Here is a 41,692-nt window from a genome sequence, read left to right on the forward strand (position 1 = left end):
ACTTGCAGGCCACGGCCCTGGACTGGAAAAGGCTGAACTCCTTCCCGCACTTGGGGCAGAGGTACCTGCGCGCGGCCACCTTGAGCTTGCTGTCGATGCCCGCCTGCTGCTCCTCTGGAGTGGTCCATATGTACCCCGTGGGGGAGAGGGGAGTGTTGTATGACGGTCCGCCGTTGTAGTCTGCCATATCAGATGCCCTTCGCAGCATGCACCACGGAAGTGAGGAGGTCTTCGTCGCTGCACTGCTCGACGAACGTCCCCGTCACGATGGCGTCTGCGCCTGCTTCCCTGGCCGCTCTCGCGGCCTCAGGGGTCCTGATGCCCCCGCCTATGATCAGGGGGACGTTCACGGCCTCCTTGACCGCCCTGATCATCTCGGGCGGCACCGGCATGTCGGCCCCGCTTCCTGCCTCGAGGTAGATGAGCTGATGTCCCAGATACTGGGCGGCCAGAGCGTAGCCGACCGCTTTCGCGATGTCATCGCGGGGTATGCAGTCGGTATCGGTGACCTCGGCCACCTTCATTCCGGCTTGATGATGATGTACGCCATGGGTATGGACTCGATGTGCATCTTCGCCACATAGGGGGCCACCAGGGCGTGCCCGTGGGAGATGAACTCGGGGTTCCTGCTGTTGAGGATGCTCATGAAGAACATCCCGTCGACCTCAGGCGAGATGGCCCGGGGATCCGACGGGAAGTAGATGGTGGGGAGCCCGGTCGCTTCCCTGACGGCCTTGGCCGTGGCACCGAGGTTCTCGCTGGTGACGCCGGTGGACCCGCCCAGCATGAACGCGTCCGTCCCGGCCTCCTTCAGGTTCTTGGCGATCTCCGCGGCGTGTTCAGGGGTCATCTTAACGGGATCGGGGTCGAGAAGGGTCATGTGAATGGTCCCCTCGGCCATCTTACGGAACAGGTAATCTTTGAGACCGGTCATCACAGCACTCCCAATATGAAGGCGATAAGCGCGGCGAGCATGGCGATTTTCGCCATTTTCTCAGCCTTGTGTGCGTCTTTGAACACAGAGTATGCGCAGTAGATAAAGATTGCATCGGGGATGATAACGAAAAGATACCCGATGCCGAACGTGTCAGAGGCGAGGGGTATGAAGCTGAGGGCGGGGCCGATGATGAAGAACGCCGCGGCGATGACCGCCGCCTTCCTGTTCCCGATGATCATCGGCAGGGTCCTTCTGCTCCCGGCGTCCGATGCCTCGTCCTCGATGTCCTTGGCGATCTCCCTGCCGACGGAGACGGTGAATGCAAGGATCGCAAGGATCCAGACATTGGAATAATCGTCGGCGACGGCACCTCCGAATATGAAGATCATGCCGGTGAGGACAGCGATGCAGAGGTTGCCTACGAACCCCCTCTGCTTGAGCAGGGTCTCGTATGCGTACATCAGGACCGCGCATACCGCTACGGTGATCACTGCCCCGAGGTTCAGGGCGAAGGATATGATGACGGAGAGCACCAGCCCGCCGATCCCGCAGATATGCGCAGTCCGCGGGGATATCTCTCCTTTGGGCACCGGGCGGTCCGGATGGGCGGTTCTGTCTATCTCCCAATCGATGCTGTCGTTTAGGGAGTTCCCGCCGGCGACGAAGACGATCACCAGGATGCAGGCGACGGCCACATCGAGCGCTTCGTCCGCGATGTCGGAGCCCATCGCGATGAAGCATGCGATCAGGGTCCCGAGCGCGCCCATCAGGCCGTTCCCGAACCTGAACAGGCGGAGATACTTGTTCACGCTCGTTGAATGTCCGCCTCCCTATTATAACTGGCGCACGTAGATGTGATAGAACCTGGACAGCGAGCCGTGCACATACTGCTCGTAGACCTTCTGCAGCTTCATGTACGGGTTATCGTACACATGGGGGAGCACCACTCCCGCCCTGCCCTCCTGGGTCAGTACTTTCGGGAACGCTTCGAGCGCTCTCGCGTAGATGTGGTCCACGTTCTCTCCGCCGGTCTTCGTGGACCTCCCGTACGGGGGGTCGCAGGCGATCGCATCGATCTCGCTGAACCTCTCTGGTATGTCGCCGATGTCGATGGTCTCGAGTCGTGGAGCGGGAGATGGTAGTACTCGAGGTTCTCCCTGGTGCCTGCCACCATCTCCGGGTCGAAGTCGGAGGCGATGGCCTTCATCCCCATTTCCGCGGCCTCGATGACGATGCCGCCGGTCCCGCAGAACGGGTCGAGGACGGTCCCCCCTCTCTTGACCCCGGTCAGGTTGATCAGGGCCCTGGCATATTTCGGATGCAGGGATATCGGCGAGAAGAAGGGCCTCTCGCTGACCTTGCGCTCCCTCAGCAGGTCGGCGTCGAAGACCCTATCGCGTATGAACAGGTGGAGCCGGTCGGTCATGAGCATCCCGACGGTGATGTCGGGGTGCTTCAGGTTCACATCGTTCTTCCGGGACAGCACTGCGCCGGCCTCGCGGACCATCTTCTGCGAGTCGACGTCAGGCATGAACCCTTTGAAGCGCAGGTGGCGGACGGCGAACGTCCCTTCCGGCATGTCCGCGTCCGCCAGGGGGCCGAAATCCCCCGGATCGACCGAGCACAGGTACCTTCCGGCCGAATGAGCCAGCGCCAGCCTGGAGCATATGTCGGGGAATCTCTCCTCCGGGAACTCCGAAACAACATAGCCGGGGCCGGCGGAGACCGTCAGGCAGTCTCCGTCGGTCTCGGTGCGGATGGTCTGAAGAACCTCGTCGCGGGGCATGTCGCCCAGCTCTCCGAGGAGCTCGAAGAGGAATCTCCTTTTCACGTAAGGCCAACTGGGTCAGTCGGTAATACCGTTTTCGGTGACCATGAAGACGGCCTCGCCCTCCGGCATGTTGGGCGAATCGACGAGCCTGGCTATCCTCTTCCCGGCCTTCCCCTTCCTCAGGTAGATACGGAACGTCGCGGTGTGCCCGACGACGTTGCCTCCGATGGGCCTGGTGGGGTCGCCGAAGAACGCATCGGGCTTGGATGCGACCTGGTTGGTCACGGCGATGACGGCATTGTTCACGGTGGCGAAGTTCAGCAGGTCGTGCATGTGGCGGTTGAGGATCTGCTGCCTCTCCGCGAGGGCGCCCCTGCCGAGGTACTCGGACCTGAAGTGCGAGGTGAGGGAGTCGACGATCAGCAGCCTGACCTTGACCTCTTTGGCCAGCTCCATGGCCTTGTCCACGAGCAGGACCTGGTGCTGGGAGTTGAACGCCCTGGCCACATGGATCCTCTTGAGGGTCTCCTCGGGGTCCACACCCAGGAAATTGCACATCTGGACAATCCTCTCGGGCCTGAAGGTGTTCTCGGAGTCGATGATGATGACATCGCTGTCCAGCCCTCCCCTCTCCTCGGGCAGAGTGGCGTTGACGGCGAGCTGGAAGCAGACCTGGGTCTTGCAGCTTCCGAACTCCCCGTAGAACTCGGTGATGGCCTGGCTCTCAAGGCCCCCTCCGAGCAGGTCGTCGAACGCCTTCGATCCGGTGGTCAGCTTGGTCACCGCCGACCTCCTCTGCTGGATGACATCTCCGGTCTCGAAGCCGCCGATGTCCGCGACCAGCTTCGCGCCCTCGATGATGTCCATCGCCTTCTTGTCGCCGATCTCGCATGCTTCCGCGAGGTCCTTGGGCGCCGCGACCGCCACGGTCATGACGTCGTTGTATCCAGACTCGCGAAGCTTGTCTGCGATCGCGGGGCCTACTCCGGGAATGTCCTCAAGGGTCTTCTCAGCCATTCGAATCACTTCGGAATCTCATTACACGGATTTGGTATTTAAGCGGAATCGGGGGATATCCGATTCTGACCGAAACTGATATCTGGGTCACTTTATTATTAAATGAATATCATATAATAAGTAATTAATTTTGTTTATATATCGGAAGCATCCAACCGGTTTGAATTACTTGAAAATAGTAATGAAACGAATAATCCTCAGAATCGGGGCCGGCCGATTCTGACCGATTCTGAGGCTGCGTAACGATTGCTATAAATTTATAAGCAAAGGAAGGATGGAGGGCGCAATGGCAAAGAAGAGGCATCTAGTCAAGGAACAGCAGGAGGAGGAGTACAGCTTCACCCCCAGCGACTTCGACGAGAAGGAGTTCATCCTCAAGTCCATCTATACTTCCAAGGTCCTCTTGATCACCATCGTCTTCGCCGTCATCATCGGAGTGATCGCGTCGTTCATCTGCAAGGCGCTCGACGACATTGTGGCGACCGTGATCTGCACGGTCATCGTCTTCGCGTTCGTGGCCGTCATGAAGAAGCTCTACCGTGCGATGGGCATAAGGGTCGACCTCATGGACGGGAAGAGCCTGGCAGTAGACTATCTGATCTTCCTGATCCTGGCCCTCGGTGTCTGCATCGTCTTCATCAACGCCCCGTTCGACTGAGGCGCATGACCGGGGCCGGGTATCCGGCCCCTTTATCTTCTTTATCAGCAGTGTTTTTCTCAGGATTCGGGTCAGGCCCGGGTTTCCGCCGGGCCTATAGAACCTATAATTTTCCCCGGATCCCGTTCGGAAGGCCGTCACTCGGCCTTCCAGGGGAGCATGGGGTCCATGAGCTCGGTCAGGAGGGCCCTGTCGCCTTCCTCGATGGACTCCGCGTGGCCCCTGATCTTCATGGTATCGGGGTCCATCTCCCTCCCGATGCCCGCGAGGGATGCCTCCTCCTGGAGCATCTCGACCGCCGAGAAGTACATCCTCTCCGCGATCACGCACCACGAGCCATCCTCGATGAACGGCGCCCCGTACTCGCTGTTCTTCCATTTCTGGAGGAAGCCGTCGGCGGCCTTGACCCAGACCGGGGGGGCCTATGTGCTTGTAGGTCTTCGAGAGCACATCGCGGTCGAGCTCGAACGCGATCGTCATCGTGTCGTTCTCCAGGCCGTGGACGGCCCTCAGGACGTTGAAGTCGAAATCGTCGAGCTTCTTGGCCAGGGCGTACTGGGTCTTCCAGAGCTGGGACCAGAGGTTCTCCTCTATGACGTCCGGCCTGCGGAAGGTGACGGTCAGTATCCTGGAGCCGTGCACGGATGCGATCTCGTCGAGCATCTCCGCGCTCAGGGGCTTCCTCTCGACCGGGAAGAAGAACTTCTCGGACGGCTTCGCCAGGTAGTCTTTGGCAGCTGTTATGAACAGGGCGAGGGTGTCTAGGTGGACGGCGGAGGCGACGTTGCGCTTCTTGTCCACGGGGTCGTAGACGATGAGGGGGCCGATCATGGGGGGCCCGCGCTCCCTGATCTCGATGGACGTCCCCTCCTTCCAATCGGAGGCCGCAGCCTGCAGCACGCCGTCGAAGGTGCCGTACTTGATGACGAGCAGCTCGCACAGGTACCCGGAGAACCCGCGGGTGTTGGGCTCCGCGCCGTAGGCCCCGATGCCCTTCATGAACTTCTTGAGGAGCCTGACCTCGTCCCTCTGGCCGAGGCTCATGTTGTCGAGGACGAACTGGGTATGGAACGGGGTGCGGTCGACGGCCGACTGTATGCGGTCCAGCCCGTCCAGGTGGTAGCAGGGGACGAGGTCGACGTCGACGCCCTCGTACTTCCCGGTTGTGTAGGGGTGCTCAGCGAACATCCTCTCGCCGTGGAGCACGTCCTCGCCCATCTTGAGGCCTATGCGGACGAGGTCCTCCCTGGGGAGCGACGGCGGGAACATGACGAACAGGTCGATGTCCGGGTCCGCGAGATAAGTGTCCTTGGAGTACGATCCGGCGAACCTGATCTCCGCATCGATGCTCTCCTTGTCGATGTACGCCTGCACGGCGTCATGGAGGTCGTCCGCAGCCTTCTTGATGCGGGCGCGGTCCTCCTCGGTCGGCCTTATCTTCCTGAGCACGTCCTGCTCGACGTTCATGCGCTGTGCATCAATCGGCTTGGTTTAATATTATCCCCGGAGGCCGGGCCGTTCAGACGAGGCGTTTCCTTGTCGGGGCCCAGGACGGGATGTAGGGGCCGCCGTACGCCTGCCTCTCTCCGATGGAGATGCTCCCGCCCACGTCCAGGGTCATGAGGTCCCTGCCGGCCACCGTGCGGACGCCGGACCTCTCCTGGCAGATCGCGGCCTCCTTCTCCGGGCCCTCCTCTATCATGACGATGCCCAAGTGGATGAAAACCGCGAGCTCCGGCCTTACGAGGGCGCATATCTCCGCCGCAGTGTCGGTGCACATGTGCCAGGGGATCTTGTTGTCATGCGGGGTGGTCACCGGGAGGATGAGGACCCTGGAGCCGATGTACTGCCTGCCGATGTCCTCGTCGTACTCGGTGTCGCTGAGGTATGACACGATCCCGTTCTCCGTGTGGAACCTGAAGCCCACGTTCGTGGGGTCGCTGTGCCTCGCCCTGCAGATGTCGACCTTCATGCCGTCCACGTCGAGGGTGTCGCCGGGGACGAAGGACGAATATCCTTCGGCAAGGCCCAGGTGGTATTTCGAGACGATCGGCCCCAGCCCGGACGCTCCGGAGATCACCGATGGGCTCCCGTAGATGTGCCCGCGCTTCACCCAGCCGCCGTGTGTCATGCCCTCTATCACGCTCGGGCTGTCGGAGTAATGGTCCGGGTGGGCGTGGGATATGATGACCGAATCGGTGGTGCCGAGGTCGTAGCGGATGCGGGCCATCTGGGTCAGGCGCCGGGGCCCGGGTCCACATGGAGCCGTTTCGCCGGGTCGCCGTGCTCTATGAGCATACCTCCTGTGCAGCGCGTCTGGTACATCGTCGTGTGCCTGCCGCCCCCGGTCCCCAGGAAAGTGATGCGGAACATTGTCGCCGGATGTTAATGCACCGCCCTATTTCCGAGTATCGAATGCCTGTTCGGGCGGATGTGCCAGAGGACAGCATGCACATTATCGCACACGTTATAAACCAGCCCCGCGATTAACGGGCATGCTCACAGTCTTCAGGGATGCCTGGATCGTCACCCAGAACGCGGCCAGGGAGGTCGTGCGCGGCGATGTCGCGGTGGAGGGCGAGAGGATCGTCCAGGTCGGAGGGAAGTACAACGGGACCGGCGATGAGGAGATCGACTGCTCGGGCGATATCATCATCCCGGGCCTGGTGAACACCCACACGCACATCGCCATGTCCGTGATGAAAGGCGTCGTCGACGACCTGTCGTTCGATGATTTCCTGGCCAAGGTGTTCAAGATCGACGCCGACAGGACAGATGCCGACCTGGCCCTCGGAACCAAGATCGGTGCGGCCGAGATGATGCTGTCCGGGACGACGACCTTCATGGACCTCTATTATTCCGAGGACGTCATAGCGAAGGCAACGCAGGAGGCCGGCATCCGCGGGGTCCTCTGCTGGTGCTGCCTCGATGAGGACAAGACGACCCAGAACGGGAATCCTGTGAAGAACTGCGACCGCTTCATCCAGAGGTTCTCCGGCGAACGCAAGATCGTCCCCGGGGTCGGCCTCCAGGGAGTGTACGTCTGCGGCGAGGAGACCTGCGTGCAGGCGAAGGAGCTCTCCGACAGTACCGGGGCCCCTATGAACTTCCACCTGTCCGAGACCCGCGGCGAGGTCAACGCCCACAAGAGGCAGACCGGCAAGAGGCCTGCGGAATGGCTCTCCAGCATCGGCGTCCTCGGGCCCAGGGGAGTCGCGGCTCACAGCGCCTGGCTCACCATGAACGAGGTCCGCCTCATGGGCGAGGCGGGCATGTCCGTGTCGTCCTGCCCCTGCTCCAACATGAAGCTCGCCACCGGCGGCGTCGCCCCGGTCCCCGAGTTCGACAGGTACGGGGTCAACGTATCGCTCGGGACCGACGGCAGCACCACCAACAACTCTCTCGACATGATCGGGGAGATGAAGACGCTGGGCCTCCTGCAGAAGGCCAGCAGGTGGGACCCGACCGTGACCCCGGCCCAGGAGCTGCTCGACATCGTCACCGTCAACGGCGCCAAGGCCGTCGGCATGTCCGACAGGATCGGGAGCATCGAGTCCGGGAAGTACGCGGACCTGGTGGTCCTCGACGGGAAGGCGCCCAACCTCAGGCCGCTGGTTCCGGAGAACATCATAGCGAACCTCGCCTACTCCCTCAACCAGGCCAATGTGAAGACCGTCATGTGCCAGGGCGACATCGTGGTGCGCGACAGGAAGGTCACGACCATGGACGTCCCTGCCCTGGTCGGGGAGTCTGAGGAAGCATGGAGAAAGCTCTGCCTTCGCTGACCCCGTCGGCCGCCGCGAGGGGGCGCGTGCTGTTCTCGCCCCCCATGTACCGCGAGCTGGAGGAAGAGGGGTACATGTTCGCCGACATGCACTTCCACACCAACTGCTCGGATTCCTTCACCAAGATAGGGGACGCCGTCGCCCTGGCGAGGAAGAGGGGCACCGGGTTCGCGGTCACCGACCACAACCTGATTTCGAGCGCCATGCGCGCTACCGACAGGGAGGATGTTTTCGTGGTCCCGGGGATGGAGATCAGCACAACCGACGGGCCCCACGTCCTGACGTACTTCTACGAGGCGAAGGACCTGCAGGACTTCTGGAAGCGCCATATCCGCCCTAACCTGCAGACCTGCCCGTGGCTGGCCCTCAGGAAGTTCACCACGGAGGACCTCCTGAACATCGTCGAGGAGGAGGACTGGCACTGCGTGGTCTCCGCCGCGCACCCCATGGGGTACTTCGGCACCAATAAAGGCGTGGAGGTCTGCATCCGCAAAGGCTACCTGGACGAGGACATCGCCCGCCGCCTCGATGCCTACGAGGTCATATGCAGCGGGATGAGCCGCGAGAGCAACCTCGCCGCTTTGGACTCAGCGGCCCGCTACGGGATAGGGTTCACCGGAGGCACCGACGGGCATATGCTGAACGAGATCGGCAACGTCGTCACCGCAGTGAGGGCCTCCGACCGCGAGGAGTTCCTCGACGGCATAAAGAAAGGGAGAAGCCTGGTGATCGGCGAGGAGAAGATCGCCGCCAGGAAGGTGATGATGGGCTCGGAGTCCTTCGTCAGGTTCCTGGAGCACGCCCCGTCGGCCGCTTACGTCCAGACCAAGTCCGGGGTGCGCTCCCTGCACCGCTCGGTGAAGAAAGGGGCGAAGGCCCTGAAGGACCAGTTCGGCCGCTTCAGAAACCGAGCTCCTCTCCGACCAGGATCACCTGGATCCTGCCTTTCCTGGGGCAGAAGCTCATCTGCACGGTGAAGTTGCAGATCGAGTCCGTCACCAGGGTATCGTCGGTGACGTCCCTCTCGGTGTAGAGGGTGTCCTCGAGGCCGAACCTGGCGGCATTGGCCGCCGCGGCCGTGTCCTGGGCGCGAATGAGGGCACCCTCCCTGTCCCTGCAGACCTTGTTCATCCCGACCACGGCGATGACGTTCTTCGGGCCGTAGGTGATGGCGGCGACCCTGTTGCCGGTGCCGTCGATGTTGAAGACGGTCCCGTCCATCGAGACGCCGTTGAAGCTCGTGAGGTAGTAATCCACGGAGAACGCCCTGCGGACGAGCTCCTCCTTCTCCTCGGGGGTGGACGCCTCCGCCCTGTCGATGATCTTGTAGGGCCCCGACCTGACCCTGTCGAGAAGCCCGATCTCGTCGATGGTCATCGACCCTCCCCAGGAGACGGACGATTTGGGGGGCATCATGGCCAGCGCTTTCTCCACCGCTTCCTCTGCGGTGTCCACGTAGACGGCCCCGAACTGCCTCTCCCTCAGGTTCTCCACCAGGACGCGGGCCTGGGCCTCCCAGAGCTTCTTCTTCACTGCCTTGACATCGGCCTTCGCTGCCATGATTCATGAATCGCCCTGACGGGGATAAAAACATTGAGCATGGGCGGATCCGGCCTGTGTTCGGGCCTCAGAGCTGATCGTAGTTGAGCAGCGAGAGGAAGGTCCTGATCTTCTGGCCGCGGGTCCTCGACATGTACATCTCATGGGTGTACTCGGTGCTCTTGGACAGGTCCCTCATGAATTCGTCGGCCATCCTCATGCCCATCTCGGACGAGTACATGAGGACGTTGCATTCGAGGTTGATCTTGACGCTCCTCTCGTCGAAGTTCGCGGTGCCCACCGAGCAGTAGAATCTGTCGGCGACGATCGTCTTGGAGTGGAGGAACCCTCCGCGGTATTCGTACACCCTGCATCCGGCCTTGATGGCCATGTCCGCATAATGCCTGTTGGCCCAGTAGACGCACGGGTGATCGCCGATCTCCGGGATGATGATGCGCACATCGACACCGGACCTCGCCCTGAGCATCAGTTCCCTGAGGATCTCCCTCGGAGGGACGAAGTACGGGGTCTCGATGTAAATGCTGCTCCTGGCACATCCGATGAGGGTCAGGAACTCGATGCCCACCGGGTTCTCTTCGGGTATCACCGGGTCCCCGGGGATGATCTGCATCGCGACAGGGTTCTCCGCAGGGGCGGCGGCCGCGAAATCCGGCAGGCCCCTCAGATCCTCCTTCTCCGAGTACATCCACAGGTCGGCGAAGAGCCCCAGCATCTTCCCGGCCTGCGGGTCCGACGATCCTGACGGCAGCGTCCCTCCATTCTCCGAGGGGGCCGTCCCCCAGGTACTCGTTTCCGATGTTGTACCCGCCCTGGTAGGCTATGCGTCCGTCGATGACCACGGTCTTCCGATGGTCGCGGCAGTTCTTCTTGGGGCTGAACATCATGCGGTTCATGTTATGGAAGAACGATATCCTGCATCCCGATTTCTTCAGGCGGCTCACGAACAGCATGTCCCCTCCGTCGTAGCCGTAGTCGTCGAAGGAGATGTAGACCTTCACACCGGCGCGGGCGCGTTCCTCCAGGATATCCAGGAACTCCTTTCCGGTGCGGTCCCTGCGGATGACATAGCACTCGATGGCGATGAGGCTCTGCGCCCGCCTGAGGTCTCCGAAGAGTGAACCGAAGTACTGGGTCCCGCCGGGGGATATAGGCGGCGGAGCTGTCCGCGGAGAACCCCAGGGCCCCGGAGCGGGCGAGGGCGCGGGCGGCCGACAGGGGCTCGGCCATCGAGGTCCTGTCCATGATGGCCCTGTCGATGAGGTCGATCCCCTCGTTGCGGTACACTCTGAAACGGCGCCTGAAAACGGGTTTCCCGACCATTATGTACGCTCCGAACATCACGACCGGGTTGATCAGCATTATGATGAACCAGACGGCCTGCCTCCTGAAGGTCGAGCGGCGGGCGGCCAGCAGGGCCCCGATGACCAGGATGTCGATGGCAGCGAACACCGTGTAGATGAAATCCCAGGTGTGGCCTGCCAGAGCGTATGCCATGCTCTTTCCGATGGTCTTCCCTGTTTATTAATCTCCGCGCCTGCGGTCCGCGAAGTTCCCTGCCAGGACCTCTATCGCCCATATGCATTCGCCGGCGACGGTGTCCGCATCCTCATCCATCCCCCGGAGGATCCAATACGATATCGTCCCCTCGAAGACCCGCCCGCAGATAATCGCTAGCATCGGGTTCCTGTATCCGGGGCCGGTCTCGTAGGCGGCCGCGCGCCCGGCCCTCATGCCGATCTCCCTGAAGGCGCGGACAAGCTCCCAAGAGGCCGACGAGCGGGCGACGGCGGACACTACGTCCCTCTATTCGGAGGCGGCCCTGAACGCCCCGGCGATATCCTCCCTCCAATCTTGGCTGCCCTGCCCGATGCAGAGCCGGCGGACGATCCCGAACACGCTCCCGAAATGATAGTAGAAAGTCTGGCGGGAGAGGCCGCTGGCCTCGCTATCGCCGAGACTGTGACCTTATCGTAGGGAATCTCCGCCAGAAGCCTTCTGAACGCCAGGCAGATCGCTTCCTCGGCGGCGCTTCCGTTCATGGTCTCGGGCTCTCCGGAAACGCCGAACGCCCTTCGGCGGCCTCAGGCCGCCGTCAAAGCTTCCTGATCACCCTCGCAGGGCTTCCTGCCACCACTGTGCCGGGCTCCACATCCTTGGTGACCACCGCTCCGGCCCCGACCACGGCGCCTTCCCCGACGGTTATCCCCGGGAGGATTATCGCGCCCGCCCCGATCCATACGTTGTCGCAGATCCTGATGGGCTGGGCGTACGACATGAACGGGTTCTCCCTCCTGGTCTCGGCGTCCAGCGGATGCGATGCGGTCACGAGCTTCGCGCCCGGCCCTATCAGGACGTTGTCCCCGATGTCGATCTCGGCATCATCCAGCATGACCACGTCGTAGTTGATTATGTCGTCCTTCCCGAGGCGGATGTTGAACCCGAAGTCGAAATGGAACGGCGGCACGACCTTGGTCTCCCCCTTCACGGGCGCATGCAGGATCTTCTCTAGCAGCGCCTTCCTCTCGCTGCGGGTCAGGCCTGATGAATTGTATTCTGTGCGGAGCCTGTCCCCTTCGTCCAGGGCCTCGTCGAGCACCGCGATCTCCGGATCGCTGCGTCCGATCGGCTGTCCCTTCCTCATCCTGTCCAATATGGTCTCTCCCTTCATACGCTCACCTTTCCGTCCGGTCCGATGGTCACTATCTCGATCTCCGTGTCCTTCCCGCTTGCGCGGACGGCATCCTTCACGGCGCGGACGATGCCGCCGCAGCAGGGCACCGTCATCCTGGTCACGACGATCTTGCGGATGTCATGCCCGCCGATGATGTCGGCCAGCTTCTGCCAGCAGTCCGGAGGGTCGAGCTTGGGGCATCCGATCGCCATGGCCCGCCCCTTCTCGAACCTCTCCTGGAAGCCGGGCATCGCGTATGCGGTGCAGTCTGCGGCCACGAGGAGCTCCTTCCCGTCGAAGAACGGGGCGCCCGCCGGCACCAGCCTCAGCTGGACGGGCCACTGCGAAAGCGCGAGGCCCTCGACCCTGCGGGGGCCTCCGCCGCGGGTGCCGGCCACCATCGGGACGCCGAACGGCACCGCCTCGCGGGCCTCTATGCTTATGGCGCCCGCAGGGCATGCGGGAAGGCACGCTCCGAGGCCGTCGCAGCAGGATTCGTCGGCCACCACGGCCTTTCCGTCCACTATGCGTATCGCACCCTCTTCGCAGGCCTCGGCGCAGGCCCCGCATCCAGTGCATTTCTCCGGATCTATCCTGACGACATTCCTGAGCATCAGGCAATGAATCGCCGTGCGCGCTAATAAATCAGATGCTGGATGCGCGCTGCGCGTCGGGAACCCTTTTAACCCGCGGCAGGCATATTGAAGCTGTCGGCGGCCCGTTATCCGGTGCCGCGGAGGGATACATTGAGGTGCGCTGTCCTGGCTTGTGTGGCTTTCGAGACCGTCAAGGTGGTCCGCCCTGTAACCTTCTACGGCGCGGACGAGGTGCATCTGTTCCATTACAGCCGCAGCGGGGACGACATCTACGGGAAGTTCTACTCCGAGGTGGTCAGGCTCCTGAAGCTCGGGGTCCCCGGAATCCGCATCGTGGAGCATTCCAAGGACCCAGTGTACGACTTCCCGGCCATGCTCAGGGCCCTCTTGGACTGCATCAGCAAGGCCGAGGCCGACGGGTGCGACAGGGTGCTGGTGAACGCCTCCTCCGGGCCGGCCCAGTTCACGGCCGCGGCGGTGGTGGCGTCCTTCATGACCGGGGCCCGCGCGTTCACGGTGGGCACCAAGGAATACACCGTCCCGGAGGAGGACATCGAGAAGCTCTATTTCCGCGGCGGCCTGCCGGTGGGCCTGTCCGGGAAGATCTACGATCCCCGCCTCATAACGGATTTCCCCATCAAGATGCCGGACGAGGGCCTGGTCCGCGCCCTCAGGGTGTACCGCGACATGCGCGACGCCATGCTCCCGGTGAGTGCGCACAATGTGATCGATGCCCTCAAGGAGAACGGCCTCTGGAGCTACTCGGCCAACCGCGGCTCCAGCAGGACGTCGGACTTCCAGAAGGAAGCGATGTACTACCAGCGCCATTTCATCGACGAATGGAAGTCCAGGGGATGGATCTCGAAGAAGGGCCGCGGTTCCAAATACGACCTCACAGAGGACGGCCGGAACATCGCAGATACATTCTACAACAAATCCTGAGCGCCGTGCGATGCCTGCTGAGATGCGGTTTTAAATCGCAGTCTTCCCATATGAACGGCGGCATCGGTGGTATGATTGGCCGAAGGTCAGCATGAGGACGGGACGGAGGAGGAGAAATGGGAGACAAGGTACATGACGGTCTCCGGATTCCGCAACCTCGGCCCCCTCATCGACGGAAGGCAGCACCGGGTCCGCATAGACATCAACCGCGGCCTCGACCGCACCATGATCGGGGGCATCGTCACCCTGATAGGCGCCAACAACTGCGGTAAGTCGAACGTCCTCAAGGCGATAGAGACCTGGTACCGCGACATCATACAGCCGGAGGACTACACCGATTTCGTCGACGACCCGCGTGAGCCCGTGCTCCGCATGGTGGTGGCCGACGGGAGATACGATGCGATGGCGGAGCCGCTGACCATAGAGGGTTTCATCGAGGCCATCGAATCGAAGCGCGGGTTCGAGCTGTTCAGGCAATGGCTCGCGGTCATCGAGAAGGCCGATGAGACCAACCGCGCCTCCGAGTACATCACCGCGCTCGTCGAACCGAAGTACAACGACGTGGGCAATCCCATAAGGATAACATCGAAGACCATCACCAGGGAGCAGTTCTGCCAGTACATCGATGTGGGCATCCGTTTCCTGGAGATCTTCGACGAGGACATGCTGAACGCGGTCCGGGAAACGGGCCCGAGGCCGGAGCAGAGGTTCTTCGTCGACATGTGCGCCGCGGTCCTCTCCGAGGAACCGGAGATGGCGCTGAAGTACGGGCGCTCATGGATCAACCTCCTGCAGTTCCTCGAGAGGTACCCTGACGACCCGATGTTCGACGTGTTCGGGATATCGTACGAGTCCGTCTCCCGCAACTTCGGCGACCGCTACGGATACTACATCAGTCAGAGGGTGTTCCGCTATGAGTACACCAAGCTCCGCGATTCGGACCTCGTCTGCGATCCGAGGAATCCCAGCAAGACCATGCTGAGCCTTCTGGGGTCCGCCGGCTGCAGCCTCTCCATGCTCGCCGACGCTTACAAGAGCGGGAAAGATGCCAGGAGGACGCTGCAGAAGAACGTGAACTATCTCCTCACCGACATAGCGGACAATTTCAACAGCCTCCTCGGCCCGGTCACCGGGAAGTACTCCTTCAAGGTGGACATGGATTCCACGCAGATCTCGTTCGGGATATTCCGGGAGGACAGGCAGGTGGACATAGACCACCAGTCCGAGGGATTCCGCTGGCTCTTCGATTTCTTCGTGTTCCTGTTCGGGAGGAAGAACTACCTCCCCGGGGACATCATACTCATCGACGAATACGGCAACATGCTGAACTACTCGACCGTGGGGTACCTCACCGAGGTCATCCGCAACTTCGGCAAGAGCTCCGGCATCACCTTCGTCCTCGCCACCCAGAATCCCATGGCCATCGATGTCCGTCATCTGGACGAGATCCGCCTCGTCAGCCCCAGGCCGAACGGCAGCGCTGTCGTCTACAACAATTTCATGCAGGTGAGCCGCGAGGACCACGACATCCTGCGCCCGGTCCTGGAAAGCCTCACCGTGGGCAGGAACTACCTCCGTCCCGAGGGCAGGAAGATCATCTTCGTCATCGGGTTCACGGAGTACTTCATCCTCAACGGCTTCGCTTCGGAGCTCGAATCCCGCGGATCGGGAGCGCATATCGACTTCATCCCGGTGAACGGCCTCGGCGGGTCCAACGTCGGCATGGCCGAGACCCTGGAGGAGATCAGGAGGATCGAGGAGAGGGCGGTGGTCCTGGTGAACGGCGACGAGGAGGGAGACGTCTTCTCCGTATACTCCAGAGGATCTCCCGGGATATCGGTCATCAAGATGCCGGACACCGTCGGCGATCCTGCGGTCAGGACGGTCTCGGATATGTTCTCCCCGGCCGAGCGGAAGAAGTACGGCATCGACAGCGGCAGCTTCGACCGTCTGGCATGTTTCTCCCAGAGCATCGGGACGTTCTTCGACGAGATCAATCCGATGACGAGGCTGCGTTTCCTGCGGCTGATGAAGAACCTGTCGCGCTGCCGCTGACGGCATCCTCAGAGATATCCCAGATGCTCCAGGGGGACGGAGATGCCTATCAGAATGAGGATGATCCCGCCGATGAGCTCCGCGGCCGGGCCGAGGCGGCCGCTGACCCTGCACCCTATGTAGGTCCCGATGAAGGACAGGGCAAAGGTGACGGCCCCGATGACCGCGGCGGGGGCCCATATCGAGCTCTCCACCATGGCAAGCGAGATCCCCGTGGCAAGGGCATCTATGCTGGTCGCTATCGCGAAGAAGAGCATGGCGGAGAACTCCATCCCGGCCCCTACGTCCTCGGACTCTCCCGAGCGGGACTCGCGGATCATGTTGGCCCCGATGACAGCGAGAAGGGCGAAGGCGACCCAGTGGTCATAATCCTCTATCGCCCCGCTGAACGCATCGCCGATGTAGTATCCGATCACCGGCATCAGGAATTGGAAGAACCCGAACCATGCGCCGACTACGATCCCGGCACGGGCAGAGGACCTGCCTATGGCCAGCCCTTTGCAGACGGATACCGCGAAAGCATCCATGGCCAGACCGACGGCCAACAGGAGCACTGCGATCATTTCCACTGACGCCCGAAAGAACGCATCGTATAAAATCCAGGCGGGCGGCGGCCTAATGATAACCGATTGGTCCCCACCCCCTGATTTGAACAGGGGACCTGCTGATATCAGCGGCTGTATCGGATCTCTCCGAGAACACTCTACAGTCAGCCGCTCTAGCCAGTCTGAGCTAGGTGGGGACTATCCAAGGGATATTGCTGGGATATAAAAAGTTAATCCAATTCACCCGATGTAACCGAGATCGTCCCTGCTGCTGTCAGCGCTTCCTGCGGCCTTGACCTGTTCCGAGAGCTCATCGATTTTCTTGGCCTTCTCCTCGAGCCCCTTCTTGTCGGCATCGGCGATGCTGAAGTAAGATAGGAGGACGTTGACCACCGCCAGGGCGCTCTTATGGTCTTCGAAGTATCCAGACGTCTCGCCCATGAGGCAGAAACCGTCCACTCCGTTCATCTGCGCGAAACCCAGGAGCAATCCTGCGGCACCGATGATGCCGGCCTGAGGCTGTCCGGGGTTGAATACGGTGCCTGCCTTCTCCAGGCCCGGTTTGAGCTCCTTGCGGGTGACGGCCCCGTAGACGTGGGGGCTGTCGGCCATGAGGCCGGTCCCGTAGCCGCCCAGGGTGACCACGAGCGAAGGCCCGTAGGGCATGATGATGTCCATCACGTCCTGGGCCAGTACGAACTGTCCCTCGGGGCTGTTGGCCTGGTATCCTCCGCGCAGGAACACGGCGTCCCTGCCGTCGGGCAGTTCGGCATGCCATAGCTCGTTGCATGCCATGGATACGACGCAGTCGTCGTCCGGGATGACCTGCGCCGGGAAGTTCATGGAGAAGATCCTGGCGAACCGGGATGCTTTGAGGGTATCGGCCAGGAAATCCCCGGCGATCTTCCCGACATTTCCGATCCCGGGAAGGGCCTCTATCAGTATCGGGTCCCTGAGGACCGGCTTGCTGTCAAATCTTACGATACTTTCCATCAGCACCGAACTCCTCTTTCATGGTCTCGCGGCGGTATTTCCCGTAACGGTCGTCGGGGGGAGAAGCGGGGAGGCACCGGGCAGACCGTGGCCCTGCCGCATTTAGGGCACGAATCCGATAAAGTGTAGCGCCCGCATCCGGGGCACCTGCGGATCCGCGAGCCCATGTTCACTTGCTCTCGCGCTTCAGGACGCGGAACCGCCGTTCTTCACGAGGCTGTCTATGGCGGCCTTGGAGACGCGCTTCATTATCTCCTCGGCCTCCTTGTACTCGGGAGCGGTGACAACTATCCTGTAGCGGGGGGATCCGACGCTGGTGATCTTGGCGTCGGCACCGTCCGCAGCCTTGAGGCCCTCCAGGAGAGCATCCTTGATGAGCACCGCGCCGTCGGGGGCGTGGAGGTCATCTCGAGCACGCCGTCGATCTCGACAGCAGGGGGCGTGATGTTCTCCTTCGCCACCTCTACGAATTTCTCGACCCAGTATCCTTTGAAATAATCAGAGAATTCCTGAGGCTGGGCCACTACGGCCTCGAAGGCATCGTAGAGGGAGCCGTACTCGTCCATCAGCGTGTTGCCGAAGTCCTTGTAGGCAGTCGGTAGGTCGACCGAGAGCCTCTCGGCGACGATCTCGAGGAGCTTCGCTGCCTTCTTCTCGTTCTTCCACTGCTGGATGCGTTCCCTCTTCTGGTGATCGTTGACGGACTTCAGGGAAAGGTCGATGTGGCCTTTCTGGGAGTCCACGCCCAGAACCTTGCAGACTATCTTCTGCCCTTCCTTGACGTAGTCTTTGATGTATTTTACCCAGCCGGTGGCCACATCCCTCACATGGATGAACCCCTCTTTGTCGTCGTATTCGTCCAGAGTGACGAATGCGCCGAAGTTCTTCACCGAGGTCACGGTGCAGACTACGAGTTCGCCGTTGTCGGGGAAGCCACTGGCACGGGACATCAGCCGACCACCTCAAGGACCTCTCCGGAGATCTCGCCGTCGCCGCCCTTGGGGGTGACGAGGACGGATCCGCACATGCTGCAGAGGACCTTGGTGGCTGCTTTCTTGAAGACGATCTGCTCGGCGCCGCAGTCCGGGCACTTTACTTTGACGAAGTTTCCTGCCATGTTAATCACTCGGTGAGCTCGAACTTCTTGGCCCTGATGCATGCGGTGAGGTGGGCCTTCTTGCAGTTCTCGCACCTGTACCTGAGGTTGATCCTCTTGGTGGGCTTCTCCCTTCCCTCGGGCTTGGGCCTCGGGAAACCTCCGTAACCGGAAGTGACCTCCCTGAATCTCCTCTGACCCCATTTGAGCTCGCTTGCTTTCTTCTTCTTTACCCTTTCGACCGCGTGCATGGTGTGGGTGCCGCAGTAAGGGCAATAGGTCTTGATCGTCCTAGGCATCTTCATTCGTATCACCTTGAATGTTCTTCGGCTGGAATGCTATAGCATACGCCGGAGCGACTAGGTCTGCTATACCGAGGTCATATTTAATGGTGTAAGGAAAAGAAGGACCGTTCAGATTGGTAGTCGCGCGCTCCCTATATACAGTATGAGGCGCTTAGACGGCAGCAAGGCCGTCCATTCGGACCGGTCTGAAAAATGTTCCCCGAGGTCGATCGTGAGTATGAATCATCAGCTCAGGGCTGTGCGGGTCTACGATCTGAAACCGGATACGGAAGGATTCCGGATTCTGGTCGACAGGCTTTGGCCCAGAGGCAAGCGCAAGGAAGATCTTGGGCAGTTCGAGTGGGCGAAGGACATTGCCCCGTCGAACGAGCTCAGGAAATGGTTCGGGCACGACCCCGGCCGTTTTGAGGAATTCGCCCGGAGATACCGGGAGGAATTGGACGGGAATCCCCAGGCTGGCACATTCTCGGATGAGGTCAGAGAGAATCTGAAGAGCGGGGATGTTCTCCTGCTGTTCGGAGCGAAAGACAAGGAGCAGAACCAGGCCGTCGTCCTGAAGGCCTGGTTAGAGGAAAGGCTCGGAACGGAATGAAATATTCCGGGAGGCCTCCCGAAAGGACCTTCCGGTTTTCAAATAGGATCTCGGGATCGGCCGTTCAGGCCTTCCTCTCTTCTATCGTCCCGTCCGAATGGGCGATGACGGCCGACACGGCGCAATTGAGGAACAGCCCGCACTCCACCACCCCGGGGATGGTGTCGATCGCGGACTGCATGAAGTACGGCTTCTCGATGCCGTCGGGGAACCTGCAGTCGTAGATGTAGTTCCCGCCGTCGGAGACGAACGGCTCGCCGTCCTTCATCCTCAGAGTCGGCTGGCAGCCGTTCCTGGCGAGCCCGTACGAGGTCTTCCCGTGGCCGAACCTGCAGACCTCGACGGGGAGGGGCGCCTTGGTGCCCAGCTTCTCCACGAGCTTGGTCTCGTCGGCGACGATGACCTCGGCGACCGTGGCCGCGGCGACGATCTTCTCGCGGAGGAGCGCCCCGCCCAGGCCCTTGATGAGGTTGAGGTGCGGGTCGATCTCGTCGGCCCCGTCGATGGTGACATCGATGCTGTCGACGCCGTCTATGTCGGCGATCTCGATGCCGTGCTGCCTGGCTATATCCTCGGTCTGCTGCGAGGTGGCCACACATCTGAGCTTGTAGCCCTGGGCCACCAGCTCTCCGACCCTGAGGATGGCGAAGTAGGCCGTGCTGCCGGTCCCGAGGCCGACGGTCATCCCGTCTTCCACGTAACTGTCCACAGCTTTTTCGGCGGCCGCTTTCTTCAGATTGCTCAGGTCCGGCATAACGGCGCCCATAGATGAAAAGTCATATAAGGATAGCGCAGGTTCGTCACCGCGTATGAGGCTGGCATCCCTCTTCTCGGGCGGCAAGGATTCCGCGTTCTCGCTCTATCTGGCGGAGCAGAGGGGCCATGAGGTCCCCTACCTGGTGAACGTCGTTCCTGACGACCGTGCTTCCTGGCTCTTCCACACTCCTAACCTGGGGTGCGTCCCCGCCATGGCCGAGGCCATGGGGAAGGAGCTGGTCATAGGGCATTCCTCGGGAGAGGAAGGCAGCGACATGGAGGGCCTCCGCAAGGCGCTCGAGGGCCTCGATGTGGACGGCGTCGTCTCGGGCGCGGTCTGGTCGGATTACCAGTGGGACAGGATGAACATCGTATGCGGCGACCTCGGCCTGAAGTTCATCGCCCCGATGTGGAGGAAGGATCAGGACATGATGCTGGACCAGCTGATCGATGCGGGGATTGAGGCAGTCATCGTCGGATGCTACGCGGAAGGCCTCGACGAATCCTGGCTGGGGAGGCCGATCGACCGCGCGGCGGCCGAGGACCTGAAGAAGCTCCGCGCGAAGTACGGCATCAGCGTCATGGGCGAAGGCGGGGAGTACGAGTCGATGGCGCTGTACTCGCCGCTGTACTCCAGGCGGCTGAAGATCGCCTCGGCGGAGAAAGAATGGCATCACGGTTCCGGGATGCTCAAAGTAAGCAAACTGGTCTGATCCTCGGGGCCGCCGGAACGGCGCGGTTCTATTTTCAAGAAGTTTCAGGGGCGGGGCCGTACCGGTCCCGCCCTGTCCGCCGGTTCAGGCCGGCGTCCCGGTCCCGGGGGACCCCTCGGAAGGCGGGACTTCCGTCCTCTCGGGTTCCCTCAGCGACTTCGGGACGAACCTGCCGAGCCTCAGCGCATTGGCGGTCACCGAAAGCGAGGAGCATGCCATGGCGGCGGCCGCCAGCATGGGCATATGGTCGAACTCGCCGAGGCCGAGGACGGTAAGGAGCCCGGCCGCGATGGGGATGCAGACCGAGTTGTAGATCAGGGCCAGGAAGAGGTTCTGATGGATGTTCCTCACCACAGCGCGGCCGATCTCGAACGTCGCCGGGACGTTCCGCAGGTCGGGGTTCATGAGGACCACGTCCGCGGCGCCGATGGCGATGTCCGTGCCGGAGCCGACGGCCATGCCTACGTTCGCCTGGGTCAGCGCAGGGGCGTCGTTGATGCCGTCCCCGACCATGGCCACCGTCCTCTGCTCCACCTGCATCTGCTTGACGGCGTCGATCTTGTCCTTGGGGAGGGCGGAATAGCGGACATCCTCTATCCCCACCTCCCTGCCTACGGCAAGGGCGGTCTCGCGGTTGTCGCCGGTGATCATGACCGGTTCCACGCCCAGGGCCTTCATCGATGACACGGCGGACCTCGAGTCTCCTTCACCGGGTCGGCCACGGCTATGATGCCGGCGGCCTTCCCGTCGACGGCGACGTAGACGCAGGTCTTGGCCTGCGCCGCGAACTCTTCATAGCGGCCCGCCAGTGCGGAGACGTCAGCTCCCTGGGACTCCATGAGCCCGGCGCTTCCGACCGCTACCTTCCGGCTGTCTGCGGTGCAGACGACACCGTTGCCGGTGACGCTCTCGAACCCGCTGTGCTCTGGGATTTTCAGCCCTTCGGCCTTGGCCCTGCGGACCACGGCCGCCGCGATGGGGTGCTCGGAGTCGGATTCGGCCGCGGCTGCAAGTGCCAGCAGCTCTTCGGCGCTGAATCCGGGCGCAGGGACGGCATCGGTCGTCTCGGGGTTGCCCGCGGTGATGGTCCCGGTCTTGTCGAGCACGACGGTATCGATGTTCCCGCAGGCCTCCATGGTGGCGGCGCTCTTGAACAGGATGCCATACTTGGCGCCCTTCCCGGTGCCCATGATTATGGCCAGGGGGGTCGCCAGCGAGCGCGCAGGGGCATGCAATGACGAGTACGGAGATGAGCGCGGTGACTGAGTACGATACGCTCTTCCCTCCTGCGATCATCCACAGGAGGCATACGCATACCGCTGTCAGGATGACAGCGGGCACGAACACCGCCGATACGCGGTCGGCGATCCTTGCGATAGGGGCCTTGGTCCCCTGCGCGCCCTCGATCATCCCGATGATCTGGTACAGCGCGGTGTCCTTGCCGACCAGGTCGGCGCGGAACCTGAGGCTCCCGGTCCCGTTGACGGTGGCCCCGAAGACCTTGTCGCCGGCCTTCTTTAGCACCGGGACCGATTCTCCGGTAAGCATAGACTCGTCTACGCTCGATTCGCCCTCCAGGACGGTACCGTCCGCGGGGACGGATTCGCCGGGCCTCACGAGCACAGTGTCCCCGGCCCTCAGGTCCTCGAGGGGGATGACCTCCTCCTTCCCGTCCTTTATAACCGTGGCCTTCTGGGGCTCGAGGCTTATGAGCCCGGACACTGCATCGTTGGTCTTCACCTTCCCGACGGCCTCCAGGTACTTCCCTATCGATATGAAGGCGATGATCATCCCTGCCGAGTCGAACGTCAGGTCCTCCACGGCGCCGGTATCGCCCGTCCATATGAGCCAGGTGTTGTAGATTCCGTAAAGGAACCCGACGCCGGACCCCAGGCATATGAGGGAGTCCATGTTGGGGTTCAGCATCATGAGTCCGCGGATGCCGCGGCTGAAGAACCTGCGCCCGGCAACGAGGATGACGGAGCACAGGACCAGCTGTATGCACGCGTATATCAGCGGGTCGTCGTCGCGGAACGGCATGTCCGCGCCGAACATCGGCCCCATGGCGTAAATGCTGAGGGGGATCGCGAAGACGACCGCGATGATCAGGTTGATCTTCTTGTATTCAGCCTCCTTCCGGTCCGCCTCGGCGATGGCCTTGGCATCGCCTTCGATGACGGTGTACCCGGCCTTCTCTATGGCGCCGATGATCTTCGAGCGGTCAGTGCTGTCATCGTAGGTCACGGTGGCAGTGTTGTTCCCGTAGTTGGCCACCGCATCGGAGACTCCGGGGACCTTCTTCACGGACTCCTCTATCTTGACGGCGCAGGCCGCACAAGACATCCCCCCGATACGGAGGATCTCCTTCTTCTGCGTCATTGCATCATCAGAAGAGGCCCTTCTTCACCTTCGCGGGGTATCCCGCGTCGACGACGGCCTTGACAACAGCAGCTTCGTTCGTCTTGGCCTCGTCGTACTCGAGCTTGGCCGAGCCGATCTTCACCTTGACGTTCGATACGCCGCCGACGCTTTCCAGCGCCTTGGTGACGTTCGCAACGCAGTTCTCGCACATCATGTTCTCGATCTTGAGGTTGAGTTTTGCCATGTGTGCGGTAATGCTCGCATCAACGATAATAATTTTGGCAAGCCTAATAAGGTTCCCGGTCCCGCTATGCGCGGACGGGGGTTTTCCGGGCAGTCGGGCCCCGATCACGGCTGGACCGGGGTCCCGCTCTGGGACCTCTCGATGGCCTCGACTATCCTGGAGATCTCCGTGTCCGGGGACTTCCACATGCCGGGCGTCCAGACCCTGTGGATGTGCCAGCCTCTCGATTCGAGGTATTTCTGGCGGTGGTAGTCCCTCTCCCTCGTCCCTGCTTCGGAAGCGTAGATGCGGGTGTCGCTCTCTATGCCCAGGATATACCTGCCGTCCTGCTTCACGGCGAGGTCTATGGTGTAGCCGCCTATGCCGACGTTGCGCTCGACGGTGTAGCCCTTCCTGACCAGCGTTTCGTAGACCCTGTCCATCACCGGGGCCGCCGCCTGCTCTTCCTCCTCGATGCGCTCGTCGGTCCCAGGAGGCGTGTAGGACCTCAGGATCGCCTGGGCCTCGTCCCTCCTGCCGTTGCTGACCGCCCTCGCGTACTGGAGGTAGCTCTTGAGGATCCTGGGGCCCTCGGATTCGAGGGCATCGACCTGCAGGTCCTCCGGCTCGATCGACGACACGATGATGATCTTGCGCTTCGCCCTGGATATGGCGACGTTCAGCCTGTTCTCGCCGCCGCGGGCGTGAGCCAGCCGAACCTCTGGTGGAACCTGCCGTCCGGCTCCCTCGCGTATCCGATAGAGAAGATGATCAGGTCCCTCTCGTCGCCCTGCACGGACTCGATGTTCTTCACGAACAGGCCCACGTCCTCCCCCGTTGTCGTAGCGCCGGCTCTCATCGGCCACCCAGGCATCGAAGTCCGGGTCCTTGGCGCACGCCTCTTCGAGGCGGTCGTTGATCAGGTCGCGCTGGGACACGTTGAACGCTATGATGCCCACGGTCTCCCTGTTCCTCCTCTCGACGGAGAAGCGCTTGAGAATCGCGACCACTTTGTCAGCTTCGGTGAGATTGCTGCGGTCCTTCCATACGCCGTCCACCCTGACGACCTCGATCGGGGGCCTCTCCGGGGTCTCGATGTTGGGGGATACGTAGAGCTTCCCGCCGTAGAACGCGTAGTTGGAGAAAGCGATGAGCTCCTCGTACTTCGAGCGGTAGTGGAAGTTCAGGAGGATGCTGTCATACCTGGAACGAGCGAGGTCCAGGAGGCTCTCCTCCTCGAGGGCGCTGTTGACCTCGACGTCCTCGGATTCGTCCTCTTCCTCATCTCCGTAGGTGATCCTGCCGACACCGAGGGAGGAGGGCCTGAGCTGCTTGTGGTCCCCGGCGACGACGACCTTCTTGGCGCGGTAGATGGACGGGACCCCGCGCTCGACGTACATCTGCGATGCCTCGTCGAACACGAGGAGGTCGAACAGGCCCATGTCCATCGGGATGATCTCGGAGACGACCTCCGGGGTGAGGAGCCAGATCTTCACTGCCCCGAACAGCTCGTAGCTGTAGCGGCCGATGAACTTGCCGAGGCTCCACTTCCTCTTGTTCTCTATGATCCTGGCTATGTCCCCGCGGCGCTTGGACTCGCTCATGACGCGGAGGGAGTTGGCGAGCTTCGCCTCTAGCAGTCTCCTGGTGGCGGCCCTCTTCTGCTCCATCTTGAGGTCTATGTCGGCGATGATGCCGTCGAAATCGTGGAGCATCTGGAGGATCTGGCGGTGGGTGGAATCGAACGACTGCAGGCGCCTGTTCAGCAGGTACTTGTAGATCCCGTCGTTGGCCTCGCCGTCGCCTATCGAGAGGTCCTTCCCGACCGCCAGCAGGTCCTTCCCGTATTCCCTCTCCGCCAGGGTGAGGCCGTGGTAGACCGTGGAGCGGTTGGCATAGGTCTCGTAGCTGTCCAGCGCCTCGGCGTACTCGGAGGGCGCCCGCATGATCATGTCGATCGTCTTCCCGTCGTAGTTCTGGAAGTACTTGTTCGCGATCGAGGTGGCGTCCCTGGTCACCTTGCCCTTGGAGAACAGCCTCGACAGGAACCCCTTCTTGCTGAGGTCCTCGACCTCTCCGCTGAGGCGTTCGAGGTCGGACTTCATCGCTGCGATGTCGAAGCCGCTGAGGTCCTGCTTCATGATGCCCATCCACGGGTCCTTCTCCATGATCCTGAAGTAATCGCGGTAGTTGCCGACCAGGCCGGAGGAGGAGAACTTGCTGTGAAGTCCCCTCACGCCGTCGTATTTCTGGGACAGCAGGGAGCTGTCGACATCCTTCTCGTAGATCTTGTAGGTCTCGAACTGGCTCTTATCCCCGGAGTTTAGCCAGGGGTCCATCCCGTAGAGCCGGACGGGCGCGATGCCGAAGTCGTCCGGGCTGTAGATGCAGTCGGAGATCTCGGTGAGCTTGGAGACGTCCTCGTCTATGCGGCCGGAGATCTCGTCGGTCCCCTTGGGGATGGCCAGGGGGCGGATCTCCATCATGATGCCCAGCTGCCTGTAGAAGCGGTCCTTGTCCGAGGTATCGTCGATCTGCAGGCAGTACTTCGAGAGGCTGCCCAGGCGGCTGTAGACCACGTCCAGAGCGGTCTTCTTCTCGGACACCATCAGCACCGTCTTCCCTTTGGCGGCCGCCGAGCAGATGAGGCCGGTGATCACCTGGGACTTCCCGGTCCCGGGAGGGCCCTGCACCACGATGTCGTCCTTCTTCTCGATGGCGGTCAGGACGTTCTCCTGCGCCGAGTTGAGCACGTTGATGTAGGTCAGGTCCTTCTCGGACGCCTCGATGCCCTCCTTCTTCATGTCGCTCTCGCTGAGGGGAGCGGGGCCGTCCGCATAGTAGTCCTCCTTGTTGAGGTCCTTGATGAGGTCGGCGAGGGTGGAGTTGATGGACCTTCCGGACAGCATCTCGTCGAAGTCCCTCTGGATGAAGTTGGAGTACGACGGGAACTTCCCGAGGACCGCGCTGAACACGACCATCATCTCCCCCTGCCCGTACTTGGGGAACTGCGAGGCCCGGTACTCGGTGAACTTCTCCAGGGCGGACCTGCGCCTGTCGCAGCCGATCCTCGGCCCTGCGCTCGCATAGAATGCGAGCAGGTCGTCCATGAACTTGTGGCGGTCCGGCTCCTCGATGGCGCTGTCCGGCAGGGGACGGTTGTGGCGGGAGGTCTTCATGAACGCCAGGAGGAGCGTCGTGTTGTAGACCGTGTCGCGCGCGCTGTCCAATGTCAGGACGAAGGTGGAGGAATGCCTCTCGGCCTTCACCGGGAACAGGGCGAGCGGCGCCCTGATGCAGAACTCCTCGTCGCCCTCGAGGCGTCCCTCGCAGAACGGGTAGGCGATGTACAGGTCGTAGGACCCGCGCTCCCTGACGTCGCGGTTCACCTCGCGGAATATGTTGTTGACCCGGGTGTACGCCTTGGCGTCCTCCTTCCCGGAGGTCCGGTCGCAGACGGTCAGAGTTTCCTTCTTCCCGAAAAGGAAATCGAGCACATCGCTGCTCTGGACGGTGATCGTCAGGTCGTAGGAGCTCTTCGCGCCGGTGCGCGGCATGAAGAGGAGCCTGTTGCCCTTGCTGACGTTCACCAGCTTCTTCTGGAGCTCCCTGAGCGTCCCGGCGACGCCGTCGTCCAGCTTCGCGCCCTTGGCGGCCGTTACGGCGTAGCGCCTGGTCACCGCCAGGAACGAGGTCCCGTAGACCTCCGCGAAGCGCTGGCCGATGCCGTCTATCGCAGTCAGGTCCTCGAGCTTCGTAGGCATGCGGCGCGCCATCTCCATGAGCGCCTCGTCCGAGCATATCTGGGGGGCTTTCCCGTTTTCAGCGGCGTGCTCCTCCCTCAGTTTCTTGCGCAGCTGCACCAGTTCGTTGTAGAGGTTCTCCTCCGAGTCCATAAGGTCCCACCCTTCTCGCCGTGCTAAATGCCGTTCCATAAATAAAACGAACGATGTCCGTTCCGGTTAAATAAAAACGCAGGATTGCATGCAAATATGATAACCGTAGGCATGAAGGCCGAGAAGAAGCTCACTGTGGCCGAATCGGATACTGCGGAGGCCCTCGGGAGCGGGACCCTGCCCGTTCTCGCGACCCCCAGGATGGTCCTCCTCATCGAGGCTGCTGCGATGGAGGCCGTTAAGGCGGGGCTGGAGCCGGGGGAGACCACCGTCGGCACCAAGGTGGACGTCGATCATGTGTCGTCCTCGCCCGTCGGATCCGAGGTCGTCTGCCGCGTGGAGGTCGTCGAGGTCGACAGGGCCAGGATCAGGTTCTCCGTCTCGGTCACCGACCGCTTCGGGGATGTGGGGAGGGATTCCATGAGAGGTTCAAGGTCCGCTCCGAAAGGTTCATGGAGAAGGCGGCGGCGAAACTGGCCGCCGACTGAAACGTTCTTATCAGCAGGGGCCCCGGAACGGCCCGGGGCTCCTGCTGTCATTCTTTTTATCCCTGACCGCCCAGGAGATGAATGCCACCGTGAGGCAGCAGGCGGTGACGAACGCGGCCGTGGGGACGAAGCCGTCGAGGAAGGCGTCCCTGGTGACATCGCTGATGTCGACCCCGCCCGATCCGGAGAAGAAGGTGAACATGGCGGCGGCTATCGCGGTGCCGAGGGCGCCTCCGATGTAGTAGCCCTCGTTGGTCAGCGATGATGCCATGTCGCGCTCGCTCCCGGCATGCTCCACGAGCCGGGATGCCATCGGGCCTCCGACGAACGCCCATCCGAGTCCCTGCGGGATCATTATGAGGCTGAACAGCAGGAAGTCTATGTTCCCGGCGAACGCAGCGAACATGCCGACGCGATGGCTGTAACAAGCCCGGCCGTCACGCAGAACCATCTCCTGCCGCGCCTGTCGGACCAGCGGGCCACGGGAAGTCCCAGGACCGCAGTGATGCCCGCAGCTTCCAGCAGGAAGAGCCCGACCTCCATGGAGCTCATGCCCTCGACGATCCTCCCGTAGAACGGGATGAGATAGAGGATCCCCATGTAAGCGAGGTTTATCAGCATCAGGCAGAGGAATATCGCAGTGAAGTCCTTCCTGGCGAACATTGAGAGCTTCAGGAGCGGAGAGTCCTGGCGTCTCTCCCAGGCGATGAACGCCGCCAGGAGGACGATGCATAGGACGGCCGCCGCCGAGGTGTAGGCGATGAAGCCGTCGTATGACAGGGTCTCCACGGCGAAGATCCCGGAGGCGACCGCGGCGAAGAGGAGCGCTGTGCCCTTCAGGTCCAGTTTTCCTCTGTGCACCTTCTCTGCGGACGGGGGGATGGCCTTCAGGACCAGGGGCGCCGTCAGGATGCCGATGGGTATGTTGATCAGGAATATCCAGTGCCAGGTGGTGACGTCCACGATGATGCCGCCCAATGCGGGACCGAGGGCGAAACCGACCGAGGACCCGATGGTGACCACCGCAAGGCCGGTGCCGAGCTTCCCCGGCGGGAGGTGCTCGGTGCAGCACATCGGCCCGGCAGCCGCCATCATGGCCGCTCCGACTGCCTGGAATGCGCGGGACGCGATGAGCACCCAGAAATCGGGGATATCCCGCAGAAAAGGGAACCGACGGTGAAGACCGCCAGGCCCGCGGCCATGACCTTCCTCACACCTCTGTCCGCCGCGATCCTCGCGAACAGGACCAGAAGGCCGGCCAGGACCATCATGTAGATTATAGTGACCCAGGAGCTGGTGGCCGTATCTACGCCGAGGCTATCGCCGATATCGGGGAGGGCCACGCTGACCACGCTGCCGTCGAGCCCGTCCATGAATGTGGCGATGAACACGACCGCCAGCATCATCGCTGTGTGCTTTCCGTCTAGTATGGTTCTCTGCATACGTCCCCCCGGCGATGGAAAATCCCTATATGAAACATTTAGAAGTTCCGTCACAGGAGGATCGGGATCTCCGGGCTCAGCCCCGCCTGCGAAATCAGGGCCGGCACGATGAGGCATGCCGTCAGGCATACCCTCCCGATGCCCAGGGCAGGGGGCATCATACCCAGTGCCGCGGAGACGGCCAGCACGATCAGCCCCCACGGGCCGGTCAGCAGGAGGACGAGCGCCAGGATCAGGATCAGGGAGACAGTGCCCAGAAGGTCTGCCGGCACTCTCTCGGCGATCCCGGCCATCGTTTTCCCCGCTCTGATGGTTATCGCATAGCCTGCGGCGGAGGATACCGCTATGCTCAGCAGGATCAGGGCGAATGCCTCGGAGCAGAAGCCCTCCAGCGAATCGCCGATGACCTCCTTAAGCGCCAGCGCTGTCCCGGACCTTCCGCTGCCTGAGACGGACAAAGTTACGAGGGAGAACACGGAGGTCACCGTCCCGATGCTGGCGGTCATCGATATGAACGCTGCCGCGTCCTTCTCCCGGGACAGCGCCGATGCCAGCGACGATCCGGCGGCCGCGGTTATGCCGGGGAACCCGCCCGCTATGCATCCGGTCAGCACTCCCCTGAGGCCCGGGAGCGGGCCGACCGGGTCCCTGCCGTCATCCGTCTGCTCCGGGATATCGGCCGCGCGCTCCCTGTCGAGCAGCGGGGGCAGTCCGAACAGGCCGGCGAGCATCGGGAAGAGCAGCGTCCCGTCGCCCATGATCCCCCTGCACGGTATCCCCAGGTTCATGACCGCCCAGCCCAGCGCCCCGGCGGCCATCGCAAGAGCCAGGGATGCGAGCGGCCTCGGGGACATCAGGACGATGGTCGCCATAGTGACAGCGAGGACCCCGAACGTGGCCGCATCGAAGTACGGGCCGAGGCCGTGGAGCAGGAGCCACTGCATAGGCACTGCCAAGGCTATTGCCGATGCTGCCCCCACGGCGCTTCCGACGGCCGCTGCGCGGACCGCAGCCATGCCGCGCCCTTCCAGCAGCAGCCGGTGGGCGGGAAGCACTGACAGCGCTTCATCGGGGTCCGGGGCGCCTATGAACACCGAGGGGACGAAGTCGACGAAGGAATGGACCGCGGACGCCGACATTATGACGCAGCCAATCAGGACCGGAACGTATTCCTCCGGCACTGCGCCGGATACTGCAGAATCGATCGCTGGGTATGAGGCGAGCATGAGCGCCGCCAGGGTGTTGACGTGCACACCCGGGACCAGGCCGCTGAACGTGCCGGCCGCCGCGCCGACCGCGGACGCCGCCAGCGCCAGGATGATGATCTCCGGTCCCACGCTCTGCCGAGCGGGGGAGCGGTTCAAAAAGAGAAGGTGCGGGAGTCAGCTTAACTCCCTGTCAGGCGGCATCTCACCCTGCGGTCGGGGCCGACGGAGACCTCTACCATGGTCTTCACGCGGACGCCCGTCGACTTCTCTACGGCCTCTTTGCCGTTCGCCTTATCTACAGGTACCACAACATCCGCGATCTCGGCGCCGCATTCCTCCCTTATCGCTCTGATGATGGCGGTCAGGGTCCCGCCGGTGCTCACGACATCGTCGATGACGGTGACCCTGTCCCCTGCGGATATGCCGTTGATGTGCATCACTGACGATGAATAGCCGGTCTTCTGCTCCACCGAGACCTCTCCCGGCAGGCGGTACTCCTTCTTCCTGATGACCGTGTACGGGATCCCCGTCCTCAGCGATATCGGAACTCCGAGCGGGATACCCATGGCCTCCGGCAGGGCGAGGACATCGCAGTCCAGGTCCGCTTCGGCCATGATCCATCCGAGGACCTCCTCCAGGACCTCCGGGTTCATCCTCGGCACGCCGTCCGTGAGAGGGTGGACGAAGTACGGGTATCCTTTGCGGTCCACCACGGGGCATTCCTCGAAGCTCCTGATGAGTCTGTCGTACATGGTGCCCCGATTCCGGTACAACGGTAAAAAAATGGTCCCTGGGTCCGTTTCCTATTTATGAAGGGACGCTTCTTAACCGCATGATAGATATGGATACGGAAGAGAGGGTTTCCCTTGTAACGAGGAACGCGATGGAGATCATCAATGAGGACGAACTGCGGAAGCTTCTGTCCGAGAAGGAGAATCCCCTCGCGTATATCGGGTTCGAGCCCTCGGGGCTGGTCCATATGGGCTGGGCTCTGGTCACTTCCAAGATCCGCGACCTCTGCGACGCCGGCTTCAAGGTGATCATCCTCTGGGCGGACTGGCACGCGGCCATCAACGACAAGCTGGGCGGCGATCTGGAGAACATCCGCGCCTGCGCCCGCTACATGGAGGACTGCTTCGTCGCGCTCGGCGTTCCCCGCGACAAGGTCGAGTTCAGGTACGCGAGCGAGGTCCTCGACGACCTCACCTACTGGGAGGACCTCATTAAGATCGGGAAGGTCACGACCATGTCCCGCGTCAAGAGGGCCATGACCATCATGGGAAGGAAAGAGGACGAGGCGGAGCTCGACTCCTCCAAGGTCATCTACCCGCTCATGCAGGCCACCGACATATTCCACCTGAGGTCGACCTCTGCTACGCCGGCATAGACCAGAGGAGGGCGCATATGCTCGCCAGGGATGCCGCCGACAAGCTGGGATGGAAGAAGCCGATAGCTCTCCACACCCCCCTGATCCCCGGGCTGAAAGGAGGTTCCAGGATGAACCCCGAAGGCGTCAAGGAGCTTCAGACCAAGGAAGTGGAGGTCTGCAAGGTGGAGGATGCCGGCAAAGCGGGCATCGAGGAGCGCGCCTCCGTCATGATCGAGATGAAGATGTCTAAGTCCGACCCGACGAGCAGCATCAACATCCACGACACCCCGGACGATGTCAGGAAGAAGATCAAGAAGGCCTACTGCCCGCCCGAGAAGGAGAAGGAGAACGAGAACCCCATGCTCATGATGGCGCGCTACATCGTGTTCCCGCGCCTGGGCAGGTTCGACGTCAAGCGCCCGGAGAAATACGGCGGAGACATCTCCTTCGCGGATTACGATGCCCTGACATCGGCCTACTTCGGCGGAAACCTGAGCCCGGTGGACCTTAAGACCGGTGTCGCGGATTCCCTGATCGGGATCCTGGCGCCTGTGGCCGAATACTTCTCGGCCCATCCGGAGAACTACGAGAGGATGAAGGCCATCCTCGCATCGGTCAAGAAACTCCGCTGATATCCGGCGGCCGGCCGTCCGGGCCGGCCCCCGGCGCATCCGCAGGCTCGGGACGGTTCAGGAAGAGGGCCCGCTGCCTTCGGCGCCCATCTTCGTTTTGATCTCCCTGAAGATGTCCATGGTCTTCATCATGCACATGTTGAGCATGGCCTCTGCATCGCCGGTGCCGGTCATCCCGGCGGCTCCTCCGTGCCCCCCGCCGTCCGTCTCGGTCTCCTGGCACAGGTCTCCCATGATGCTGTCGAGCTTCACACCCCTGCGCACGGCCTCCTGAGTCGCCCTTCCGGACACGCGGAACTCATTCTCCCTCTGGGACGCTACGAACGAAACATCTGCGCCCGAGGCGATGAGGGCCTTGCAGCAGGCAGCCTCGTAGCTGCTGCTCATGGATACGGCCACTATCATGTCGCCTACGCGCTCGAATTTGGATCTCCCGACGGCCTTCATGGCCGCGGTGCGCTCGCTCATGCTCATCGGGGCACGGGTCAGGAGCATGGCCTCGTCCATCGGTATGGAGCATGTGTCCATGACGTCGGCGAACGCGCGGAGCTCTGCCGGGTCCGAGTATTGGAAATGCCCCGTGTCGGTGAGCATCCCGGCTATGAGGGCCAGGCCCACATCCCTGCCGATGGGCGCCGAGCATCCCTTGATTATGTCGAGGACGATCTCGCAGCACGATGCACGGTCCGGGTCTATGAACGTCCTCATGCCATTCCATCTGCCGTTGGAGGTATGGTGGTCGATGACGATGCAGTCCGCGGGAAGCGCGAGCCCCTCCTTCTGCAGCTGCTCGGGCGATGAGGTGTCGACGATGCAGACCGTATCGTAATCGGACAGACTGCAGTCCTCGATGATCGGTATCCCTATCTTGTCCGCCACCATGCGGGCGACCCTGTCCAACCCGTTCGGAGCATAGATGTCGGCCGGGGAGAATGTCCGGGAGAGGGCATATGCCGATCCAACTGCATCGCAGTCCGCGTTGCCGTGTACCAGTATGACCTTCTTCCCGCCTTCCTCAAGAGCCTTCCTCGCCTCGCTCGTCTCCATCTTCATTGTCTCCGGACGGCTTCCCGAACAACCTCTTGGTCTGGCTGCGGTCGAGACCGGTGATGAGGATGTCGGAATTGTATATCTTCACCGTCAGCCACACCAGGAACGCATCCAGCACTATAAGGTAAGCGATTCCTCCGGCCACCAGGGCGATATTTCCGAAGACGAGGTTGTTCATGACCATCATGGGATGGGAGAACGGGATGGCGAAGATCAGGGCCTGCGCTGCAGCAGGAAGGCTGTCCCAGCTCATGAACATGAATACGAACATGGGGATGAGGGCGAGCACGCTGATGGGCATGGTCATGGTCTGCGCCATCTTGTAGTTCTTGGTGAAGGCGCCGAGCACCATGCAGATGGCCAGCGCGCTGAAGATCGACAGGAACAGGACGGCCATCAGGACCGCCCAGTCGGAAGCTCCCATAGCCAGGCCGTAATCGCCGAGGTTCACCGAATCGGCGCCGTACATTACGCCGTCAGTGTAGAACACCATCCCGATCATGTACACAAGGCCGTAGATCAGGCCCATGACGGCCGCGGCCAGGAGTTTCCCGCTGACGATGGTGGTACGCTTGATGGGCATGGTCAGGAGGGTCTCCAAGGTCTTGTTCTCCTTCTCGCTCCCCATGGACGATATCACAATGCTCCCGACCATGACGATGACGATCATCACGACGATGGGGACCATGAACGTCTGGGACATCATCGCGCTGGAGATGTTGTAGGGCGTGACATCGTCGTAGACGGTGCCGTTGATCTCGGTATGATTGCTGTTCCCGCCCCAGCTGAGCGGCTGGATGATCCCCTCCATATCCTTGGCCCCGGTCTTCAGGAGTATGACCTCGGAGAGCAGGGTATTCATCTGGCTCACCATCGAGGTGCCGGTGGAACTGGAGGCCGAGCCGTACAGTCCTTCGTCGCGGTAGACGAAATACACGCCTATGTCGGTGCGCTTCGTCTCCGTCTCCGATGCGTAGTTGTCGATGATATGCTGCACATTGGATGTAAGGGCAGGGTCTATCGATATCGCGAACTTCAGACCGCCGTCCGACACAGCCTGGGTCAATGCGGAGGCATTATCCGGCCCCTCATCCAGATAATGTATCGATGACATGGCCCGGTCGCTGTCCGTGCCGTAGAGGGAGACATAGGACATCAGGATCAGCGACATCACGTCTTTAGGGCCGGAAAACGCCGGGCTGCCTGCCTCTAGGTCCTGGACCCAGCTGTTGAAATCGCTGAGGCTGTAGTTCGGATCGCTGTCCGCGTATGCCACTCCGATGTCGGGCGCTGAAGAGGAGCTCTCGGTCTCGCCGCTTATCGCGGATCCGATGGCGCAGAACATGACGACCACGAGGACCATCGAAGCGATCGTCCCGGGCGTGAGCATCTCCCGGACCTCTTTCTTTGTTACGTTGATGAGATGGTTCATCCTCTCACCGCCCTGACGAAGACCTCTTCGAGGTTCTTCGCGCCATACTTATCCATAAGCTCCCGGGGGGTCCCCAGTTCGATGATCCTGCCTTTGTTTATCATCGCCACCCTGTGGCACAGGCTCTCGACCTCGAACATGTTGTGGCTGGAGATCAGGACGGTCGTCCCGTTCTCCGCGATACGCTTGACCTATTCGCGGATATCATAGGCATTGAGGACATCCAATCCCGAGGTTATCTCGTCCATCACGGCCAGGCGCGGCGACGGCATCATGGCCCTCGCTATCAGGAGCCTGCGGGTCATGCCCTTGCTGTAGGTGCTCACTTTCGAGTCGATCCTGGGGCCGAGGCCGGCCGTCTCGATGCCGCGTGCGACCATTCCGTCCAATTCCGCGCCGGAGGCGAAGAACCCCGCCATGAAGCGGATGTACTGCCTCCCGGTCAGGTCCTTGTAGGCTCCGGAGTCCTCGGGGAGATAACTGATTATCCTGCGGACCTCGTCGCCCTCGGTCGAGACATCGTGCCCGCAGACGCTGATCGTGCCGGAAGATATGCCAAGCAGGGTGCAGATCATCCTGAGGGTCGTGGTCTTGCCGGCGCCGTTCGGTCCTATAAGGCCGAATATCTCGCCTTCGCCGACGCTGAAACTTATACCTTTGACAGCTTCGCGGTCTCCATAGGCCTTGTGCACGTCCCGGAGGACCAGAGCATCGGTCATGCACTGTTATCCGGGAGATCGGATAAAAAGGATACCGGGTTACGCTCATGCGCACCCGGCAGGGGTTTCACTCGTCCTCTTCGTCGTCGTCGGAGCGTTTGGCCGCGGCGCGGGAGGCGGAACGGGCAGATGCACCGCCCATGGCGTTGTTGATGTTGCTCTGGAGCATCTCGTACTTGGCGCGGAGGTCCTTCTCCTGCTTCTCGAGGCCGCGGATGCGTATCCCGACGGTCTCGAGGGACTCGTCGAGCTCGGCTTTGAGGGCTTCTTTGTCATCCACTTTGATGAGGAGGACGCCGACATTGCGGTAGACGTCGCCCTTGGATTTCTCCAGTTCCTCTACGGTCCTCTGGAGCTCCTTCTGCTGAGCCTCCATCTGGCTCTTCTGGGCGAGAACCGTCTGGAGCTGCTGCTGCACCTGCTGGAACTGGGTGATCTGATTCTGCAGCTGGGGGCTTATTCCGTTCATTTTGATTCCTCGGTCAGTTTAGCGATGCTGTCTGTGACTGCGACGCACTCGAGAAACGAGTTGAGCGCCGCGCGGACGGCGGACGTATCGGATGCCTCGATGGAGAGGACGGCCTCCCCGTTCTCCTCCTTCATCTCGGCATGCGTCCTGGAGAGGTCCCTGTGGACCTCCGGGGCGAGCGCCGCGGCCGAAACGGCCGCGCCGGCGCCCGATATCTTCAGGACCGCTTCCGGCATATCAGTCGGATTTCAGGGTCTTCTTGGAGTTGGGTCTCTCCTTGATGAAGATCCTGGAGCCGCACTTGTCGCACTGGAGCCCGATCGCGGTCATGTTCCTGATGGGCTCGTTGCACTTGGCGCATCTGTACATTTCGACCGCCGGTCAGATTCACTCGGCCGCTGCAGCGGGCTCCGCGGAGGGGACCGCTTTCGCCTCGGCGGCCTTCGCAGCCTTAGCGGCGACGAGGGCGTCGGTGGTCTTCTTGGTCTTAGGGCTGTAGGCTGCGGCCGCGAACTTGTTGCCGCAGTGCCTGCACTGCCAGATGCCGGAGGCGACCCTGGTGACGGACATGTGGTGGCACTCGGGGCACTCATGCTTGGCTTCTGGTGGGCCTCGATCGTCTTGACCCTGTTGCGCACGACGACTCCGTACCTCGCTCCGAACCTTCCGGAGGTTCCTGCTTTCTCGGTTCTCTTGGACATTCTAATCACCCGATGATCTTTCTGATCTGTCTGCCAATCTCGACGGCCCTGTCGAGGCAGAGCGAGAGGTCACCGCGGGTGATCGATCCCTTTCCGCCTTTCTGCATGGCCCTGAAGTTGCCGTTATCGTCGGTCGTGACGGTTAGACGGGCTGAAGAAATGGCTTCCTCGTCGAAATTAGGGTCTACTATTAAATCATTGCCTATTTTGCATTCGGTGACGGAGATGGGCGTGCACGTGACCGGCAGGGGGCAGTCCTCCATCTCGGTCACATTGCCGTCATCGTCCGTCCTGCTCTTCCCGTACTGCTTCCAGGGGACGGTCGCGGTCTTGAGGGCCATGACCGCTGCCAGGTTGCAGGCGTCGAACAGGTTGCCGTCGAAGTCGAGGGCGTATATGTCGATAAAGATCATCCAGATCTCCTCACCCTTCTTGATGCACAGCTGCTTGACGTCGATCATCCCGGACTCGCGGATGCCGCGGTCCACCACGCGGGCCAGCTCGATGGCGTCCTCCGAGGGAGGTCCGGGCTCGAACGACTCGTGGGCCATCGGGATGAGCTCGGCGCCGGTGGTGATCACGCCGTCGCCGGGGGCATCCATGTAAGGGGCTCCGGGGATGACCTTCACGCCGGCGATGACAGTCGTGCCGCCGAGGCTGACCTTGGCCGAGCCCTCGGCCGAGGCGATGATGCCGGTCTCGACGGAGATCTTCCTGACCTCGTCGAGCTGCCTGCCGTCCTCCCTCCTGCCCTCGGCGAGCAGGTTCATGAGGTGGTCCCTCTTGATCTGTGATACGATGTAGTTGCTCATTCGGAGGCCTCCTTGGATGCTTTCTCCGTGTACCTGCGCTTGAGGGCGTCTCTCTGGATCTCATTGAGCTCGTGGGCGGCGCCGAACGCCATGTCGAGTCCCCTGTCGAGCTCTTCGCGGGTCATGTTCCCGTCCATCTGCAGCAGGACGATCTCGTCGGTGCTGGGTATGATGGCCAGCGGGACATCGGCCTGCCCATAGTTGTCCTCTTCTTTGTTGAGGTCGAGGACGACGTGCCCGTCCGCCTTGCCGCAGGCTATCGCAGGGACCAGGTCCCTCATGGGGATGCCGGCGTCAGCGAGCGCGACCGAGGCCGCCGAGAGCCCGGCGCACCTGGTCCCGGCGTTCGCCTGGAGGATCTCGATATACACGTCGATGGAAGCGCGCGGGTAGAGCTCGGTCATGACGACGGAGCTCAGGGCCTCAGATATGAGCTTGGAGATCTCGACGGATCTCCTGTCCGTTCCGGGCCTCTTCCTGTCGCTCACGGAGTACGCCTGCATGTTGTACCTCACCTGGATGACGGCCTTGGTGGGGTCCTGCATGTGCTTCGGCCTGCATTCCCTGGGCCCGTACACCGCGCACAGGACCTTATTCTTCCCGATCTCGAGGTAGCATGAGCCGTCTGCGTTCTTCAGGACGCCCGCCTCGATCTTGATCGGCCTCTTCTCGTCGCATTTCCTTCCGTCAATCCTGATGCCGTCGTCGTTGACCAGCACCATGTCTGTGTGTCCGCTCATTCAGATCCCTCCTCTGCGTCCCCGGACTGGGGCACCTTCTCCGACAGGAACCTCTGGACCCTCTCGGTCAGGTCGGCCGATCTCGACTCGGCCTCGATCATCTTGATGGCCGCCTCGGCGGCCTCTGCGTTCATGCCGTCCCCGTCGATCCATATCCTGCCGTTCTGCCCTACGAATATGCGGCAGTCGGTCATGTTCTTCAGCATCTGGATCATCGATCCCGCCTTGCCGATGACACGGGAGATCTTGTTATGGTCGATCTCGGTGAGTATGCCGCCCTCGATCTTCCTGAGGCCGGAGTCCTTCATCGTAACGGAGACCTTCTTGGCCTCGTCGACCATCAGGATCTTCAGGAGGACGACGTCCCCGACGGTCAGGAACCGGGAGGTGTCCCCGAACTCGACCTTCCAGGGGACCTCGCTCACGTGGAGCGGCGCCGGATAAGGCGAGCGGATATCGACCATCCAGTTGGACGGACCGACGTCGTTTATGATGCCGATGACGGTGTCCCCGGCCACCGGCATGTAGCAGCCGCCCATGGGGATGACCCCTACGGTGTCCCCGGCGTAGTTCTTCAGCCGGTTATGCAGGCGCGGACGGATCCGTCCGCCTCATACGCATTGTCTCCCGGGGCGTATCTGTCGGACGGGCCGAGGACGTCTCCCGGTACGACGATCTCCCTGGGCCTTCTCGGGCCTCTGCCGTCGCGGGAACCGCTGCGGCCCTCTCTCTCGGGCCCGGGGCCCCTTCTCTCAAAAGCCATATGTTATCTCTCCGTAATGATGCAGGCCGCCGCTCACGACGACACCAGTTTTATCTGGGCCTTCCCGTGGGTGCGGTTCTCAGGTTGTTGGTGAGGTCGGTGATGAGGCCCGCGGGGATCTCGAGCATCCCTATCCACGAGCCGTCGGGCGTCCATTCCTCCCTGTCGACCAGGCCGAACTTCGAGATCTCCTCGATGCAGCGGCCGTAGTCCTCTCCCCTGAGCTTGATCGCGACCCTGCTCTTCTCGAAACGGATGGGAAGGAGGGGACGGAGGACCTTCATGGCCTCCTCGACCTCCTTGTCGAACGGCCTCTTGGCATCGACATGGTACTTACCCTCCTCGAGAGCCAACTGGATCCTCAGCGGGGGATGGGGGAGCTTGGTCTGCGGGTTTATGGCGTTGGCCGAGATGTACGCTATGACGCGCTTCCTCTTGGCGTCGAGCAGTTCCCTGCGCTGCTCGGCCGTCATCTGGACCTCTCCCTTCTCGATGATGTGCTTCGCGACGGCTATGGGGTCGCCGGCGCAGTCGCCGAAGACCTCCTTCATGGCGGATTCCGCGGGCCTGGTGCCTTTGCGGGCATCCTTGAAGACGTCCTCAACGGCCAGATAGTCCGCGAGGTCCACGTCTTTGCCCTGTTTTATCAGGTCCATGGCCTTGGGGTCGAGGAGCACTTCGAACCTCTCTCCATGGCTCTCGAGCCTGGCGACAATCGCATCATCGAGGTCGACCATCGGTCTCACTCTTCGGTCTTCTTGACGCTCTTCCTCGCTCTCGGGGATTTCTTCGGTTTATCCTCGCCCTCGGCGCCGTCCGCGGAGCCGGCTTCCTTCTTTCCGATGCCTTTGATGGCCTCGGCCTTCTCATCATCGCTGAGGCGCCTGAACTTGGAGCCTTCCTCGACGACGCCGATCTCCACGGATTCCGGCTTTAGGTCCTCCTCGATGGCCGCAGACAGGGCTTCGAGGGCCAGTGCCAGGGCTTCCTTGTAGGGCATCCCGTCGCGGTACGATTTCTCGAAGACCTCCATAGCCACTGCGCGCCCGCTCCCGATGCAGCTCGCTTTGTAGGCCACGAGGGCGCCGGACGGGTCGGTCTCGAACAGGTGGATCCCCAGGTCGTCGGTCCCCGCCACTAGCAGGGCGGTGCCGAAGGGCCTGGCCCCTCCGTACTGGGTGAAGTTCTGCTCATAATCGCAGACCTTTTTGGTCAGCATCTCCACGCCGATGTTCTCACCGTAGTTCACGCGGTGGATCTGGGCCTCTTTCCTCGCCTGGTCGACGAGGATCCTGGCATCCGCGACCAGGCCGGAGGTCGCGCAGCCGATGTAATCGTCGATGTTGTAGATCTTCTCGATGGAATCGGGCTCCACTAGTTTGGAGGAGACACGTTTGTCCACCGCCAGGAGCACGCCGCCCTTGAACTTGATGCCGATAGTCGTCGCTCCCTTCTTGACGGCCTCGCGGGCGTACTCCACCTGGAACAGCCTTCCGTCAGGGGAGAAGACGGTGATCCCCCGATCATATGCCATTTGTCCTGGTTGCATGGTTATCCTCTGTGGGCCTCGTATGAACGCGCTTCTATAAGAAGGCGCGTCACCGCCGTCAGCGGGGGCCGGGCGGTTTAGGCGGGGCCTTGCGGGACGGCCTCGGGGGAGCGTTCTCCCTCAGCACGCGGTACCTGGAGCGGAGCGTGCGCAGGGTGCCCGATGTGCGGACGGCTTCGGAGGATGGATCCGCGCGTCTGACCGCCGCCGCGCATCCATCGGCCGTCTCCGGCGAGCACCTGACTATCGCCATGCCCCCTGCACATTGGATGACGCGGAACTGCCTCGGCATCCTCTGGGATAATTCCGGCATCGCGAGGCCGGGGGAGACCCTGAACGCGATGTAGCGGCGCCTCCCGCGCTTGGATTTGACGGTCATGATGTGGAAGCCCATCGCACGGCTGTGCTTTAATCGTTCGCCGGCGGGGAGGGGGTTTCCCCACGGCCGAAGCCTGCTCCAGGGGAACTCAGGATGAGCATACCTCAGCACGGCCCAGCGGAACCCGGGGAATCCGGACGGCAGCGGCCCGCCGGAATCCAGAAGGCCGCAGAACAGATACTGGATACAGCATCCTGCATTACCCAGATATGCAAATCAGATTTGAATCTCTAACCAATGATATTTAATCCATTCTACAGAAACCCTTGACAGCAATTTTTTAGGACAATCTTAACTATATACGAATTTTAAAAAGTATGCAATTAAGGTACAGGGAAAATAGTTATTTTACCTGATTAGGTAAACCCATGATGAAGCTATATTCTCTCAATGCTGGCACATGTGGTTTTTTACCCTACCTAAAAATTGTATGAGCATTTTTTATTTAAATTTCAAGACTCTAAAAA

The 41,692-nt window shown here is 61.7% G+C and carries 46 protein-coding genes, 1 tRNA gene and 10 pseudogenes; 9 read left to right on the plus strand and 48 right to left on the minus strand.

The window, feature by feature from the left end:
- The 10 genes and pseudogenes from AUQ37_RS02990 to AUQ37_RS10735 all read right to left on the minus strand — a co-directional run.
- Positions 1–187, minus strand: a pseudogene (locus AUQ37_RS02990) (hypothetical protein); the annotation flags it as partial.
- 1 nt (position 188) lies between these two features.
- Positions 189–934 (minus strand): annotated as a pseudogene (locus tag AUQ37_RS13440) (geranylgeranylglyceryl/heptaprenylglyceryl phosphate synthase).
- Positions 934–1,746: a UbiA family prenyltransferase gene (locus AUQ37_RS03000; RefSeq protein WP_058747351.1), complete on the minus strand. Its 813-nt coding sequence runs from the start codon at positions 1,744–1,746 to the stop codon at positions 934–936. The pseudogene AUQ37_RS13440 and the gene AUQ37_RS03000 overlap by 1 nt, the downstream one beginning before the upstream one ends.
- 24 nt (positions 1,747–1,770) lie before the next feature.
- Positions 1,771–2,013 (minus strand): hypothetical protein, encoded by a 243-nt coding sequence (locus tag AUQ37_RS12850; RefSeq protein ID WP_320408845.1) that lies wholly within the window; start codon positions 2,011–2,013, stop codon positions 1,771–1,773.
- Entirely contained in the window at positions 1,905–2,768 is an 864-nt protein-coding gene (locus AUQ37_RS12855; protein ID WP_201013678.1) for a THUMP domain-containing protein, read from the minus strand. Before AUQ37_RS12855 ends, AUQ37_RS12850 begins: the two co-directional genes overlap by 109 nt.
- Before the next feature lie 15 nt (positions 2,769–2,783).
- Complete coding sequence (gene radA / locus AUQ37_RS03010; protein WP_102134589.1) at positions 2,784–3,725, minus strand: DNA repair and recombination protein RadA; 942 nt, start codon at positions 3,723–3,725, stop codon at positions 2,784–2,786.
- 795 nt (positions 3,726–4,520) lie between these two features.
- Positions 4,521–4,736, minus strand: a pseudogene (locus AUQ37_RS13445) (CCA tRNA nucleotidyltransferase); the annotation flags it as partial.
- 115 nt (positions 4,737–4,851) lie between these two features.
- A pseudogene (gene cca, locus AUQ37_RS13450) lies at positions 4,852–5,850 on the minus strand (CCA tRNA nucleotidyltransferase); the annotation flags it as partial.
- 52 nt (positions 5,851–5,902) lie between these two features.
- Positions 5,903–6,613 carry an MBL fold metallo-hydrolase gene (locus AUQ37_RS03025; RefSeq protein WP_201013680.1) on the minus strand — a complete coding sequence of 237 codons (711 nt, stop codon included), beginning with the start codon at positions 6,611–6,613 and terminating at the stop codon, positions 5,903–5,905.
- A gap of 5 nt (positions 6,614–6,618) precedes the next feature.
- The gene (locus AUQ37_RS10735) at positions 6,619–6,756 is read right to left on the minus strand and encodes a hypothetical protein (protein WP_201013681.1); all 138 of its coding nucleotides are present in this window, start codon (positions 6,754–6,756) and stop codon (positions 6,619–6,621) included.
- 122 nt (positions 6,757–6,878) lie between these two features.
- Between AUQ37_RS10735 and AUQ37_RS03030 the strand changes: the two genes are divergently transcribed.
- Both AUQ37_RS03030 and AUQ37_RS03035 read left to right on the plus strand, forming a co-directional pair.
- Positions 6,879–8,168 (plus strand): amidohydrolase family protein, encoded by a 1,290-nt coding sequence (locus AUQ37_RS03030; RefSeq protein ID WP_058747354.1) that lies wholly within the window; start codon positions 6,879–6,881, stop codon positions 8,166–8,168.
- Positions 8,144–9,145: a PHP domain-containing protein gene (locus AUQ37_RS03035; protein WP_058747355.1), complete on the plus strand. Its 1,002-nt coding sequence runs from the start codon at positions 8,144–8,146 to the stop codon at positions 9,143–9,145. The genes AUQ37_RS03030 and AUQ37_RS03035 overlap by 25 nt, the downstream gene beginning before the upstream one ends.
- Here the strand turns inward: AUQ37_RS03035 and AUQ37_RS03040 are convergent.
- The 6 genes and pseudogenes from AUQ37_RS03040 to AUQ37_RS03065 all read right to left on the minus strand — a co-directional run bounded on the left by AUQ37_RS03040 (position 9,069) and on the right by AUQ37_RS03065 (position 13,013).
- Positions 9,069–9,728 carry a lactate utilization protein gene (locus AUQ37_RS03040; protein ID WP_058747356.1) on the minus strand — a complete coding sequence of 220 codons (660 nt, stop codon included), beginning with the start codon at positions 9,726–9,728 and terminating at the stop codon, positions 9,069–9,071. The genes AUQ37_RS03035 and AUQ37_RS03040 overlap by 77 nt on opposite strands.
- Before the next feature lie 67 nt (positions 9,729–9,795).
- The gene (locus AUQ37_RS03045) at positions 9,796–10,440 is read right to left on the minus strand and encodes a phosphatidylserine/phosphatidylglycerophosphate/cardiolipin synthase family protein (RefSeq protein WP_058747357.1); all 645 of its coding nucleotides are present in this window, start codon (positions 10,438–10,440) and stop codon (positions 9,796–9,798) included.
- 182 nt (positions 10,441–10,622) lie between these two features.
- Entirely contained in the window at positions 10,623–11,222 is a 600-nt protein-coding gene (locus AUQ37_RS12050) for a hypothetical protein (protein ID WP_058747358.1), read from the minus strand.
- Between the two features lie 27 nt (positions 11,223–11,249).
- Positions 11,250–11,522 (minus strand): hypothetical protein, encoded by a 273-nt coding sequence (locus AUQ37_RS03055; RefSeq protein ID WP_058747359.1) that lies wholly within the window; start codon positions 11,520–11,522, stop codon positions 11,250–11,252.
- A 304-nt stretch (positions 11,523–11,826) separates the two neighbouring features.
- Positions 11,827–11,979: pseudogene (locus AUQ37_RS13455) on the minus strand (DapH/DapD/GlmU-related protein); the annotation flags it as partial.
- Between the two features lie 413 nt (positions 11,980–12,392).
- Complete coding sequence (locus AUQ37_RS03065; protein WP_058747361.1) at positions 12,393–13,013, minus strand: ATP-binding protein; 621 nt, start codon at positions 13,011–13,013, stop codon at positions 12,393–12,395.
- A gap of 156 nt (positions 13,014–13,169) precedes the next feature.
- On the opposite strand from AUQ37_RS03065, the gene AUQ37_RS03070 reads away from it, so the two are divergent.
- Together AUQ37_RS03070 and AUQ37_RS03075 are read left to right on the plus strand one after the other, a co-directional pair.
- Entirely contained in the window at positions 13,170–13,937 is a 768-nt protein-coding gene (locus AUQ37_RS03070) for a DUF6293 family protein (protein WP_235584863.1), read from the plus strand.
- Between the two features lie 75 nt (positions 13,938–14,012).
- Positions 14,013–15,992: an ATP-binding protein gene (locus tag AUQ37_RS03075; protein ID WP_058747363.1), complete on the plus strand. Its 1,980-nt coding sequence runs from the start codon at positions 14,013–14,015 to the stop codon at positions 15,990–15,992.
- 8 nt (positions 15,993–16,000) lie between these two features.
- Here the strand turns inward: AUQ37_RS03075 and AUQ37_RS03080 are convergent, their stop codons facing one another.
- The 7 genes and pseudogenes from AUQ37_RS03080 to AUQ37_RS03105 form a co-directional block, all read right to left on the minus strand.
- The gene (locus AUQ37_RS03080) at positions 16,001–16,555 is read right to left on the minus strand and encodes a manganese efflux pump MntP family protein (RefSeq protein WP_235584873.1); all 555 of its coding nucleotides are present in this window, start codon (positions 16,553–16,555) and stop codon (positions 16,001–16,003) included.
- A 67-nt stretch (positions 16,556–16,622) separates the two neighbouring features.
- Positions 16,623–16,734 (minus strand) — tRNA-Tyr (locus AUQ37_RS03085).
- Between the two features lie 43 nt (positions 16,735–16,777).
- Complete coding sequence (locus AUQ37_RS03090; RefSeq protein ID WP_058747382.1) at positions 16,778–17,530, minus strand: proteasome assembly chaperone family protein; 753 nt, start codon at positions 17,528–17,530, stop codon at positions 16,778–16,780.
- Complete coding sequence (locus AUQ37_RS13460) at positions 17,530–17,697, minus strand: nucleolar RNA-binding Nop10p family protein (RefSeq protein ID WP_201013682.1); 168 nt, start codon at positions 17,695–17,697, stop codon at positions 17,530–17,532. Before AUQ37_RS13460 ends, AUQ37_RS03090 begins: the two co-directional genes overlap by 1 nt.
- 19 nt (positions 17,698–17,716) lie before the next feature.
- A pseudogene (locus AUQ37_RS03095) lies at positions 17,717–18,480 on the minus strand (translation initiation factor IF-2 subunit alpha).
- Positions 18,480–18,647, minus strand: coding sequence for a 30S ribosomal protein S27e (locus tag AUQ37_RS03100; RefSeq protein ID WP_058747365.1), 168 nt, complete (start codon positions 18,645–18,647; stop codon positions 18,480–18,482). Before AUQ37_RS03100 ends, AUQ37_RS03095 begins: the two are co-directional and overlap by 1 nt.
- Positions 18,648–18,652: 5 nt before the next feature.
- Positions 18,653–18,931, minus strand: a complete 279-nt coding sequence (locus AUQ37_RS03105) for a 50S ribosomal protein L44e (protein ID WP_058747366.1) — start codon at positions 18,929–18,931, stop codon at positions 18,653–18,655.
- 217 nt (positions 18,932–19,148) lie between these two features.
- Between AUQ37_RS03105 and AUQ37_RS03110 the strand changes: the two genes are divergently transcribed.
- The gene (locus AUQ37_RS03110) at positions 19,149–19,523 is read left to right on the plus strand and encodes a DUF488 domain-containing protein (protein ID WP_058747383.1); all 375 of its coding nucleotides are present in this window, start codon (positions 19,149–19,151) and stop codon (positions 19,521–19,523) included.
- Positions 19,524–19,587: 64 nt separating this feature from the next.
- On the opposite strand, the gene rpiA is transcribed toward AUQ37_RS03110, so the two are convergent.
- A complete protein-coding gene (rpiA, locus tag AUQ37_RS03115; protein WP_058747367.1) occupies positions 19,588–20,277 on the minus strand; it encodes a ribose 5-phosphate isomerase A in 690 nt (229 codons plus the stop codon).
- A 55-nt stretch (positions 20,278–20,332) separates the two neighbouring features.
- Between rpiA and AUQ37_RS03120 the strand changes: the two genes are divergently transcribed.
- The gene (locus tag AUQ37_RS03120; protein ID WP_058747368.1) at positions 20,333–20,992 is read left to right on the plus strand and encodes a diphthine--ammonia ligase; all 660 of its coding nucleotides are present in this window, start codon (positions 20,333–20,335) and stop codon (positions 20,990–20,992) included.
- A gap of 84 nt (positions 20,993–21,076) precedes the next feature.
- On the opposite strand, the gene AUQ37_RS12860 is transcribed toward AUQ37_RS03120, so the two are convergent.
- From AUQ37_RS12860 to AUQ37_RS03145, 5 genes and pseudogenes are all read right to left on the minus strand, one after another.
- Complete coding sequence (locus tag AUQ37_RS12860) at positions 21,077–21,670, minus strand: HAD-IC family P-type ATPase (protein WP_058747369.1); 594 nt, start codon at positions 21,668–21,670, stop codon at positions 21,077–21,079.
- Positions 21,667–22,182: an HAD family hydrolase gene (locus AUQ37_RS12865; protein ID WP_058747370.1), complete on the minus strand. Its 516-nt coding sequence runs from the start codon at positions 22,180–22,182 to the stop codon at positions 21,667–21,669. The genes AUQ37_RS12860 and AUQ37_RS12865 overlap by 4 nt, the downstream gene beginning before the upstream one ends.
- A 34-nt stretch (positions 22,183–22,216) precedes the next feature.
- A pseudogene (locus AUQ37_RS09445) lies at positions 22,217–23,371 on the minus strand (heavy metal translocating P-type ATPase); the annotation flags it as partial.
- Positions 23,372–23,378: 7 nt separating this feature from the next.
- On the minus strand, positions 23,379–23,597 hold the full coding sequence (locus tag AUQ37_RS03140) for a heavy-metal-associated domain-containing protein (RefSeq protein WP_058747372.1): 219 nt from the start codon (positions 23,595–23,597) through the stop codon (positions 23,379–23,381).
- 104 nt (positions 23,598–23,701) lie between these two features.
- Positions 23,702–27,472 carry an AAA domain-containing protein gene (locus AUQ37_RS03145; protein WP_201013686.1) on the minus strand — a complete coding sequence of 1,257 codons (3,771 nt, stop codon included), beginning with the start codon at positions 27,470–27,472 and terminating at the stop codon, positions 23,702–23,704.
- A gap of 111 nt (positions 27,473–27,583) precedes the next feature.
- Between AUQ37_RS03145 and AUQ37_RS13465 the strand changes: the two are divergent.
- A pseudogene (locus AUQ37_RS13465) lies at positions 27,584–27,826 on the plus strand (thioesterase family protein); the annotation flags it as partial.
- Between the two features lie 144 nt (positions 27,827–27,970).
- On the opposite strand, the gene AUQ37_RS12060 reads toward AUQ37_RS13465, so the two are convergent.
- From AUQ37_RS12060 to hpt, 5 genes are read right to left on the minus strand one after another with little or no spacing between them, the layout of a single operon-like run.
- The gene (locus AUQ37_RS12060) at positions 27,971–28,366 is read right to left on the minus strand and encodes a hypothetical protein (protein WP_235584864.1); all 396 of its coding nucleotides are present in this window, start codon (positions 28,364–28,366) and stop codon (positions 27,971–27,973) included.
- Positions 28,339–29,097 carry an MFS transporter gene (locus tag AUQ37_RS10755; RefSeq protein ID WP_201013688.1) on the minus strand — a complete coding sequence of 253 codons (759 nt, stop codon included), beginning with the start codon at positions 29,095–29,097 and terminating at the stop codon, positions 28,339–28,341. Before AUQ37_RS10755 ends, AUQ37_RS12060 begins: the two co-directional genes overlap by 28 nt.
- Positions 29,052–29,402 (minus strand): MFS transporter, encoded by a 351-nt coding sequence (locus tag AUQ37_RS12870; protein WP_201013689.1) that lies wholly within the window; start codon positions 29,400–29,402, stop codon positions 29,052–29,054. Before AUQ37_RS12870 ends, AUQ37_RS10755 begins: the two co-directional genes overlap by 46 nt.
- A gap of 50 nt (positions 29,403–29,452) precedes the next feature.
- A complete protein-coding gene (locus AUQ37_RS03160; RefSeq protein WP_235584865.1) occupies positions 29,453–30,739 on the minus strand; it encodes a tripartite tricarboxylate transporter permease in 1,287 nt (428 codons plus the stop codon).
- A 50-nt stretch (positions 30,740–30,789) separates the two neighbouring features.
- On the minus strand, positions 30,790–31,362 hold the full coding sequence (gene hpt, locus AUQ37_RS03165) for a hypoxanthine/guanine phosphoribosyltransferase (RefSeq protein ID WP_058747374.1): 573 nt from the start codon (positions 31,360–31,362) through the stop codon (positions 30,790–30,792).
- Positions 31,363–31,442: 80 nt separating this feature from the next.
- Between hpt and AUQ37_RS12065 the strand changes: the two genes are divergently transcribed.
- Together AUQ37_RS12065 and AUQ37_RS12070 are read left to right on the plus strand one after the other, a co-directional pair.
- Positions 31,443–31,997: a tyrosine--tRNA ligase gene (locus AUQ37_RS12065; RefSeq protein ID WP_235584866.1), complete on the plus strand. Its 555-nt coding sequence runs from the start codon at positions 31,443–31,445 to the stop codon at positions 31,995–31,997.
- Between the two features lie 17 nt (positions 31,998–32,014).
- A complete protein-coding gene (locus AUQ37_RS12070; RefSeq protein WP_235584867.1) occupies positions 32,015–32,611 on the plus strand; it encodes a hypothetical protein in 597 nt (198 codons plus the stop codon).
- 57 nt (positions 32,612–32,668) lie between these two features.
- Here the strand turns inward: AUQ37_RS12070 and AUQ37_RS03175 are convergent, their stop codons facing one another.
- The 14 genes and pseudogenes from AUQ37_RS03175 to AUQ37_RS03235 all read right to left on the minus strand — a co-directional run bounded on the left by AUQ37_RS03175 (position 32,669) and on the right by AUQ37_RS03235 (position 41,240).
- Positions 32,669–33,664: a bifunctional oligoribonuclease/PAP phosphatase NrnA gene (locus tag AUQ37_RS03175; RefSeq protein ID WP_235584868.1), complete on the minus strand. Its 996-nt coding sequence runs from the start codon at positions 33,662–33,664 to the stop codon at positions 32,669–32,671.
- Entirely contained in the window at positions 33,627–35,093 is a 1,467-nt protein-coding gene (locus tag AUQ37_RS03180; protein WP_058747375.1) for an ABC transporter permease, read from the minus strand. The genes AUQ37_RS03175 and AUQ37_RS03180 overlap by 38 nt, the downstream gene beginning before the upstream one ends.
- Positions 35,090–35,812 (minus strand): annotated as a pseudogene (locus AUQ37_RS03185) (ABC transporter ATP-binding protein). The gene AUQ37_RS03180 and the pseudogene AUQ37_RS03185 overlap by 4 nt, the downstream one beginning before the upstream one ends.
- 67 nt (positions 35,813–35,879) lie before the next feature.
- The gene (locus AUQ37_RS03190) at positions 35,880–36,281 is read right to left on the minus strand and encodes a prefoldin subunit beta (RefSeq protein WP_058747376.1); all 402 of its coding nucleotides are present in this window, start codon (positions 36,279–36,281) and stop codon (positions 35,880–35,882) included.
- Positions 36,278–36,517, minus strand: a complete 240-nt coding sequence (locus tag AUQ37_RS03195; protein ID WP_058747377.1) for a KEOPS complex subunit Pcc1 — start codon at positions 36,515–36,517, stop codon at positions 36,278–36,280. Before AUQ37_RS03195 ends, AUQ37_RS03190 begins: the two co-directional genes overlap by 4 nt.
- 1 nt (position 36,518) lies before the next feature.
- Positions 36,519–36,650, minus strand: coding sequence for a DNA-directed RNA polymerase subunit P (locus AUQ37_RS03200; protein ID WP_058747378.1), 132 nt, complete (start codon positions 36,648–36,650; stop codon positions 36,519–36,521).
- Positions 36,651–36,668: 18 nt separating this feature from the next.
- Positions 36,669–36,982: pseudogene (locus tag AUQ37_RS13470) on the minus strand (50S ribosomal protein L37ae).
- Between the two features lie 5 nt (positions 36,983–36,987).
- Positions 36,988–37,794, minus strand: coding sequence for an exosome complex protein Rrp42 (gene rrp42, locus AUQ37_RS03210; RefSeq protein WP_058747379.1), 807 nt, complete (start codon positions 37,792–37,794; stop codon positions 36,988–36,990).
- Positions 37,791–38,534 (minus strand): exosome complex exonuclease Rrp41, encoded by a 744-nt coding sequence (gene rrp41, locus AUQ37_RS03215; protein ID WP_058747380.1) that lies wholly within the window; start codon positions 38,532–38,534, stop codon positions 37,791–37,793. Before rrp41 ends, rrp42 begins: the two co-directional genes overlap by 4 nt.
- Complete coding sequence (rrp4, locus tag AUQ37_RS03220; RefSeq protein WP_201013690.1) at positions 38,531–39,073, minus strand: exosome complex RNA-binding protein Rrp4; 543 nt, start codon at positions 39,071–39,073, stop codon at positions 38,531–38,533. Before rrp4 ends, rrp41 begins: the two co-directional genes overlap by 4 nt.
- Before the next feature lie 35 nt (positions 39,074–39,108).
- Entirely contained in the window at positions 39,109–39,297 is a 189-nt protein-coding gene (locus tag AUQ37_RS10765) for a hypothetical protein (protein ID WP_201013691.1), read from the minus strand.
- 50 nt (positions 39,298–39,347) lie between these two features.
- Positions 39,348–40,034 (minus strand): ribosome assembly factor SBDS, encoded by a 687-nt coding sequence (locus tag AUQ37_RS03225; RefSeq protein ID WP_235584874.1) that lies wholly within the window; start codon positions 40,032–40,034, stop codon positions 39,348–39,350.
- 5 nt (positions 40,035–40,039) lie between these two features.
- Complete coding sequence (gene psmA, locus AUQ37_RS03230; RefSeq protein WP_058747381.1) at positions 40,040–40,846, minus strand: archaeal proteasome endopeptidase complex subunit alpha; 807 nt, start codon at positions 40,844–40,846, stop codon at positions 40,040–40,042.
- 58 nt (positions 40,847–40,904) lie between these two features.
- The gene (locus AUQ37_RS03235; protein ID WP_235584872.1) at positions 40,905–41,240 is read right to left on the minus strand and encodes a hypothetical protein; all 336 of its coding nucleotides are present in this window, start codon (positions 41,238–41,240) and stop codon (positions 40,905–40,907) included.
- Positions 41,241–41,692: the final 452 nt, after the last annotated feature.

Origin of the sequence: Candidatus Methanomethylophilus sp. 1R26, from assembly GCF_001481295.1 — an archaeon.
Lineage (GTDB): Archaea > Thermoplasmatota > Thermoplasmata > Methanomassiliicoccales > Methanomethylophilaceae > Methanomethylophilus.

Coding starts and splice junctions, on each gene's coding strand:
- radA (WP_102134589.1), bottom strand. CDS start 3,725: ATGGCTGAGAAGACCCTTGAGGACATTCCCGGAGTAGGCCCCGCGATC.
- AUQ37_RS13460 (WP_201013682.1), bottom strand. CDS start 17,697: ATGGGCTCGCGGATCCGCAGGTGCCCCGGATGCGGGCGCTACACTTTA.
- AUQ37_RS03035 (WP_058747355.1), top strand. CDS start 8,144: ATGGAGAAAGCTCTGCCTTCGCTGACCCCGTCGGCCGCCGCGAGGGGG.
- AUQ37_RS03025 (WP_201013680.1), bottom strand. CDS start 6,613: ATGGCCCGCATCCGCTACGACCTCGGCACCACCGATTCGGTCATCATA.
- AUQ37_RS03100 (WP_058747365.1), bottom strand. CDS start 18,647: ATGGCAGGAAACTTCGTCAAAGTAAAGTGCCCGGACTGCGGCGCCGAG.
- AUQ37_RS12070 (WP_235584867.1), top strand. CDS start 32,015: ATGCTCGCCAGGGATGCCGCCGACAAGCTGGGATGGAAGAAGCCGATA.
- AUQ37_RS10735 (WP_201013681.1), bottom strand. CDS start 6,756: ATGTTCCGCATCACTTTCCTGGGGACCGGGGGCGGCAGGCACACGACG.
- AUQ37_RS12050 (WP_058747358.1), bottom strand. CDS start 11,222: ATGGCATACGCTCTGGCAGGCCACACCTGGGATTTCATCTACACGGTG.
- AUQ37_RS03090 (WP_058747382.1), bottom strand. CDS start 17,530: ATGGAAAGTATCGTAAGATTTGACAGCAAGCCGGTCCTCAGGGACCCG.
- AUQ37_RS03175 (WP_235584868.1), bottom strand. CDS start 33,664: ATGAAGATGGAGACGAGCGAGGCGAGGAAGGCTCTTGAGGAAGGCGGG.
- AUQ37_RS12065 (WP_235584866.1), top strand. CDS start 31,443: ATGATAGATATGGATACGGAAGAGAGGGTTTCCCTTGTAACGAGGAAC.
- rrp41 (WP_058747380.1), bottom strand. CDS start 38,534: ATGAGCGGACACACAGACATGGTGCTGGTCAACGACGACGGCATCAGG.
- AUQ37_RS03030 (WP_058747354.1), top strand. CDS start 6,879: ATGCTCACAGTCTTCAGGGATGCCTGGATCGTCACCCAGAACGCGGCC.
- hpt (WP_058747374.1), bottom strand. CDS start 31,362: ATGTACGACAGACTCATCAGGAGCTTCGAGGAATGCCCCGTGGTGGAC.
- psmA (WP_058747381.1), bottom strand. CDS start 40,846: ATGCAACCAGGACAAATGGCATATGATCGGGGGATCACCGTCTTCTCC.
- AUQ37_RS03200 (WP_058747378.1), bottom strand. CDS start 36,650: ATGTACAGATGCGCCAAGTGCAACGAGCCCATCAGGAACATGACCGCG.
- rrp42 (WP_058747379.1), bottom strand. CDS start 37,794: ATGAGCAACTACATCGTATCACAGATCAAGAGGGACCACCTCATGAAC.
- AUQ37_RS12865 (WP_058747370.1), bottom strand. CDS start 22,182: ATGGGCACCGGGAAGGGCGCCAAGTATGGCATCCTGTTCAAGAGCGCC.
- AUQ37_RS03065 (WP_058747361.1), bottom strand. CDS start 13,013: ATGCTCAGGAATGTCGTCAGGATAGATCCGGAGAAATGCACTGGATGC.
- AUQ37_RS03110 (WP_058747383.1), top strand. CDS start 19,149: ATGAATCATCAGCTCAGGGCTGTGCGGGTCTACGATCTGAAACCGGAT.
- AUQ37_RS03040 (WP_058747356.1), bottom strand. CDS start 9,728: ATGGCAGCGAAGGCCGATGTCAAGGCAGTGAAGAAGAAGCTCTGGGAG.
- AUQ37_RS03225 (WP_235584874.1), bottom strand. CDS start 40,034: ATGGTCGACCTCGATGATGCGATTGTCGCCAGGCTCGAGAGCCATGGA.
- AUQ37_RS12060 (WP_235584864.1), bottom strand. CDS start 28,366: ATGTTCGCTGCGTTCGCCGGGAACATAGACTTCCTGCTGTTCAGCCTC.
- AUQ37_RS03140 (WP_058747372.1), bottom strand. CDS start 23,597: ATGGCAAAACTCAACCTCAAGATCGAGAACATGATGTGCGAGAACTGC.
- AUQ37_RS03105 (WP_058747366.1), bottom strand. CDS start 18,931: ATGAAGATGCCTAGGACGATCAAGACCTATTGCCCTTACTGCGGCACC.
- AUQ37_RS03120 (WP_058747368.1), top strand. CDS start 20,333: ATGAGGCTGGCATCCCTCTTCTCGGGCGGCAAGGATTCCGCGTTCTCG.
- AUQ37_RS12870 (WP_201013689.1), bottom strand. CDS start 29,402: ATGCAGAGAACCATACTAGACGGAAAGCACACAGCGATGATGCTGGCG.
- AUQ37_RS10765 (WP_201013691.1), bottom strand. CDS start 39,297: ATGGCTTTTGAGAGAAGGGGCCCCGGGCCCGAGAGAGAGGGCCGCAGC.
- rrp4 (WP_201013690.1), bottom strand. CDS start 39,073: ATGGGCGGCTGCTACATGCCGGTGGCCGGGGACACCGTCATCGGCATC.
- AUQ37_RS03235 (WP_235584872.1), bottom strand. CDS start 41,240: ATGGGCTTCCACATCATGACCGTCAAATCCAAGCGCGGGAGGCGCCGC.
- AUQ37_RS03045 (WP_058747357.1), bottom strand. CDS start 10,440: ATGCTGGGGCTCTTCGCCGACCTGTGGATGTACTCGGAGAAGGAGGAT.
- AUQ37_RS12860 (WP_058747369.1), bottom strand. CDS start 21,670: ATGAAGGCCCTGGGCGTGGAACCGGTCATGATCACCGGCGACAACCGC.
- AUQ37_RS03180 (WP_058747375.1), bottom strand. CDS start 35,093: ATGAACCATCTCATCAACGTAACAAAGAAAGAGGTCCGGGAGATGCTC.
- AUQ37_RS03145 (WP_201013686.1), bottom strand. CDS start 27,472: ATGGACTCGGAGGAGAACCTCTACAACGAACTGGTGCAGCTGCGCAAG.
- AUQ37_RS03190 (WP_058747376.1), bottom strand. CDS start 36,281: ATGAACGGAATAAGCCCCCAGCTGCAGAATCAGATCACCCAGTTCCAG.
- AUQ37_RS03195 (WP_058747377.1), bottom strand. CDS start 36,517: ATGCCGGAAGCGGTCCTGAAGATATCGGGCGCCGGCGCGGCCGTTTCG.
- AUQ37_RS03080 (WP_235584873.1), bottom strand. CDS start 16,555: ATGATCGCAGTGCTCCTGTTGGCCGTCGGTCTGGCCATGGATGCTTTC.
- rpiA (WP_058747367.1), bottom strand. CDS start 20,277: ATGCCGGACCTGAGCAATCTGAAGAAAGCGGCCGCCGAAAAAGCTGTG.